Genomic DNA, 56135 nt, shown 5'->3' with positions numbered 1-56135 from the left:
GGCAAGGTGACGGACAATCCCGTGGTCGAGCGCTACCAGGGTGGCAAGTTCATCGTGGCGGACTACAGCCGCACCGGCTTTCCGCCGCGTGAGATGTTTGACGACTAGGCCGTCGCCGCAGGCAGAGGGCCGCGCCCGGCGATTAGATCCGCCGCCTTCTCGGCAATCATGATGACCGCGGCGTTGGTGTTGGACGACACAATGCTTGGCATCACCGAGCTGTCGCAGACACGCAGGCCTTGCAACCCGCGCACACGAAGCTCGGGATCGACGACGCTCCCGGCATCGCCGCCCATCCGGCACGAGCCGACCGGATGATAGGCGCTGCGCCCATGTTCGCGGGCGAAGGCTTCGAGTGCGGCGCGTCCCTGCATGGCCGCGCCTGGAAGATGCTCGCGGCTGATGTATTTTGAAAAAGCCGGCTGCGACAGGATCTCGCGGCTGATCTCGATGCCGTCGATGGCGCGCTCGAGATCGTAGCGCTCGGCGAAGGGGTTGGGGTCGATGACCGGCGCATGGCGCAGGTCCGCCGAGCGCAGCGTGACGCTACCGCGCGAGCGGGGGCGCACATGGTAGGAATTCAGTGTGCAGCCATTGCCGCCGGGAACCGAGCCGATGCCTTCCTCGACGCCGGCGCCGGGCAGGAAATGGAACTGGATGTCGGGCGTTTTCTGCGCGCGGTCGCCCCACCAGAAACCGCCGGCTTCGACGATGTTGGAGGCCACCGGCCCCTTGCCGAACAGCGCATATTCGAGGCCCGCGACGGCCTGCCAGCGCTTCTTCTTGTAGCGATCGATGCCATGCGGTCCGTTGAGCTCGGCGACGACGTCGACATCCATGTGATCGTGCAGGTTCTGGCCAACGCCGGCGAGATCGCGGACCACCTTGATACCGTGCGCGCCGAGATGCGCGGCCGGGCCGATGCCGGACAGCATCAGCAGTTTCGGCGAGCCGATGGCGCCGGCGGTGACGATCACCTCACGCTCGGCGCGCAAGAGTTCGGTGCGGTCCTTGACGATGACCTCGACGCCGATGGCGCGGCCGTTCTCGACGACGATGCGGCTGACCGTGGCGTCGGTGCGCAGCGTCAAATTCCGACGGCCAAGTGCGGGCTTGAGATAGGCGACGGCGGTGCTTGAGCGTTTCCCCTGACGCGTCGTCGTCTGATAGAAGCCGGTGCCTGCCTGCTCGCCAGCATTGAAATCGGCCCTGAACGGAAGACCCGCCTGCTGCGCCGCCTTGACGAACACCCGGGTCAGCGGATGCGGGGCGCCGCTGGAAACGCCGAGCGGGCCATCGATGCCGTGCTCACGACCCGCGAAGGTGTCGTTGCCCTCGGAGCGGATGAAGTAGGGCAGCACCTCGGCGTAGCTCCATCCCGTACAGTCATCATCAGCCGCCCAGCCGTCGTAATCCTGCGGGCAACCGCGCGTGAACACCTGGGCATTGATCGAGGAGCCGCCCCCCAGCACGCGCGCCTGCGGATAGACCATGGTGCGGCCGTCGATCGCCTTGCCGGGGGCGGTATCATAGCCCCAGATCAGCGGCCCCGACGTCATCTTGAAGAAGCCGACCGGCAGATGGATGTAGCGATCGGTGTCAGGCGGGCCGGCCTCGAGCAAGGTGACGGAAACGTCCGGATCCTCGCTCAGCCTGGCGGCCAGAATGCAGCCGGCCGAGCCGCCGCCGACGATGATGTAGTCAGACATTCTCACTCCCTTGGCAGCGCGAAATCATCGCCCTGCTCTGCTCTGCGCAACGATCTCAAGTCGCTTGTGCCGCGTCAAGAGAAAGGGTATGGTTATCGTGTTGAAGGGTTGTCGTACAAGTGGAGGAGCTTGGCAACCCATCGATCGGAGGCCCGGCCGCGCTCCCCGCGCATGCCGCCGGGCGGGAAACAGATTTCAATCGGGAGGTTTGAATATGAAGGACAGGACAGATCTTACGCTTTCGGTCAGCCGCCGGACGCTGATGATGGGCGCCGCCGCCGGCGTGGCGGCGCTCGCCATGCCGAGGGTCTTACGCGCCCAGGAAAAGCCGACGCTGGTGACGTCGATCCGCTCGCTCTCAAACCCCTATCACGCAGTGTGGAAGACCGGGGCCGAGGCCTACGCCAAATGGGCCGGGCTCGAACATGTCACGCTGGTCTCGGAAGGCAACAGCGAGAAAGGCATCGCCGACATCAAGGCGATGCTGGCAAAGACTGGCGGCAACATGGTGCTCAATTCCGATCCCAACGACACGCCGGATGCGCGCCCTATCGTCGAAGCCTGCGCCAAGGCCGGCGCCTATGTCGTGACGCAGTGGAACAAGCCGGCGGATCTGCATCCGAAGGACTTCAACCCGAACTATGTCTCGCACATCGAGTTCGACGGCATCGCAAGCGGCAAGACCATTGCCGAGATCCTGTTCAAGACCATTGGCGGCAAGGGCGGCATCGTCGCGCTCGGCGGCCTGATCTCGACCACGGCGGCGATCGAACGCAAGAAGGGCCTCGACGCGGCGCTGGCCGCCAATCCTGACATCAAGCTGCTCGACTTCCAGGTCGCCAACTGGAAATCGACCGAGGCCTTCGACCTGATGGGCAACCTGCTCACCCGCTTCGGCGACGACATCAAGGGCATCTGGGCCGCCAATGACGACATGGGCTCCGGCGCGCTCGAAGCGCTGCGCGCCGAAAACCTCGCTGGCAAGGTGCCGATCGTCGGCGTCGACGGCATCAAGACGGCGGTTGATGCGGTGCGCACCGGCGAATTCGCCTGCACCGTCACCTCCGATCCGTTCTGGCAAGGCGGCATGGGTCTCGCCATCGGCTACAACGCAAAGATCGGCAAGTTCGATCCGACCAAGGAACCGCCGGAACACCGTGAATTCTACGGCAAGGCGGTGCTGATCTCGCACGACAATGTCGAGGAATATTACAAGACCAATGTCGACGCCAAACCGGAGATCGACTGGAACGATCTGTGGGGCCGGGTGACCGGAGCCATCCGCACCTGACCGCCGGGCGGGCCGCTGCTCCCTGGCGGCCCGCTCCCCTTTTCAGCAGACGGGAAGCGGTTTCTTGACAATCCATACAGAACCCCTGAAGTCCGTTTCGGACATCGAGCGGACAACGCTTATGACATTGATCCCCGGCCGTATCGCCGCTGTGTTCGGTGGCAGGCGCTGGCGCAGCCTGGCGCCGCTGGCGGTACTGATCGTGCTCTGCGTACTGATCGCCATCGCCAATCCCAACTTCATCGAGCTGCGCAATCTGGTGCGGCTTGCCAACTCGGCCGCCGTGCCGCTGACGCTGGCGATGGGGCTGACCTTCATCATCCTGATGGGCAGCATCGACCTCTCGGTCGAGGGCACCCTGTCGGTGTCGGCCATGGTTGTGGTGCTGCTCGCCGCCAATGACGCGAACGGCAACGATTATGGCTGGTGGGCGGTGCTCGCCGCCGTGGTCGCCGGCACCGCAATGGGTTTCGTCAGCGGGCTCATCCAGACCATGCTGCGCATCCCCTCCTTCATGGCGACGCTCGGTATGTGGTTTATCGGCCTTGGCCTGTCGGTCTATATGCTGGGCGGCTCGGCGATCCGGCTCAACGACGCCTCGATCCGCGACCTGGCATTGCACCGTTTCCTTGGCTTGCCAGTGGCGGTCTGGGTCGCGTTCGGGGCTTTCCTGCTCGCCGCAATCATCCAGTATCACACCAAGCTCGGCCGCCACATATTGGCGATCGGCGGTGACGAGGATGTGGCCAAGCTCTCCGGAGTGAACGTGACCCGCGTGCGCATCACCGCCTTTGCGCTCGCCGGTTTCTTCTTCGGCGTATCAGGCGTACTTGCCGCCGCGCAGCTTGGCCAATCGCATGCGGTCATCGGCGACGGCAGGCTGTTTGCTGCGGTCACCGCCGTCGTCGTCGGCGGTACGGCGCTGACCGGCGGCGAAGGCGGCGTCGTCAACACGCTGATCGGCGTCTTGATCGTCACCGTGCTTGCCAACGGCATGATCCTGCTCGGCATCTCGCCCTATATCCAGCAGACGGTGCAGGGGCTGATGATCATCGCCGCGGTAGCGCTGTCGCTCGACCGTGTGCGCCTCAGGATCGTCAAGTGAGCGCCATGCTGAACGCGTCCGGCATCATCAAGAACTTTCCCGGCGTCCAGGCGCTGCGCGATGTCTCGATCGAAGTGCGGCCCAACGAAGTGGTCGGCCTGATCGGCGAGAACGGCGCCGGCAAATCGACGCTGATGCGCGTGCTGGCCGGCAGCTACCGGCCTGACGGCGGCAGCCTGACGCTGGACGGCGAACAGCTTCGCATGCGCAGCCCACGCGACGCGGCCAGGCATGGCATCGGCATGGTGTTCCAGGAACAGTCGCTGGTGCTCAATCTGACGGTCGCCGAAAACATCTATCTCGGCGAGGAAGACCGCTTCACTCGCTTCGGCCTCGTCAACTGGCGCGCCATGAACGCGGCGGCGCGCCGCCAGTTGGCCAAGATCGGCATCGACATCGATGTCACGGCGCGCACCTCCGAACTCACCTTCGCGGCGCGCCAGATGGTCGAGCTGGCCAAGGCGCTAACCTTGGAGGAAGTGGTCGAACGGCAGTTGCTCATCCTGCTCGACGAACCGACCTCGGTGCTCAACGCCGCCGACATCGAGGTGCTGTTCGCGCGCGTGCGTTCGCTCAAATCGCGCGCCAGCTTCGTCTTCGTCTCGCACCGTCTTGACGAGGTGCTGGCGATTTCCGACCGCGTCTACACGATGAAGGACGGCGCGGTCGTTGCCAAACACCGCGCGGCCGAGGTCACGGCGCCGGAGCTGCACGAGATCATGGTCGGGCGCGGCCTGCAGGCGGAATATTACCGCGAGGCCCGCCAGCTTGCGCCGCGCGACACTGTCATGGTCGAGGCCAAGGGATTGGGCGCCAACGGCGCCTATCACGGCGTCGACCTCAATATCAGGGCCGGCGAGATCGTCGGCATTGCCGGCGTCGTCGGCTCCGGCCGCGAGGAGGTCACGCGCACCATAGGCGGCTTCCTGCAGCATGATGCCGGCGAGATGAAGATCGCCGGCGACACGGTGCGCTTCGCCTCACCGGAACCGGCGGTGCGCAAGGGTATCGGCTATGTGCCGCGCGAGCGCAGGCTCGAAGGGCTGGTGATGTTCTTGTCGATCGCGGAAAACATCTCGCTCGCCGATCTCTCCAGCGTCATGCGCCATGGCGCCATCGACTATGGCAAGGAGCGTCGGCTGGCCGCCGACTGGATCAAACGGCTGCGCATCAAGGCGCCCGGCCCCGATGCAGCCTGCCGCAAGCTCAGCGGCGGCAACCAGCAGAAGGTGGTGCTGGCGCGCTGGATGACGGCCGGCTCGCGCATCCTGGTGCTCGACCACCCGACGCGCGGCCTCGATGTCGGCGCCAAGGAGGAAGTCTACGAACTGGTGCGCGATCTCTCCGCGCAAGGCGTGGCGATCCTTTTGATCTCCGACACGCTGGAAGAGACGATCGGCCTGTCGCACCAGGTGCTGGTGATGCGCGATGGCGAGATCACCGCGCGCTTCGACGCCAGCCCGGGCAAGAAGCCGAACCAGGTCGATTTGCTGCGAGCAATGGTGTGAGCCGATGAACGAAACGTCCATCCGACAGATGTTCGAAGGCAAATGGACGCAAGGCGCCATTCCGCTGGTCCTGCTTGTCGCGCTTCTGCTGATCATCGAGATCGCCGCGCCCGGCTTCCTGACCGGCGAGACCGTGTCGCTGCTGTTTGCCAACACCGCCGTACTGTTCATCCTGGCGACCGGCGTCACCTTCGCCATCCTGCTCGGCGGCATCGACCTGTCGATCCAGGCCGTGGCCTCGCTGGCCAGCGTCATCCTGGCGCAATTGCTGCCCTCGCTCGGCCTTGCCGCCTTCCCGGTGGCGATCCTGTCGGGCCTTGCCTTCGGCACGCTGAGCGGCATCGTCCATGTCAAGCTGCGCGTCCCGTCCTTCGTGGCGACGCTCGCCACCGGCGGCGTGGTGACCGGCCTGGCGCTCTGGGTCTCCAATGGCCGCGCCATCACCATTGAGGAAAGTGGCCGAGAAAACACCGCCTGGATCAACGCCGCGGTTGCCGGAGTGCCCGTGGTGGTGCTGATTTCGGCGGTCATCGGCATCGCCGCCTTTCTGGCGCTCCGCTACACGCGCTTTGGCCGCCAGGCGATCGCGGTCGGCGCCGGCGAGCCGGCCGCATGGGCGGCAGGCATCAATGTCGACCGCACCAAGATCATCGCTTTCGCCGCTTCCGGGATGCTGGCCGCTGTCGCCGGCGTGGTGCTGGCAGCACGGCTGTCGAGCGGCTCGCCGGTGCTTGCCAACCAGCTTTTGCTGCCGGCCATCGCCGCCGTCATCGTCGGCGGCACCGCGATCACCGGCGGGCTGGGCGGTGTTGCCCGCACGGCAGTCGGCGCGCTGATCATCTCGATCGTGCGCATCGGCATGACCTTTGTCGGCGTCAACATCTTCCTGGAAAACATGGTGTTCGGCGCGGTGCTCATCGCCGCCGTCGCCATCACCATCGACCGCAGCAAGATCGCGGTCATCAAGTGAAAGAGAAATCCGCACCGCCTCCCAAGCCAGCGCGGACAGGACGGGGTCGCATCACAAGCCCGATGCGACCCCGCTTGCTCGGGTCACATCGTGTCGAGGCCGATCAACTCGATCTTGTAGCCGTCCGGGTCTTCGACGAAGGCGATGTGCGTGGTGCCGTGCTGCATCGGCCCGGGCTTGCGCGGGATCTTGGCGCCGCGCTTTTCGAGCTCGGCGCAGACGGCGTAGATGTCGTTGACGCCGAGCGCCAGGTGGCCGAAGCCGGTGCCGATCTCATAGGGCTCTTCCCTGCCCCAGTTCAAAGTCAGCTCGACGACGGCCTCCTTGTCTTCCGGCCCATAGCCGACAAAGGCGTTGGTGAACTTACCGCCGGGATAGTCGTCACGGCGCAGCAAGGTCATGCCGAGAACCTCAGTGTAGAAGGCGATCGACTTGTCGAGGTCGAGCACCCTGATCATGGTGTGCATATAGCGAAAGCCCGGGGCGTCGCTCATTGGGAAAGTCCTCCGAATTCAGGGATTTGCTGGTCTGACCATCCACATCAAACAGCTGGTTGGAACATGACCTCGCTTGATGTTCTAAATCAGGGTTGTATGATAACACGACAAGAACGGTGGTTGTCCAGTCGTTTTCCCCAGGGGTGCAGAGTCAATTCATGAATGCCGTGCCGCCCTCCTCCGCATCGCTGATCGCAGCCCTTGCCGGCGTGCTGCCTGATGGCGGGCTGCTGACGGCGGACGAGGACCTGGCGCGCTACAGCCGCGACTGGTCCGGCGACCATTTCGGCCGGCCGCTGGCGGTGGCGCGGCCGTCCACGGTCGAGGAGATGTCGGCGCTGATGCGGTTCTGCCATGCCGAGCGCATTGCGGTCGTGCCGCAAGGCGGCCTGACCGGCCTCGTCGGTGCCGCAGTAGCTGCCGATGGCGGTGAGATCGTCATCTCATTGGAGCGCATGAACCGGATCCGCTCGATCAGCCCGATCGACTTCGCCATGGTGGTCGAGGCCGGCTGCATCCTCGAGGACGCCAAGCGCGCGGCGGAAGAGAACGACTGCCTGCTGCCGATCACCTTCGGCGCGCAAGGAAGCTGCCGCATCGGCGGCAACGTCGCCACCAATGCCGGCGGCTTCAACGTGCTGCGCTACGGCATGACGCGCGACCTTGTGCTCGGGCTCGAAGTGGTGCTGGCCGACGGCCGCATCTGGAACGGGCTGAAGGTGCTGCGCAAGGACAATCGCGGCTACGACCTCAAGCAGATCTTCATCGGCTCGGAAGGCACGCTCGGCATCGTCACCGCGGCCGCGCTGAAGCTGTTTCCCAAGCCGACGCAGATCGAGACCGCACTGGTCGGCCTGCGCTCCGTCGAGGACGCGATGGCGCTCTATGCCCGCGCCCGGCGCGATTGCAGCGACCTTCTTACCGCCTTCGAGCTGATCCTGCGCGGCGGCCATCGAGATCACCATGCGCGAGGGCAAGGATTTTGCCGACCCGCTCGACAAGCCCTACCCGGCCTATGTGCTGATCGAGGTTTCCTCCGGCGGGCTGATCGACCTGTCCGCCATGCTGCTGGGGTTCCTCGGCGGCGCCGCCGATATCGTCGAGGACGGCCTCGTCGCATCGACGCGGGCGCAAGGCGAGCGCCTGTGGCTCTACCGCGAGATCATGGTCGAGCGGCAGGGCCGCGGCGGCCGCTATCTGCGCACCGACGTTTCGGTCCCGATCTCGAAGCTCGCCGATTTCGTCACCGACGCGCTCTTCGAATTGCAGCGGGCGCGCCCGGACGCGCTGGCCGTCACCTACGGCCATGTCGGCGACGGCAACATCCATCTCAATGTGGTGCCACCGGAAGGCATGGGCGCGGACGCGATCGAGCATCTGTTCGAGGAGGCGGAAGCCGAGATCTTCGCCGTCGTCGACCGCTATGGCGGCTCGATCAGCGCCGAGCACGGCATCGGCCGGGTCAAGCAGAAGGCGTTCCTCGAACGCATCGACCCGGTGACGCTGGACCTCGCCGCGGGCATCAAGGACGCGTTCGATCCCAGCCATATCCTGAGCAATGGCCGCATTCTGGCGTCCACATCCGCCGTCGACTATAGGTGAGCGATGACGCTGAAACTCGACAAGGTCAATCGTGGTCCACACCTCTCCACTCTGGTGGCGAGTTCCATCTCGCGCGAGATCGCGCAGGGGCGCTTGAAGCCGGGCGACCAGTTGCCGACTGAGCAAGCCTTGGCGACCACCTTCGGGGTGAGCCGCAACGTAGTGCGCGAGGCGATCGCGCGGCTGCGCTCGGAGGGCCGCATCTGGTCGCAGCAGGGACGCGGCGCCTTCGTGGTGGAGAGCACCAACCCGACGGTGCTGACCATCGACTATGAGGCGCTGCAGCGCGCCGATTCCTTCCGCAACCTGTTCGAGCTGCGCGGCATCCTCGAAGTGCAGGCGGCGGCCCTTGCCGCCAAGCGGCGCTCGGAGGCCGATCTCGCCGCGATGGGCGCCGCACTCGCCGGCATGCGCGCCGCCCCCTATGGCAGCGTCGCCTGGCTGCGCAGCGACCTCGAATTCCACCGCACCGTCGCCGAAGCGACGCGCAACAGCTATATGGGCCAGTTCCTGGTCTTCGTTTCCGAGCGCGTGCGCGAGAGCATCCTCGCCGCCGGCAACCAGCAGAAATCCGACGATATGGCCCGCATCACGCTCGGCGAACACGAGCGCATCCTGTCCGCCATCCGTGCCGGCGACGCCGAAGGCGCGCAAGCGGCCATGCGCGACCATCTGGCAGGCGCGGCGCTGCGGGTGGGATTGCATGATGGGGAGGCGGCGGAGCCGGTAGCGCCGGCGCAGGAGGTGCCGTCTCCGGTGCGGCATTCACGATTGAGGAAGGCTGTGCGCGGGCGGGCTGGGGGATAGCGGTTCGTCCTAGGCGCTATTTCGTCCGAATTTTTCGGCTAGTCGCCGGTTCGCTCTCACGGCAGAGTGTGGCCATGTGCAACCTCTATAACATCACCACATCTCAAGAGGCCATCCGCCAATGGACCCGGACTCTGCGGGACATCCTGGGCAACCTTGAGCCGTCCATCGACATCTATCCCAACCAGCCCGGCCCGGTGGTGCGCCATGAGCAAAATAGGAATGAGTTCCTCGCCAAGTCAATTCGCCCTTGACATTTATGTTCCCTTTTTGTTCACTGTGGCCATGAAGCGTTTGGAGTACTAGCCATGGACCGCATCGTGACACTGAACAGTCGCCAGGAGGCCGCTCTCCAGGCTCACGCCGAGGATTTCATCGCCGTCCACAAGGGCGATGTGATGAAGGCGCTCAAGGAAATGATCGTGCTCAACGGGCATCTTCAGGAACGGCTTGATGCACTCACCACCCCTCGCCGCGCGACACGCTAGGAGGGACCGCTATGGGCACGATGCACTTTGACGACGAAGCGAAAGCCGAGCTCCATTCGGAAGCCGTGAAGCTCATCGCGCGCTACGACAGTCCGCTTGAGACCGTGAAGGCGCTCATGGCCTATAATTGCGAGCTAGAGACCCAGATACTCGCCATCGCCCACCGGCATCCGGGGATAGTGTCAATCGGCTACGATCCTACTCCGCCCGTGCTGGGGTGATCGCTGGTAATTGGCTGCAATAATCGGCCCTGCCGTCATTCCGCCGGTAGCTCCACCAGCGACACCCCATTCAGCCCCGCGACAATATCCGACAGCGCCGGCACGAACTTTTCGCCGTGGCCGGTGGCGACCGCCGTCGCAAAACCGTTGCGCACCACGGCGCCCACCGGGTTCGCAACGCCCGCCGCCTGGGCGAACGACGCGAGATAGGTCATGTCCTTCAGCGCGTTGGCGATGGCGAAGCGTTGGGCGTTTTCGTTGCGGTTAAGGACGAAATCGAAGAAGGCCTGGTAGAAGCCGCAATCCATGCGGCTGCCTGATATGACGCTGTTGAAGATCTGTGGCGTCAGGCCAGCCTTGGCGCCCAGCGTCAGCGCTTCCGAATAGATCGCGGAATAGCCCATCGAGACGAAATTGTTGAGCAGCTTCATGGTGTGGCCGCTGCCGGTCGGGCCGGTGTGGATGATGCGCGCGGCGAAGGCTTCGAGCACCGGGCGGGCACGGGCGACGGCTTCGGCCGCGCCGCCGACCATGACGTCGAGCTTGCCTTCCGCCGCTTCCTTGGGCGTGCGCGCCAGCGGCGCGTCGATCAGCGTCACGCCAAGTGCTGCGAGTTCGGCGGCAAGTGCTGTCGTGGATGAGGGATTGGAGGTCGAGCAGTCGATGATGAGCAACGGTGTGCCGGCCGCGGCAAGGCCATTGGGGCCTTTGACCAGCATTTCCACCTCGCGCGAGCCGGTGACGCACAGAATGACGATGTCGCAGGCGGCGGCAAGGTCGCGCGGGCTTACCGCCTCGGTGGCGCCGGCAGCGATCAAGCGTTCGGCGGCGGTGCGGCTGCGGTGCACGCAAACGGTCAGCGGCCAGCCCTTGCGCAGCAGATTGTCGGCCATGCCGGCGCCCATCGCGCCCAGGCCGATGAAGCCAATGCGTTCTTTCATGCGAAACCTCCTGTACCCGTGCCGGCGGGCTCAACTTTCGTCACCTTGCGGCGGGCACCTGTCGATGCAATCTTCCGAAGCAGAATCGGCCTTTGCCGAAGAACCGGACCGGAGCCCGCGCGATGGCGGAGACCACGCTTTTCGATGCCATACCGCAGGCGCCCAACCTGCGGACCGGGCTCGTCAACACGCTGATCGCACAGATCGAGTCCGGCGACCTGGCGCCCGGCCAGAGGCTGCCGACCGAGCAGGAGATCGTCGCCGCCACCGGCGTCAGCCGCACCGTGGTGCGCGAAGCTCTCGCAGCGTTGCGCGCCCGGGGGCTGATCACCACGCGTCAGGGCCTCGGCGCCTTCGTCGCCAAGGATCCGCTGCCACGGACCTTTTCCATCCTGCCCGACGATCTCGAATCGATCGACGAGGTGCTGCGCGTGCTGGAATTGCGCATGGGCATCGAGGTCGAGGCGACCGGCCTTGCCGCCGAGCGGCGCAGCGAGGCGGCGCTGGCGCAGATGGGCTCGCGGCTGGACGCGCTGGAGGCCGCGGTGCGTGCCGGCGGATCGGGCTCGGAAGAGGATTTCGGCTTCCACCGCGCCATTCTGGCGGCGACCCAGAACCCCAATTTCACCCGGCTGTTCGACACGTTCGGCAGCGCCATGATCCCGCGCCAGTGGACGCGGCTCGACCGGATGACGGAGGCCGACCGGGAAAAATATCTCGAGCGCATGCAGCGCGAGCATCGCGCCATCCTCGCGGCGATCGAAGCCCGGGACGTCAACGCGGCGCGGCGCGCCATGCGCAGCCATCTGGCCAAGAGCTACGCCCGGTTCGAGGATCTGCGCGACAAGGCCCGCCACGACTGAGTGCTCGCTCATGCGGGTGCCCCAGCCACACCGCCGAGATAGAGTTCGCGCATCAGCGACATGTCGCTGAGTTCCTCGATCGGTCCTGAAACGACGATACGGCCGTTCTGCATGAGATAGCCGCGCGAGGCGACGGCGAGCGCCAGGCCGGCATTCTGCTCGACCAGCAGCACCGAGGCGCCGAAGCGCGCGCCGATATCCAGAATGATCGCCTTGATCTCCTTGACCAGCAGCGGCGACAGGCCGAGCGACGGTTCATCGAGCAGCAGCACGCGCGGCCGCGTCATCAGCCCCCGTGCGATCGCCAGCATCTGCTGCTGGCCGCCGCTCAGCGAGCCGCCCCGGTCGCGGCGCTTGGTGGCGAGGATCGGAAAGAAGGCGAGCATGGTCTGGAAGTCGGCCTCGACGGCCGCCTCGTCGCGGCGCGCATAGGCGCCGAGGCGCAAATTCTCCTCGACCGTCATATCGACGAAGATTTTTCTGCCCTCCGGCACCAGCACGACGCCGCGTCTCGCCATCACATCGGCGGCGGACCCGGTGACGTCGGCGCCGTCGAAAGCGATGTTGCCGGCGCGGGGTTTGATCAGCCCGGCGATGGCCTTGAGCAAGGTCGATTTGCCGGCGCCGTTGGGCCCGAGAATGGTGACGATTTCGCCTTCGGCCAATGTCAGCGAGACGCCGCGGTTGACGATGGTCGGCCCATAGCCGGTGACGACATCGGAGACGGCGAGCAGGTTCACAGATCGCCTCCGAGGTAGACGTCCAGCACCTTGGGATCGGCAAGCACCTTTTCGGTCGGCCCGTCGGCGATCTTGGAGCCGAAGTCGAGCACGGCAAGGCGCCGGCACAGCATCTGCATCAGCTTCATGTCGTGGTCGATGACGCAGACCGTGATGCCATGGCCCGGCAACTGGCGAACAAGGCCGACAAGGGCAGAGGTTTCGCGGTCGTTGAGGCCGGCGGCCGGCTCATCGAGCAGAAGCAACGACGGCCGCGTGGCCAGCGCCAGCGCGAGGCCAAGCAGGCGCAGGCTGCCGAAGGGCAGAACGCCGGCCTTTTCGCCGCCGAGCGCGCTCAAGCCGACGAAATCGAGCAGCGCCTGCGGCGTCGGCCAGGGATTGGCGGCGCCCCCTGCCCGCCTGTGCTCGCCGGCGATCTGCACATTCTCCAGCACGCCAAGCCCGGCAAAGGCCATGGCCTGCTGGAAGGTGTAGCCGATGCCCGCCCGCGATATGGCGTGCGGCGCCAGACCGGTGATGTCGCGCCCGCGAAACAGCACCGTGCCGCCGCTTGGCTTGTGGACGCCGGTGACGACGTTGAACAGTGTGGTCTTGCCGGATCCGTTCGGGCCGACGACACCGAGGATTTCGCCCTCCTCGACGGCGAGGTCGACGCCGGCAAGGGCCGTGACGCCGCCGAACTGCTTGCCGAGGCCGCTGATCGCCAGGATCGGGCTCATTGCCGCGCCTCCGAGGGGGCGGCATCGCGCTCCGCCTCCTGTTTCGGCTTGCCCGAAAATGCCACGCGGAGTGCTCGGACGATGCCACCGATCAACCCGTCGGGCAAAAGCATGATGACCGCGATCAGGCAGACGCCGTAGACGATGCGCGACTGCACCGGATCGAGGTTGAGCACTTCCGGCAGGAAGGCGACGAGGATGCCGCCGGCCAGCGGGCCCTCGATCAGCCTTGCCCCGCCGATCATCACCATCAGCGCCAGGTAGATGCTGGGGAAAGACGAGAATTGCGAGGGCGAGATGTGGCCGAGGAAATAGGCCAACAGCTCGCCGGAGATGCCGGCAAAGACGCCGCTGACGACGAAGGCGCCGATCTTGTGGCGGCCGACATTGATGCCGAGCGAGGCGGCCAGCTTTTCGTTTTCGCGGATGGCGCGCAGCGTGCGGCCATAGGAGGAATGGATGATCGCCCAGCTCGCCACCGCCGCTGCCGTGACGAAAGCCACCACCATCAGATAGTAGCGCGTCAGATCGCTCATGTCGGCGCCGAACAGGGTGACCGGACCGGCGATGTCGAGCCCCGTGGCCGCACCGGTATAGTCGCCGCCATTGGTGAGCACGATGGCGAGCAGCTGGCCGAAGGCGAAGGTCATGATGACGAAGTGATGGCCGCCGACACGCAGCGAGGGAATGCCGACGATCATGGCGAAGACGGCACTTGCCAGGGCGGCCACCGGCAGTGCCGTCCAGAAGCCGATGCCGAAGTCCCGCGCGAGGATCGCCGCCGCGTAGGCACCGACACCGACCAGCGCCGCATGCCCCATCGACAGGATGCCGGTCTGGCCGAACAGGACCGACAGGCCGTAAAGCGCGATGACGTTGGTGCCGGCCGAAATCGCCAGCGACAGGAAGCGGTTCGAGGGCGAAAACAGCGGCACCGCCGCGATCAGCGCCAGGATGACCAGCACCGGCAGCAGTGACCGCAACGCGTTGCCCGTCTTCATGACGCCATCCGGGGTCCGCTGGTGCCGCCGAACAGGCCGTGCGGCCGCACGATCAGCACCAGGATCATCAGCACGAAGGAATAGGCGTCGGTCCATTGCGAGAAGCCGTAGCCGGCGCTGAAGCCTTCGACGATGCCAAGGATGAGGCCAGCGGCGACGGCGCCATAGATGTTGCCAAGCCCGCCGATCAGGGCCACGGCGAAGCCTTTCATCACCATTGTGCCGCCGGTGAACGGCGTGATGGGGAAGAGAGCGATCAGCAGCGCGCCGCCGAGCCCGGCCAGCGCACTGCCGAGCACGAAGACGCCAGTGATGTAGCGGCGCACCGGAATGCCCATCAGGGCGGCAGTGTCGCGGTCCTCGACGCTGGCGCGCAGCGCGCGGCCATAGCGGCTGGCGGTGATCATGCGGAAGCTCAGCGCCACCACGGCAATGGTGATCAGAATGACCATGACGCGGACCGATGCGATGCGCACGCCGCCGACCTCCCACACCGTGGTCAGCGGCCGCGGAATGCTCTTCTGGTTGGGATTCCAGAACAGCACGACCACATGCTGCAGCACGACGATGAGGCCGAGCGAAACGATGAAGCCATTGGTCGGCCGCTCCAGCGTGAAGCGGAACAGGCCGCGCTCGAGGATATAGCCCATCAGCCCCACCGCCAGGATCGCCAGCACCACAGCAACGGGGAAACCGAGGCCGGCGCTGACGGCGAGCCAGGTGACGATGCCGCCGATCATCAGGAATTCGCCATGGGCGAAATTGATGATGCCGGTCAGGCCGAAGATCAGTGTCACGCCGATAGCGATGAGCGTGATGACGCTGGCGATGGAAAGGCCGTTGAGGATTTGCTGGATGAAAATATCCACGGCGATCGAGACCTGTCTTGCAAAAAAGGGAGTTGGCGGCTGATGCCGCCGCCAACCCTTGGGATTAGGGGCTTAGCTCTTCGGCGCTTCGGCCGGCGGCTGCTGCATGGCGCAGGAGATTGCCCCGCCAGGTGCCGCGGCGCAGACTTCCGTTGCATGGGTGACCTGATGCGTCGGATTGAACGTGAGATCATCCGAGACGACGCCCTGGTGGTGGAGGCTGAGCAGCGCCTCGACCGTCTTGTCCGGATCGAAGCTGTCGGCCTTCTGCCAGGCTTCGACGAGGAAGTGCACATAGTCATGGTAGAGCAGCGACACCGACGAGGTCACGCCGTGCGGGGCGCCGGCGGCGAAGTAGGCATCGAAATAGGCCTTGGCCTTCGGGTTGGAGGACTCGCCCCAGCAAACCGGCACGCAGCTCATCGCCACCGGTACGTCAGCCGAAAGCTGCTTTTCCTTCCAGATGCCGGGGTCGACGCCGAACAGGAAGTAGCTCTTAGCGGCGCCCAGTTCGAGCGCCTGCGGCAGTGCCGTCAGTGTTGAATCGCCATTGTACCAAAAGTGGATGATATCAGGATTAAGGCTCTTGGCCCGGGTCAGGAAGGGCGAGAAGTCGGTCGTGTCCGGCGGATAGAAGATGATGTCCGGGACATCCTGCCCTTCGGCCTTCAGCGCCTTGTAGTAGTAGGACGACAGGAACTGGCCGGTGGCATCGTTGCCGACGATCATCACCGACTTCTTCGGCTTGAAGCCAAGCAGCGGTTCGAGCAGGGACAGCACGCCGCGCGCGGTCGATCCGGAGCGCTGGAACTCCTGCGGTTCGGACTGGAAGAGATAGTGATCCTCGCCGCCCGGCTTGACGCTGTCGGGGTTGAGGATTTTCGCCAGCGTCGAATTTCCGGCGAAATGGATGATCTTGGCCGGCTGCGTGATCTTGGCCATGGCCAGCGTAAAGTCATGCGTTTCCGAGCCGAAGATCGCCTGCACCTTGACGTCGCGCACCAGTTCCTGGGTGGCGGCGATCGCGGTGGCGATATCGGTGCGGTCGTCGCGCTTGACCATTTCGAGCTTGTAGGTCTTGCCGCCGACCTTGAAGCCGCCGGCATCGTTGATCTGCTTGACGGCAAGGCCGACGCCCGCCGGCAAGGTATGGCCGGCGGACACGAACGAGCCCGATTCCGCCGCGACGACGCCGATCTTGACGATGTTGTCCTCGGCAAACGCCGGATGAGCGAACGCGCCAAGGCACAAGGCCGCCGAGGCGGCCAGTTTAAGCACGGTTTTCAATTTGAGATCCTCCCGACTCCAAATCGTTGCAGTCTTACCGGGTTGTCATACAACCCTGTAATCTGGTAAATCTTACGGACGGGGATGTCAATCGCATTGCCATGCGATAAGGCTGCCCGAAAATCAGAATCGCAGAGCCGGAATTGCCGGCGAAGCCGCAGTCAGGAACAGCAAGATGCAATCACGGAAATTCGGCCGCACCGGCAGATCAGTCAGCGAGATCGGCTTTGGCGCCTGGGCGATCGGCGCCGCCTGGGGCGAGGTCAATGACGACGATGCGGTCGCCGCCTTGCACGCGGCACTCGACGCCGGCGTCACCTTCCTCGACACCGCCGATGTCTATGGCGATGGCCGCTCGGAGAAGCTGATCGCCAGGGTGATGAAGGAGCGCGGCGGCGAGCGGCCGTTCATCGCCACCAAGGCCGGACGGCGGCTGCCGAAGCAGACCGTCGAAGGCTACAGCCTGGAAAACCTGACCGGCTGGATCGACCGCAGCCTGAAATATTTGGAGACCGACACGCTCGACCTGGTGCAGTTGCACTGCCCGCCGACCGACCTCTATTACCACCCGGAAGTGTTCGAGCGCCTCGACCGGCTCGTCGAGCAAGGCAAGATTCGCAATTACGGCGTCAGCGTCGAGCGTGTCGAGGAGGCCCTGAAGGCGATCCAGTATCCCAGCGTCGTCAGCGTGCAGATCATCTTCAACGCCTTCCGCCAGCGCCCGGCGGAACTTTTCTTCGCCGAGGCGAAGAAGAACGATGTGGCTGTTATCGCCCGCGTGCCGCTGGCCAGCGGTCTGCTGTCGGGCAAGTTCAAGGCCGACAGCAAATTCGAGCCCACCGACCATCGCCTGTTCAACCGCAACGGCGAAGCCTTCGATGTCGGCGAGACGTTTTCGGGCGTGCCCTATGAGGTTGGGCTCGCGGCGGTCGAGAAGATCCGGCCGCTGGTTTCGGGCGACGCGACGATGGCGAAATTCGCGCTGCGCTGGATCCTGATGTTCGACGCGGTGAGCGTGGTCATTCCCGGCGCCCGCAATCCGGCGCAGGCGCGTTCCAATGCCGAAGCGGCGGTGCTTGCGCCATTGTCCGATGATCTTATGGGCAAGGTGAAGGCCATATACGACCAGGACATCAGACCCTACGTGCACCAGCGCTGGTGATCGTCGACGCCATCGAGCCGGCCGCCCTTCCATCAGCCTCCGACGCCTCCCGTCACAATTCGCGAGAAGCCACCGCTACCTGATTTGACCGTCACGGCAGTCGGTCGGCGCGCCGGCGGGCGGCTCGGCGAAACCGATAGATGCCCGGAGTTATGACCGGAGCGGGATGGTCGGGCCGAGCGTAGCGCCTTGACCGAACGCATCTATTGCGTTCGGTGCCGGTATGGCCTCGCGTGATTGCGAGATAGCGATGGCATTGAGCGCAGTTTGCTACTTTATTATGCCGATCTTCCTGCGATCGATGGTCACGAAGACGGCACAAACCAGAACGGTCCCCTTGACGATATTCTGGAGGTACGGATCGACGCCGGCCATATTCATTCCATTCGACAGAAGCGTGATTATCAGAACGCCCAGCATGGTACCGACAACACTGCCGACACCTCCGGTCAACGGTGTTCCGCCGACCACCACCGCGGCTATGACGTCCAGCTCCAGCCCCTCCCCGAGTTGAGCGGTGGCGGCCATGGCGCGCGCGCCTTGCAGCAGGCCGGCAATGCCGCACAGGGCACCGAGAAGCACATACATATAGATTTTCACGCGTGCGACCTGAATGCCCGTTAAAATGGCGACGCGTTCCCCACCGCCTATGGCGCGAACCTCGCGCCCGAACACAGTCCTGTTGATAATGCCATACGCGACAACCATCAGCACCAGGCCAATGATCACGGAATGCGGAATGCCCAAAGTCCGGTTGGTATAGACATTCAGGAATTGCTCGTCCTCGATCGAGACAGGAGCACCGCGTGTGAAAAGCAGCACGATGCCACGATAGACCACCATCGCGCCCATGGTTGCGATGAAGGACGGCACCTTGCCTTTGGCCAGGAGAACGCCATTGACCAGTCCGGCAGCAGCACCGACAGCAATGGCGGGAATGATCGCCGCGGCGCCGAGGCTGTCAGCTGTCAACGCGGTTGCCAATGCCGCGAGCGCAACAATTGAACCGACCGAAAGATCGATTGAACCGGCCATGATAACGAAGGTCATGCCGAGCGCAGCAACTAGCAGCACCGTGCCCTGCTGAAGCACAATGAGAAAGTTGCTGAAGGTCAGGAAGCGTGGCGAGGCTATCGAGAAGGTCACAATGAGCAAGACAAGCATGGCAAGGGGAAAGCCGCGTTTGACGAATTCGAACCGGCTGGCATTGACGCCAGGTTCCCCGGTTGCGTTCGGTGTTTTGGTGGCGATCGAGGTCACGTTCGTTTCCATGGTCAGGCCATATGTCCAATGATGTCATGCTCGGTGGCATCGGCTGCCGTCTCGATGCGATGCGTAATTTGTCCTTGCCTGAGCACCAGCAAGCGGTCCGACATACCGATCAGTTCGGGCATGTCTTCTGATGACAGGATCACGGCGAGGCCCTGCGCCGCCTTCTGCCTTACGATGCGATAGATTTCCGTGCGGGCGCCGATATCGACCCCTCGCGTAGGATTGTTGAGCAGGAGCAGACGCGGCTGAACAGCCAGGCACTTGCCGATCACCACCTTTTGCAAATTGCCTCCCGAGAGTGACCGACAGGACGAATCGACGCTTTGTGTCTTGATGCCGATCTGGGCAATGAGGTCACCCGCGATGGCAGTGGCAGCGGCGCGATCGAAGAACGGCCCATAATGCGGCGGGCGGGCCATCACCAGATTGTCGAGGATACTGAAGTCGGCGATCAGGCCTTCATTGTGCCGGTCACCCGGCAGATAGGCGACGCCCTGTACCCAGGCAGAAGTCGGGCTTGACGGCGCATATGAACTACCCGCAAGCGTCATCGAGCCACCACGCAAGGGCAAGTCGCCGCAAATGGCTGCGAACAGCGCTTCGGCGCCAGCGCCCTTCAATCCGGCAAGGCCGAGGATTTCGCCGGCACGCACATTCAGGCTGACGCCGCCGAGTTCGCGCCCGACGGCGACCTCGCAGGCTTCGAAGACAACAGGCTTGCTTGGATCTCCCGGCGGCCGCGGCGGATAGATGCTTCTCGCGAGCTCGCGCCCCACCATGCGGCGATGAATTTCATTGGGCTCGATCTCGGTCGTCCGATATGTTCCGACATATTGGCCGTCTTTCAGGATCGTCAATTCATCCGCGACGGCAAGCACCTCGTCGAGATGATGAGAAACGAAGGCTACGGTCATCCCCTGCCCCTTGAGTTCGCTGATGACGCGAAGGACAGCCTGAACCTCTCGATGATCGAGATAGGCGGTGGATTCGTCGAGAAGGAGGATTTTCGGATTTGTAGACAGCGCTCGGGCGATCTCGATGCATTTCAGCTCGCCGAGATTGAGGCGGCCTGTGTCGGCTTCCGGCAACTCATACCTATTGGCTTTGCTTAACCTAGGGGCATCTCAAAATGGCCTGCCCTCCACTTGCTGTAGCGAATTTTTCTACCTCGACGAGAGCAGACTGAGCCGAGGGACCCTGGCCGAGGAACATGCTAAAGCATCGTTAGCGAGAAAACGTCACGCGAAAGGCATTTTCCATATATATTTCAAAGCGTTGACCTATAGAAAAGTACCGTCAGGAGCGGAAACCGGCGACGGTACTTTTTCTCGGACATCAAGCAGCACATGAAAAGTACCGTCAGAAGTACCGTCAAATTGATCTAGTAGCCTTCACTTTCAGCGCAATCCTGGTTCGCACTAGCCATAAAAATCAGCGGCTTAGGTAGTCGATGACTTCAATTGACAACATAGGTCCGATGGTGAATGAAATGAGCCGCAAAACATTGTTTTTTCTGCGAAAAACTACGTCGCAGTACTCCAAACTGCGCTAAACCCCTACTCCCACTCGATCGTACCAGGCGGCTTCGACGTCACGTCGTAGACGACGCGGTTGATGCCGCGGACCTCGTTGATGATGCGGGTGGCGGCGGCGCCCAGGAAGGCCATGTCGTAGTGGTAGAAGTCCGCCGTCATGCCGTCGACCGAGGTGACGGCGCGCAGCGCGCAGACGAATTCGTAGGTGCGGCCATCGCCCATCACACCGACGGTCTGCACCGGCAAGAGCACGGCGAAGGCCTGCCAGATGGCGTCGTAGAGCCCGGCCTTGCGGATCTCGTCGAGATAGATGGCGTCGGCCTCGCGCAGGATCTCCAGCTTCTCGCGGGTGATGCCGCCCGGGCAGCGTATGGCAAGGCCAGGACCTGGGAACGGATGGCGGCCGATGAAGCTTTCGGGCAGGCCGAGCTCCTTGCCCAGCGCCCGCACCTCGTCCTTGAACAGTTCGCGCAGCGGCTCGACCAGTTGCATGTTCATGCGCTCAGGCAGGCCGCCGACATTGTGGTGCGACTTGATGGTCACCGACGGGCCGCCGGTGAAGGAGACGCTCTCGATGACGTCGGGATAGAGTGTGCCCTGTGCCAGGAAGTCGGCGCCGCCGAGCTTTTTGGCCTCTTCCTCGAACACTTCGATGAACAGCCGGCCGATGGTCTTGCGCTTCTTCTCGGGGTCAACCTCGCCTTCCAGCGCCGAGATGAATTTTTCCGAGGCATCGACCAGGATCAGCGGCAGATTGTAATGCTGACGGAACATCGCCACCACGCCCGCCGCCTCATCCTTGCGCATCAGGCCATGGTCGACGAGGATGCAGGTGAGCTGGTCGCCGACCGCCTCGTGGATCAGCAGCGCCGCGACGGAGGAATCCACACCGCCCGACAGCGCGCAGATGACCTTGCCCTTGCCGACCTGCTTGCGGATCGCCTCGACCGCGTGTTCGCGATAGGCGCGCATCGTCCAGTCGCCCTCGATGCCGGCGATGTTGTGGACGAAGTTCCGGAGCAGCCTGGCGCCGTCGGGCGTGTGCACCACCTCGGGGTGGAACATGATGCCGTACATCTTGCGCTCGACATTGCCAAAAATGGCGAAAGGCGAGCTTTCCGACTTGCCGAAAACCTGAAAACCCGGCGGCAAGGCAATGACGCGATCGCCATGGCTCATCCACACCTGGTGGCGCTGGCCGGTCGCCCACAGCCCCTCGAACAGTGGGCTGTCCTTCTCGATCTCGACGAAAGCGCGTCCGAACTCGCGATGGTTGGAGCTTTCGGCGACACCGCCCATCTGCACGCACATGGCCATCTGGCCGTAGCAGATGCCAAGCACCGGCACGCCGGCATCGAAGACGATCTGCGGCGCGCGCGGGCTGCCGATATCCGATGTCGAAGCCGGGCCGCCCGACAGGATGACGGCTTTGGGATTGATGCGCTTGAACGCGGCTTCGGCCGATTGGAACGGCACGATCTCGGAAAACACGCCGGCCTCACGGATGCGGCGGGCGATGAGCTGCGTAAACTGGCTGCCGAAATCGACAATCAGGACGGTGTCGGGATGATTGGCTGTTTTCATGGCGAGCGTTTAGAGAAAGAAATGAGTCGACGCAATGGGTTGCGTAGCCTGACTTTCAGACTGGTCTGGCCTGGTCGTTGGACGGAGCCGTCCGCAGCAGACCCGAGCCGATCGCCTGTTCGAGGCGCATGACGGCGTCGGCCAGCCTTTCGTCGATGACATGAAGATATTCGGTCCAGTCGCCGACATGCCTGAGATCGGCAGCGCCGTCAGAAATACCGCGCAGCCCGATCAGGGGCACATCGAACAGCTGGCAGGCGCGCAGGCAGGCGAAGGTCTCCATGTCGACCATGTCGGCCGCGATTGCGTCATAGGCAGCGCCGGTGATGATGGCGCCGCCGGTCGACAGTGTGGCTTGTCTGATTTCAGGAATACGAAACGGCAGCGGCACGGTGACCGGCAGATCGAGGAACGGCGTCGCACCTTTCTCGAAACCCAAAGCCGAGGCATCGATGTCGCGATAGCTGACCGAGACGGCCTGATAGATTTCCGTCTGTTCCAGCGTCCGGCTGCCGGCTGAGCCGAGCGAGACGACAAGGTCCGGCAACGCCTTCTGCGACTTCAGCCAGGACAGTTCCGCACCCAGCCGGACGGCTGCCTCGACCGGACCGACGCCCGTCATCAGCGGTGTGAACAGTTTTTGCAGATGCGAACCATATTCGGCCTGCGCCGCCATGACGAAGAGGACGTCCTTGCCGCCAATTCGCGTAACGTTGGCCATCACCCAGCAATCCCGTCACGCCCAACCACCGTCATCATCGTTCCGGTCATGGTGGCGATGAGCTTGGCCTCGCCATCGGCGGCGAAGGCGTAGGCCTGGCCGTCGGCGACGATGATGGTGCGGCCGGGCTTGGTCACCGAGCCGCGGAACAGGAAACGTTCGCCCCTGCCCGGCGCCAGTAGGTTGACCTTGAATTCGATGGTCAGCACGCCGGAATTCTCAGGCATCAGCGAAAAAGCCGCGTAGCCGCAGGCCGAGTCCAGCGCCGTCGAGATGACGCCGGCATGGAGGAAGCCGTGCTGCTGGGTCAGTGCCGCCGAATAGGGCATCTCGATCTCGATGATGCCGGGCGTCACCAGCGTCAGTTCGGCGCCGATCGTCGCCATCGCCTGCTGGCGCGCGAAAGACGCCCTGACGCGATCCTCATAGTCCGGGGCCGGTACGATCTTTGCTGCCATCGCAATTGCCTTCAGTTTTGCCGGGAAAGCTTATCGCAGAGGCACGCGCGGCAGGCAAATGCTTTTGCTGCACTGCAACAAAACGATCTGAAGCAGCTAGTTCAACCCCAGAAGCGAAGCATTGAGCACGGTGGCGAAGGCCACCCATGCCGCGTAAGGCGCGAACAACCAGCCGGAAAGCCTGTCACGGTTCCAGACGCTGGCGATGAACAAGACGATGCTGGCGAGGAGACAGACGATGACGACCAAGGCAGGTCCCATCATTTTTGCGCCGAAGAAGGTTGGCGACCATGCGAAATTCAAGATGAGCTGGACGCCCCAGACCTTCAATGCCGCTCCCGTCGGCTCTCGTCTCCATGTCCGCCAGCCGGCTATCGCGATCAGCACATAGAGCAGTGTCCAAGCGGGCCCAAATACCCAGTTGGGCGGATTGAAGGGCGGTTTGACCAGCGATGCATACCAGGCGCCCGGCAATGTGGCATAGCCGATCAGCAGGCCTCCACCGAGCACCATGACAAGGAAAAGCAGCAGCGACAGATATTTCTTCAAGAATCCCACCCCAGTGGCGGCACGGCGCCGCGCAACTGCAACTGGGGCACGATCGCTACCTGTCAACGGCAGCGTTCAACTCACGTTGCGCATGGCGCAGAAGTAAAACCCGTCCGTGCCGCTCAGCGCCGGGGACAGCGATATATCCCCGCCAGCGCCGATCCGCGTTGCGGCCTCGTGGCCCGGAAAATAGCGATCCCACAACGCGCGGTGGTCCACCGGAACAAAACGGCTGTTGCGCTCGCGGAACGCGGCGATCTGCTCGCCATTCTCCTCGGAGAATACCGAGCAGGTGATGTAGACCAGCAGGCCGCCGGGTTTGACATAGGCTCGTGCGGCATCGAGGATCGCCGACTGCTCGCCCTTGCGGGCATCGAGCTGCCTTTGCGTCAGCCGCCATTTGGCATCGGGACGGCGCCGCCAGGTGCCGCTGCCGGTGCAAGGCGCGTCGACCAGCACGATGTCCATGTGATTGGAGAGCGGAGCGAGTTCGGCCGGCTTGGTGACGACCTGCACGTTGCGGTTTTCCGAGCGGCGGATGCGATCGAAGATTGGCGCAAGGCGCGCCTTTTCGGCATCATGGGCAAAGATCTGGCCGCGATTGTCCATCGCAGCTGACAGCGCCAATGTCTTGCCGCCGGCGCCGGCACAGAAGTCGAGCACCTGCATGCCGGCCTCGGCGCCGGCAAGTGTTGCCGCTATTTGCGAGCCCTCGTCCTGGACCTCGAACCAGCCTTTCTGGAAGGCGGGCTCGACCTGCACGTTCGGGTGCCTGCCGTCGCCGTCGATGGGCGGAATGCGGATGCCGAGCGGCGCGATCCGCGTGGCCTGCGCCCCTGTATCGGCCAGTTCCTTGAGCACCCTGGCGCGATCGGCCTGCAACGTGTTGACCCTTATGTCGAGCGGCGGGCGGGTCGCCAGCGCCGCGCCCTCCCCGACCCATGCCTCGCCAAAAGCCCGTTCGAAAAGCGGTTCACACCAATCTGGTATGTCGGCACGCACCGCGGGCGGCGCGTCGGCAAGCCGGCGACCGGCAATCGTCTGCAGCTCGGTGGCGCTGAGCAGCGGCGGCGCGAACTTGTCACCATCGAGTGCGTCGTTGAGCGACTGCGCTGTCTGGCCCCATTCGAGCAGCAATGCGCCGAAGCCGACGGCGCGCGGCGTGTCCTCGCCGAGCAGCCAGCCGGCGGAACGTTTGTGGCGCAGCGCGTCGTAGACGATGTTGCCGATCGCCGCGCGATCACCACCACCGGCGAAGCGGTGTGACAGGCCCCAATCCTTCAGCGCATCGGCCACCGGCCGGTGCCGCCGGCCGATGTCCTCCAGCACTTCAATGGCCGCAGCCAGCCGTCCGCCCAGTCGCATTGATCATTCCATCAAATCAAGATTTATCGCCTGCTCTTAGAGCCTTTCGCGTCCGGATTGAACCCCGCTGCGTCACGCGACGAAGAGGTCGCCTGAAATCTTCTGATCGATAAATATCGCGGGCCGGCAACAGCAGATCGACCAATAGATGCAAGGTCTCTAATGTTCGCAACTGGCGACTGCAAGCACGGCCTGTGGCGCAACCGCTCTGCTTTCCAAGTTTTTCCGTTGGGAATACTCTTCACGCTATGATTCGCGGCGCGGAAAACGCGAACCGGCGGATCGCTACGAGGAGAGGGCAATGAAAACTTATCTGGCGGAAGTTCTAGGCACATTTCTGTTGGTGTTCATCGGCACGGCGTCGGTGGTGACGGGCGGCTTCGGCGGCGCGCTACCGCTCGGTCAGGAAGGCATCGGTCTGGCATTCGGCATCGGCCTCATCGCCGCGGCCTATGCGATCGGCCCGATTTCGGGCGCGCATCTCAATCCGGCGGTGACGCTCGGCGTCTTCCTCGCCGGCCGGCTGCCGGCCAAGGACGTCATCCCCTACTGGATCGCGCAGATCATCGGCGCCATTCTGGCTTCGCTGGCACTGTGGATCATCGTCTCGGGCAAGGCCAGCGAACCCATCACCAACTTTGGCGCCAATGGCTGGGATGTGGCCAAATGGGGCATGAGCTCGGCGTTCCTGTGGGAGCTGATCGGCACCTTCACCTTCGTCACGGTGATCCTCGGCGTTACCGCTGAAAAGCACTCGACGGCATTTGCCGGTCTGGTCATCGGCCTGACGCTGGCGGGCATTCACTTCGCCATGATCCCGGTCACCGGCACCTCGGTCAATCCGGCCCGCTCCATCGGCCCGGCGCTGTTCACCGGCGGTGCAGCGCTCAGCCAGCTCTGGCTGTTCATCGTCGCCCCGCTGATCGGCGGCGCCATCGCTGGTGTCGTCGCCAAGGCACGCATCTTCGAGAAGGATTGATCTCGAGAGCCTGAATGCAAAAGGCGCGGGCCACGGCCCGCGCCTTTTTTGTTGGATAGAGCCTTGTCTGGATCAGCCGGCGATGTCGAAACGGTCGGCGTTCATCACCTTGGTCCAGGCCACGACGAAGTCCTTCGCGAACTTCGCCTTGGCGTCCGCCGTCGCATAGACTTCGGCCAGCGCGCGCAGTTGCGAGTGCGAACCGAAGATCAGGTCGGCACGGGTGCCGGTCCACTTGACTTCACCGGTCTTGCGGTCGCGGCCTTCGAACACGTCCTTGGCGTCCGATGTCGCCTTCCACTCGGTGCCCATGTCGAGCAGGTTGACGAAGAAGTCGTTGCTCAGCGTTTCCGGCTGTTTGGTGAACGCGCCATGCTTCGACTGCCCGGCATTGGCGCCGAGAACACGCAGGCCGCCGACGAGGACCGTCATTTCCGGAGCCGTCAGCGTCAGCAGCTGCGCCCGGTCGACCAGCGCTTCCTCGACGGTGAGCCGCTGCTTGCCGCTGACATAGTTGCGGAAGCCGTCAACAGTCGGCTCCAGCGGCGCGAAGGAGTGGATGTCGGTCTGCTCCTGCGAGGCGTCCATGCGGCCCGGCCAGAAGGGAACGTCGACGCTGTGGCCGGCGGCCTTCGCGGCCTTCTCGATCGCGGCGTTGCCGCCGAGAACGATCAGGTCGGCAAGCGAGACTTTCTTGCTGCCGGTCTGTGCGGCGTTGAAGTCCTTGGCGATCGTCTGGAGCTTGTCGAGCACCTTGGCGAGCTCGGCCGGCTGGTTGACGGCCCAGTCCTTCTGCGGGCTGAGGCGGATGCGCGCGCCATTGGCGCCGCCGCGCTTGTCCGAACCACGGAAGGTCGAGGCCGACGCCCACGCCGTCGAGACCAGCTGCGACACCGACAGGCCCGAAGCCAGTATCTTGGCCTTGAGCGCTTCGGCATCCTGCTCGTCGATCAGCACATGATCGACCACCGGGATGACGTCCTGCCAGGGCAGCTCTTCCTTCGGAACCAACGGGCCGAGATAACGGGCGACCGGGCCCATGTCGCGGTGGGTCAGCTTGTACCAGGCGCGGGCGAAGGCGTCGGCGAACTGATCCGGATTCTCGTGGAAGCGCTTCGAGATCGTTGCGTAGGAGGGATCGAAACGCAGCGCGAGGTCGGTGGTCAGCATGGAGGGTGCGTGGCGCTTGGCCGAATTGTGTGCGTCCGGCACCGTGCCGGCGCCGGCACCGCCCTTCGGCGTCCACTGATGCGCGCCCGCCGGGCTTTTGGTCAGCTCCCAGTCGAAGCCGAACAGATTGTCGAAGAAGTTGTTGCTCCATTTGGTCGGCGTCGTCGTCCAGATGACTTCCAGACCGCTGCCGATGGCGTCACCGCCCTTGCCGGTGCCGAATTTGCTCGCCCAGCCAAGGCCTTGCTGCTCGATATCGGCGCCTTCCGGCTCGACACCCACCAGGCTCGCATCGCCCGCACCATGGGTCTTGCCGAACGTATGGCCACCGGCGATGAGGGCTACGGTTTCCTCGTCGTTCATCGCCATGCGCGCGAATGTATCCCTGATATCGCGCGCCGCGGCCAGCGGATCCGGATTGCCGTTCGGCCCTTCCGGGTTGACGTAGATCAGCCCCATCTGCACGGCGCCGAGCGGGTTCTGCAGGTCACGGTCGCCGCTGTAGCGCTCGTCGGCCAGCCATTTGCCTTCGGGACCCCAGTAAACGTCCTGCTCGGGCTCCCAGACGTCGGCGCGGCCGCCGGCAAAGCCAAAGGTCTTGAAGCCCATCGATTCCAGCGCGACGTTGCCGGTGAGGATCAGAAGGTCGGCCCAGGAGATCTTGCGGCCATATTTCTGCTTGATCGGCCACAAGAGCCGGCGGGCCTTGTCGAGGTTGACGTTGTCCGGCCAGCTGTTGAGCGGCGCGAAACGCTGCTGGCCAGCCCCGGCGCCGCCGCGACCGTCGGCGATGCGGTAGGTGCCTGCGCTGTGCCAGGCCATGCGGATGAACAGCGGGCCGTAATGGCCAAAGTCGGCCGGCCACCATTCCTGCGAATCCGTCATCAGCGCATGCAGGTCCTTGATGACAGCATCAAGGTCGAGGCTTTTGAATTCCTCGGCATAATCGAACGCCTCGCCCATCGGATCAGACAGGGATGACTGCTGATGCAGGATCTGGACGTTCAGCTGGTTCGGCCACCAGTCGCGGTTGGTCCTGCCAACGGCTCCGTGCGCAACTGGGCATTTGCCCGCGCTTTTTTCATCGGTGTTCGCGTCCATCTTGAGTCTCCGATTTTTGCCGAGTTTTGATCTTTGCCAGGATTTTGGGTGCGGGCTGGTCGGCCGCACCATCTTGGAATGATTCCAGACTAGGCCGCATTGGCGATAAAAACAAATTGCCTTTCCTGTTCATTTCGATAGGATTTTCTTATGATCGGATTGACAGTTCGCCAGATGCATTATTTCGACGCGCTGGCGCAGACGCTGCATTTCGGACGCGCGGCAAAACTCGCCGGTGTCAGCCAGCCGGCGCTGTCCTCGCAGATCGCGGAGATGGAGCAGAGGCTGAACTGCCGGCTGTTCGAACGCGGCGGCAAGTCGGTGCGCATGACCGACGAAGCGATCGCGCTTTTGCCGCGCATCGAACGCATCCTGGCCGACATACGCGATGTCGAAACGACGGCAAGGCGCGGCCGCACCGCCATGGAGGGACGCTTCCGGCTGGGCATCATCCCGACGGTCGCGCCCTATCTCCTGCCGCGCGCTTTGCCCGAACTGAAAAAGCATTTTCCGGCCCTGCTGCTCGAATTGCGCGAGGCGGTCACCGCCACGCTGGTCGATGACATCGCATCGCGCAAGCTCGACGCCTTTATCGCAGCGCTTCCACTCGATCATCCGGGCCTGATCACCGAGGCGCTGTTTTCGGACCGGTTCTTCCTTGCCGTCCCGGCTGGCGACCCGGCCTTCGCCTCACCGCCGGTTCCGCCCGAAAGCCCGGCGCTGGAAAGGCTCATGCTGCTGGAAGAGGGCCATTGCCTGCGCGAACAGGCGCTCGCGGTCTGCGGCAATGTGCGGCCGGTGGCGATGGCCAGCTACGGCGCCACCAGCCTGACCACGCTGTTGCAAATGGTGGCGCACGGGCTCGGCGTCACGCTGATTCCCGAAATGGCGACCGGCCCCGCCGGCACCATCCCCGACCTCAAGATCGTGCCGTTCCAGGAACCGATGCCGCAGCGCATGATCTGCCTCGCCTGGCGGCGCAACAATGCAAGACATGGCGAATGCGTCGAACTCGCCAAGATCATCCGCAGCCTCGGCGCGGCGGTGTTGGCCGCGTGAGAAACGATCAACCGGACGTCACAGAACGCGGGACAGAAACTCGCGGGTGCGCGGCGATTGCGGGTTGGCGATCATCTCGCGCGGCGCGCCACGTTCGACGATCACACCACCATCCATGAAGACGAGCTGATCGCCGATCTCGCGGGCAAAGCCGATCTCGTGGGTGACGACGACCATCGTCATGCCGCTCTCGGCCAGATCGCGCATCACCTGCAGCACCTCGCCGACCAGTTCCGGGTCGAGTGCCGATGTCGGCTCGTCGAACAGCAGCACCTTCGGCTTCATCGCCATGGCGCGCGCAATCGCCACACGCTGCTGCTGGCCGCCGGACAGTTCGCGCGGATAGCGGTCGACCTTGTCGGCAAGGCCGACGCGCCTTAGCAGGACTTCCGCCTCGGCCTTGGCCTGGTCGACCGCGATGCGCCGCACCTGCGTCGGCGCCTCGATCAGGTTCTCCATCACCGTCATATGCGAGAACAGATTGAACGACTGGAACAGCATGCCGATCTCGGCCCGGCGCTGGCACAGGAGATCGTCCTTGACCTCGTAGAGCCTGTCGCCCTGGAGGTCGTAGCCGACGAACTGGCTGTCCACCAACAGGATGCCGCCGCTGAGTTTTTCCAGATGGTTGATGCAGCGCAGGAACGTGCTCTTGCCAGATCCCGACGGGCCGATGATGCAGGCCACCGAGCCCTCGGGCACGTCGAAGTCGACACCCTTGAGGACCTCGAGCGAGCCATAGGTTTTGCGCACGCCCCGCGCGAACACCATGGAATCGGCAGGCACGCCGAAGCGAGCGCGATTATCGGACTTCACATCGCTCATCGGGCAATGCCGCGCAGGCTGACCAGATTGCGCAAGGCGCGCATCGTCAGAGGTTCACGGCGCGTGTCGCTGCGGCCGAAATGGCGCTCCAGGAAATGCTGCCCCACCGACAGGATGCTGACCACGGCGAGGGTACCAGAAGGCGACCACGATCAAGAGCGGGATCGTCTCGAAGGTGCGGGCATAGATGCTTTGCGCAGTGTAGAACAGATCGTCGACCGCAATGAAGGTCACCAGCGAGGTCATCTTCAGGAGATTGATCGCCTCGTTGCCGGTCGGCGGCAGCACGAAGCGCATGGCTTGCGGCAGGGTGATGCGCTTCAGGATCATCCTGTAGGGCATGCCGAGCGCGCTCGCGGCTTCCGCCTGGCCCGTCGGCACCGACTTGATGCCGGCGCGGATGATCTCGGCCATATAGCCGGCCTCGCACAGCGAAAGCGCCACGACGGCGGAGAAGAACGGGGTCATGAAATCATTGGTGCGCACGGAAAACAGCGTGCCCAGGAAAGGCAGAGTGAGCGAGATTTCTCGCACCAGCAGCGACAGGTTGAACCAGAAGATCAGCTGGATCAGCGCCGGGACACCCCGGAAGAACCAGACATAGACGCCCGCGAAGGCGCGCAGCACCGGACTTGGCGACACCCGCATGATGGCGATGACGGTGCCGACCACTATCGCCAGCGCCATGATGATGACGGTGAGCACCAGCGTGTTGCCAAGGCCGCGCATGATCGAGGGATGGAACAGGTAGCCGGCGGCCGTGCCCCAGGCGAAGGCCGGGTTGCTGGCGAAAGCGCGGATAATCAGGAAGGCCAGCAGCAAGGCGAACGCCGTGCCGACCCAGATGCCATAGCGGCGCTGCGGCACGACGGTCAGTCGTGACACGGCGGCGGCAACGCCGGGCTCGACGCCGATCTCGGTCGGGTGGGCCACGCCCATCAATGGTCTCCTGGTTGCTGGCCGGCGCCTGACCAGGATCAGGCGCCGGGTAATTCCTATTCGGCGCGAAGCGCGTCCATGGTGCCGACGAAATAGGGTTCCTTGATCGCGTAGGCGCCCATGCCGTATCTGTCGAGGATAGCCTTGTAGGTGCCGTTCTTGAACAGTTCGGCTAGTGCTGCCACCATCATGTCGGCGGTCTCCTTGTCGTCCTTGGCAATCGCCATGCCGAGCGGCGCGACGTCGTAAAGCGTCGGCAGCACCACCAGCTGGCCCTTGCTCGTCACCTCGAAATAGCTCGAAGCGGTCGCATCGTCCATGCGAGCGTCGACGCGATCCGACAGCACGGCCTGGACGATATCGGTCGAGGAGTTGAAGACCGACTTCTCGATGGCCGCCTGGCCCTTGTCCGTGCATTCCTTGCTCAGCTTGTCGACCAGGAAGTCCGAGGCGCTGCCGGCCGAAACGCCGATGCGCTTGCCGCAAAGCGGGGTGTCGCCGCTGAAGCTCGCCTTCTTGTCGGGCGATGTCGAGACGGCGAGGCCGGCCTTGAGGAACATGACGAAATCGACCTGCTTCAGCCGCTCCGGCGTCGCCGAGAACGTCTCCCAGGCGATCTTGAAACGGCCGGCCGCAAGGCCTGGGATCATCGAGGGAAAGGGCGTGCGCTGCACGTCGAGCTTGGCGTCGACGAGCTTGGCCACCTCGCCGGCCAGCTCGATGATGATGCCGGTCTGCTTGCCGTCGGCATCGAGATATTCGAACGGAGCATAGTCCAGCGTGTTGGCGACGGCGAGCGTTCCGCTCTGCTTGACCTCGGTGGATTTCGCAACCTCGGCGGCCCGGGAAACCCCGCCCCAGGCCACGGTGGATATCGCCAGCGCAAGGCCGGTCATTCGCAGATATGCATTCATTGCTGTTCCCCTTTCTCTTGCTTGTTTGCCGTTATGCGCCGGCGGCTTCCGCCGCCTTCTTCTTGCGATAGTGGTAGTTCTTGTCGATGCGCTCCATCAGATAGTCGCCGTAGAGCACCGGCCCGTATTTCGGCTGCGTGCCGGCCGGCACGCAGACCGACAGCGCCTCGATCGTCTCGTCCATGGATGGATCGAAGAAGAAGGGCTGCGAATAGCGCTCGCGTCCCGACCGGTTGATGACCCGGTGCGGCGTCGAGACGAACTGGTCGTTCGACCAGCGCGCCAGTATGTCGCCGACATTCATCACGAAGGAATCCGGGACGGGAGGTGCCGGAACCCAGTCGCCGGCCTTGTTCTTCACCTCAAGGCCGCCGACATTGTCCTGCGCCAGCAAGGTGATGAAGCCATAGTCGGTGTGCGGCGCCGAGCCGAAGAGGCCTTCTTCCTGGGGCTGGGTCGGATAGTGCAGCAGCCGCAGGAAGGTGGTCGGCTGCTCGAAATGGCGGTCGAGACTGTCGGAGGGCAGTCCGAGCGAGAGCGCGATGGCGCGGACCATCTTGCGCGCGAGCGTTCCCATCTCCTCGACATAGCGCTCTATCGTCTCCCTGAAACCGGCAAGCGCTGTTTCGTCGGGCCATTGGTTGGGGCCTTGCAGCGGCTTTTCGGCCAGGGTCCTTGGATCGTCGGCGCCGACCTCGTGCATGAAGAAGATCGATTCGCTCTGGTTGGGCTTGCTGACGGTTGCCACCGACGAGGTGACGATGGTCGAACCGGCAAAGGGCAGATAGCCGCGGAAATTCCTATCGATCTTCAGCTTCGCCTTTTCCTCCTCGGGCAAGGCAAAGAAGCGCTTGCTGGCTTCGCGCACGGCTTCGACATCGGAGCGCGGAATGGGGTGCCCGGTTACATAGAGGAAGCCGATCGTCTCGAGATAGCGGCGCAGCGTCGCCGCCGTTGCCCGGATGGCGCCCTCATCGTCGCCATAGAGCGCCGAAACGTCGAGGATCGGAATTTCGGAAAAATCGCCGCGCTCTTGTGCATCCATTTTCGAACACCCTGTCTTGAACATAAGATACAGTACTGTATTTCTACACATCCGAACGGCCTCATCAATAGGCTTTCGATCGCGAAAGGAAGAGTGCTGAAACATGGCACCACGCAAGATCATCATCGACACCGATCCGGGTCAGGACGACGCCTTCGCCATCCTCTTCGCGCTGGGGTCGCCGGCCGAGCTCGACGTGGTCGGCATCACCACGGTCGGCGGCAACGTGCCGCTTGCCCTGACGTCGAAGAACGCACTGAAGGTGGTGGAGCTTGCCGGGCGGCCTGATGTGCCGGTGCATGCCGGATGCCCGGCGCCGATGGTGCGCAAGCTGATCACCGCCGAATATGTTCACGGCGAAACCGGCCTCGACGGCGCCGATCTTCCCGAACCGGTGACGCCACTGCAGAGCGAACACGCGGTTAATTATCTCGTGCGCACCATCATGGACGCGCCGGAGGGCGAGTTGACCGTCTGCACGCTCGGGCCGATGACCAATCTCGCAATGGCCATGACCATGGAGCCGAGGATCGTGCCCCGGCTGCGCGAAGTCGTGCTGATGGGCGGCGGCTTCTTCCAGGGCGGCAACGCCACGCCTGCGGCGGAATTCAACATCTTCGTCGATCCGCATGCCGCGCATAAGGTATTCGACAGCGGCGTGCCTGTGACCATGGCAGGCATAGACTGCACCTACACCGCGCTGATGACGCCGGAATGGCTCGACCGACTGCGGGCAACCGGCAGCCGGGCGGCGATCGAGGCCGCCAATCTGGCCGACTTCTACCGCCAATACGGCACGCACAAATTCGAAACGCCGGCGCGCCCCATCCATGATGCCTGCGTCACCGGCTATCTGCTGGCGCCGCAAATCTATGAGCAGCGCCAATGCGCGGTGACGGTCGACATCGTCTCGCCGGAGACGATCGGCATGACCGTGGTCGACTGGTGGCATGTGACCGGCCGGCGGAAGAACTGCAACGTCCTGCGGCGCATCGATCCGGCGCCATTCTTCGAACTCATGCTGGAGCGGATCAGCGCATTGCCCTGAGCTGCGCCTTCCGCGATAGATGGACACTTGATGAGTCGCGAAGCGCATCGAAGCCGGCGAACGGGTTGCAGGCGTCGCATATGGCGATGAAGGTCTTGATCAGATGAAAGCGGACCCTGCCCCGGCCCGGGCCAAAAGACCGAAGGCCGCCCCGCCTGCGAAGCCGGCGCGGCAGACGCTCAGCCGCGAGGCCTGGATCACGGCTGCGCGCAAGGTGCTGGAGAAGCGCGGCATCGGTGAGGTCAAGATCGACCGCCTGGCGCACCAGTTCAAGGTGACACGCGGCAGTTTCTACTTCCACTTCGCCAGCCTGGCCGACCTTCGCGACGGCCTGCTGCAGGAATGGCGAAACACCAATTGCGCGCCGTTCTGGGCCATGCGCGACGTGCACGACATAGACGGCCTGCAATTCTTCACCGACATCGTGCATGTCTGGGTCGATGAGGCGCCTTTCAGCCCGCTGCTTGATCTGGCCGTGCGCGACTGGTCGCGAACGTCGAAGAAGCTGGCGCAGGAGGTCAAGGACATGGACGATCTGCGCATCGCGCTGTTGATCCGCTCCTTCCGCGCCATGGGCTATCCGGAGGACGAAAGCCTGGTCCGGGCGCGCATCACCTATTTCCACCAGATCGGCCAGTATGCGCTGTCCTTCAAGGAGGATCCGGCGGTGCGCAGGAGCTACCAGCCGCTGTTCGGAGAGGTGCTGCTTGGACCGCTCGTGCAGGAACCGGGCTCGGCGCCACGGCCGTCGGAGATTCAGAGCGGACGGCGTTAAAGGGCGTGCCAGCGATAGCGGGCTGCGGTGCGTCCAGCGACCTGCCAATCATCTAGGAAGCAGCCGCATCACCTGCCATGGCGCGAGTCGCGTTCTGCTGGGGACGTAGCAGAAAATAGAACGCGGCGACGTGCGTGATCATCAGCAGCGGCACGTAGATGACCGGGATCGCATAGGTCGCACCCAACAATCCCGCATGGGCGGGAAGACCGGCCTGGATCGCTTGGTAATAATCGACGATGAGGTCGATGGTCCCGACGACATTGAAGGCAACGACGAATAACCAGAAAAGCGGGCGTACCCTCACGGCAGACAGTGCCAGCATGGCCAGCACCCCGGTTGCGAAGTCGCCGTCGGCGGCGAAGGTAGCGAAGCTTGCGGGCAGGTCGGGGCTGACGACGCCCGGAAGGATGAAGACGAGCCCGAAGAAACGGAAACTGTGCAGGGTGGCAATGGCGCGTTGCGCTGCGACCCCGTCCATCGAGCTCAGCCAGGGCCAGATGTACACACCGAAGCACAGCAGCCATACAACATAGCCGAGAACGAGCTGGATCTGAAAAAGGACTTCCGTCGACATTGTGGTCTCCCGTCAGCTGTTGGTCGACGCGGCCTCGAACACCGCGGTCAGGATGCCGAGCCGGCCTTCCATGAGGTTTCGTCCCAGATTGGCTGCAAGCTCGGCGAAGTCCGGCCCCATCACCCCGCCGAGATTTGGCGAAGGCGGCGGACCCGACGCCCGTAGTTGCGCGAACCAGGCCTTGGCGGTCTCGGTGTCGTCTTGCCATGCCAGCATACGGAAGCCGGCCGGCTCGATCGCCTCACGCGTCGCATCGATTGTCATGAGGAAGCTCGTCGCCGGTGTTCGCGCCCAGGGAAGCGGATAGTCCGGCTGCCCGCCGCCTAACACGACATCGAAGGTGGCAAACCTGCCGCCTGATTTCAGCACGCGCCGAATCTCACGATAGAGCCGCCCCCGGTCGAAGATGTTCATTGCTACATGCTGCAGCAGCACGATGTCGAAACAGCCGTCATCGAACGGAAGCTCCAGGGCGTTGGCGGTCTGGAAAGACAGCCGCTCGCCCTGCCCCGTGCGCTCGGTCAGGTAGCGCGCGGCATCCACGAATGGCTCGCTGAGGTCCACGCCGGTAACCCGGCAGTCATAAGTCGCAGCCAGGAAGCGCGCCGGCCCGCCGACGCCCGAGCCGACGTCCAGAACCGACATGCCAGCGATGATGTCAGCCAATTGAGCAAGCTCGGCGGTGGCGGCAAGCCCACGGGTGTGAAACTGGTCGAGGGTGCCCAGTTGCTGCGGCGTGAGAAGCTGATCCTCAGGGCCAAGAGCAGCCAATACCGCCCTCAACCGTTCAGTCAGGCCGGTCGCGCGATAGTGGTCGCGCACTCCATCAAGTTCATCGGTCATGGCAAGATGCTCCTGTCTCAAGCTCTTACCTAAACCCGCTTCCATCGTTCGACTATCCGCTGTAATTACAACAACCCATGAAGCAGAACTACACAATCCGGCACGGGGCGCTGGAGGGCGTCGAGGTGTTCCTGGCTGTCGCCAGACACCGCAACTTCCGCCGCGCCGCCGCCGATCTCGGGGTGACGCCATCGGCTGTGAGCCAGGCGGTGCGCGTGCTCGAAGCGCGGCTTGGTGCGGCGCTGTTTGTCCGCACGACGCGCAGTGTCGGTCTGACCGAGGCCGGTCAGCGCTTCCTCGACCGTGCCGGCCCTGGCTTCGAGGAGATCGTCGCCGCAGGCGAGGCCGCGCGTGATGTCGGCCAACGACCGACCGGCCTGCTGCGCCTGTCGGTGCCGCGCGCCGTCGTGCCGTTGATCCTTGAGCCGGTGATCGCGTCGTTCTGCCAGGCCTATCCCGAAGTCGAATTGGAGATCGCCGCGAGCGACGAGATGGTCGATCTGGCGACAGGCGGGTTCGATGCCGGCATCCGCCTCGGCCAGTTCATTGCCACCGACATGGTGGCGGTGCGGCTGACCCCGTCCTTCCGGTTCGTCGTCGTCGGCAGTCCCGACTATCTCGATCGCCAGGGCCGCCCTGAGCGTATCGACGATTTGCGCCGGCATGCCTGCCTGCGCCTGCGCCGTTCCAACGGCGCCATCGCGCCGTGGACATTCGTCGACGGCAACGAAGCGATCGAGGCGATGGTCTCAGGTCCGCTGATCGCCCACGACTATCCGACATTGCTCGGCGCCGCGATGCGAGGGATTGGGCTGGCGCAGATCCCGCGACCGGTCGCCGAAGGTCCGATAGAACAGGGAAAACTCGAGCCTGTGCTGGACACCATCGCGGCGACGACGCCGGGCGTCTTCCTCTATCATCCCGGCAAGCGCCAGATCCTGCCGAAGCTGCGCGCCTTCATCGATCACCTCAAATCCTCGGTCTGAGGCAGCGAAGGATGTCGGAGCCTGATCGCTCACTTGCACCAAAGCTCTCATGGTATAAATATCAGAAATATATAGGTAAAAAATACGACAAGATGGACCATTCCGGTCAAGAACGTCGTTCTTTCCGTGCTGAAACTTACATTGCATATGAAAAGCGCCAGGACCAAAAGGACCGCATCAGCAGCCGGCAGCCCCAGGGTCAGTCCTCTCCCCGTCAGCAGGCTGGCGGCTGCGACTGCCGGTATGGTCAGGCCGATCGTGGCGCAAGCCGAGCCCATCGCGACATTCAAGCCGCGCTGCAGCTCGTTGTTGAGTGAAGCGCGCACCGCCGAAATGGCCTCCGGCATCAACACCAGCCCCGCGATCATTGCTCCGACAATGCTGTCAGCCTGGGTCACCTGGTAGGCAACGAGCGTATCTTCGACGCTTGCCGCGACCTGCTCGGCGAGCATGACAATTCCGATCAGCCCGGCCATCAGCAGCAGAGCGCTGGAAGAGATGTTCTCGTGAGGGGCAGCGCGCACCGAAACGTCGTGTGGTTGTCCTTGGATAAAGTCTTCCCGGTGCCGGACCGTCTGCGCGAACACGAAGCTTGCATAGAGCAGCACTGAAAGGACGCTGACGAAACCAAGTTGGGCTGCGGAAAACGTGCCGGGATCCGTGGTCTGGGTGTAGGTCGGCAGAATAAGCGTCATGACGGTCAGCGCGATCAGAACCGCCAGATAGGCACTGGTCCCCTGCCGCACGATGGCCTGCTTGCGATGACGCCAGCCGCCAAACGCGAGACACATGCCGACGACGCCGGTGGATGCGATCATCACCGTCGAGAAGACGGACTCCCGTGCCAGCGTCGGGTTGTTCTCTCCATGCAGCATCATGGAAACGATGATCGACACTTCAATTGCCGTGACGGCAAACGTCAGCACCAGCGTGCCGTACGGCTCCCCTACCCGCCGAGCTACCGCCTCGGCGTGGTCGAGCACCACGAAAATGGTGACGAACATGATCGCACTCGACAGCGCACCGACAAGGATCCTGGCGTTCAGCAAACCCTCGTCCACGGACAGCCCGCTGGCTCTGACCGCGACAGCCATCGCTAGCGCAGCGAGGGGCATCGCGTAGGAAATCGCCGATCGTCCGAAACCGCTCATCCAAGCCCCTGTGCGCTTCTGCGAACCTTGGCTGCATTCGCGCACCGACAGATCGAAGCGTTCACCCGTTCACGCCGTCTTCTGCGCCACCAGCCCCAATTCCTCGACCATCGCCTGACGCATCAGGAACTTCTGCGGCTTGCCGGTCACCGTCATCGGCAATTCGGTGCGGAAGCGGATGTGGCGCGGGATCTTGTAGTGTGCGATCTGGCCCGCACAAAAGGTTTTGATCTCCTGCTCGGTGGCGATCTGGCCGGGCTTGAGCACGATCCAGGCGCACAGCTCCTCGCCATATTTCTGGTCGGGAATACCGAACACCTGCACCTCCCTGACCTTGGGATGGCGGTAGAGGAATTCCTCGACCTCTCTGGGATAGACGTTCTCGCCGCCGCGGATCACCATGTCCTTGACCCGGCCGACGATGTTGCAATAGCCCTCGGCGTCGATGGTGGCGAGGTCGCCGGTGTGCATCCAGCCATCGGCGTCGATCGCCTCGCGGGTCTTTTCGGCGTCGTCCCAATAGCCCTTCATCACGGAATAGCCGCGTGTGCAGAGCTCGCCCGGCGCGCCGACCGCGACGGTGGAGCCGTCGGCGTCGATGGCCTTGACCTCGACATGAGGGTGGATGCGCCCGACGGTGGAGACGCGCTTTTCCAGAGGGTCGTCGACGCCGCTCTGGAAGGAGACCGGGCTGGTCTCGGTCATGCCGTAGGCGATGGTCACCTCGGACATATGCATCAGCGACACCACCTTCTTCATCACCTCGATCGGGCATGGCGAGCCGGCCATGATGCCGGTGCGCAGGCTGGAGAGGTCGAAGGTCGCGAAATCCGCATGGTCGAGCATGCCGACGAACATGGTCGGCACGCCATAGAGGCCGGTGCAGCGCTCCTGCGCCACGGCCTTCAGTGTGGCGCACGGATCGAAACCCTCACCCGGAAACACCATGGTCGCACCCTTGGTGACGCAGCCCATCGTGCCCATCGACATGCCGAAGCAGTGATAGAGCGGCACCGGGATGCAGAGCCGGTCGTCGACGGTGAGCTTGATCGCCGAGGTCACGAAATTGCCGTTGTTGACGATGTTGTGGTGGGTCAGCGTCGCGCCCTTGGGCGCGCCCGTCGTGCCCGAGGTGAACTGGATGTTGATGGCATCATTCGGCTTCAGCCCCTCGGAAATGCGGTCAAGACTATCATGCTCGTCGCGGCCGGCCATGGCCAGCACGTCGGCAAAATTGAACATGCCCGGCGAATTGTCCTCGCCCATGCGGATGACGATCTTCAGGGCCGGCAGTTTTTGCGCCTTCAGCTTGCCTGGCGTGGCCTTGGCGATCTCCGGCGCCAGCGTCTCGATCATGCCGAGATAGTCCGAGGTCTTGAAACTGGCGGCCGTGACCAAAGCCTTGCAGCCGACCTTGTTCAGCGCATATTCCAGCTCGGTCAGCCGGTAGGCCGGGTTGATGTTGACCAGGATCAGGCCGATGCGGGCGGTGGCGAACTGCGTCACCAGCCATTCCCAGCGGTTGGGCGACCAGATGCCGACGCGGTCGCCTTTCTCGAGACCCAGCGCCAGGAAGCCGGCGGCGAGCGCATCCACCGTGTCGGACAGTTCGCTCCAGGTGAAGCGCTTGTCCTGGCCGACGAAGACGGCGGCATCTTGCGTGGCGTATTTGCTTGCGGTGTCGGAGAAAAGCGCCGGAATGGTCTTGTCGAGCAGCGGCACCTTGCGCTCGCCCGAGACATGCGCCCTGCCATCGATGGGTGCGATAAAGACGCTGCCGGCGCGCGCAGCGCGGCCGCGCAGATTGGTGGCGTTCTTCAGCTCGTCGAGATTGACCGGCATCGCTGTTTCCTCCCCAGGCCGCGCCGAGTCTATCAGCCCGGCGGGGCAGTGGAAATCCTGTCGATGGTCGTGGAGTTCTGGTCCCTCGGACGGACGGGATGGCTATCCGACCGCCACCGCCATCTTCGTAGCGATGTCGCGCAAGACCGCCTCGTCAGCCGCCGAACGCGATTTGCGCGATGCCACCAGACAGGCCTGCGACTTCAAGACCACGCCGTCGCCCAGCACCTTGAGATGGTTGGCGCGCAGCGTCGAGCCGGTGGTGGTGATGTCGACGATGACGTCGGCCAACCCAGCCGCCGGCGCGCCTTCGGTGGCACCCAGGCTCTCGACGATGCGATAGACCTGGATGCCGTGTTTTTGCGAAAAGAACTGCTGCGTCAGCCGCCAATATTTGGTGGCGATGCGCAGCCGCCGGCCGTGGCGCTGGCGGAAATCGGCGGCGACGTCGTCGAGATCGGCCATGGTGTCGACATCGAGCCAGATTTCGGGCACCGCCACCACGACATCGGCATGGCCGAAGCCGAGACGGGCGACGATCTCGGCGCGGGCTTCCCAGTCGGCGAGATTTTCGCGCACCAGATCCTCGCCGGTGATGCCGAGATCGACCGCACCCTGGCCGATTTCGCCTGCAATCTCGGAAGCCGACAGGAAAGCGATCTCGACATTGTCCAGGCCCTCGACACGGGCATGATATTTGCGCTCGTCGCCGGGCAGGCTGATGGCGAGGCCGGCCTTGGCCAGCACTTCCAGCGCCTGTTCCTTGAGCCGGCCTTTCGATGGGATCGCCAGCGTGATCATGGTGCCGTCTCCCGCAACGCCTCGATGCGGTCGACCCAGACGGAAAAGCCGACGCCGGGGATCGCCGTCTTGGCGCCAAGCAGCGTCAGCAACCGATCGTAGCGGCCGCCACCGGCCAGGGGACGCTCGCCGCCTTGCGCCGCGATTTCGAAGACCACACCGGTGTAATAGTCGAGCGGACGGCCGAAGGCGGCATCGTAGCGGATTTTTTCCGCCGGCAAGCCATGCGCCTCGATCGCCTTGGCACGGGCAGCGAATTTCTCCAGCGCGGCACCCAGCGACAGCCCGGCACCGGCAGCAAAGGTTTCCAGCGCCTCAGCCGCACCATCGAGCGGCACGTCGATCGCCAGAAAATTCTTAAATGCCGCGAAGGCTTCGTTCGACAGCCGCACACTGCGCAATTCGGCCTTCTCGATCAATCGCCGCGCAATGTCTGTGGGCGCGCGTCCGGCCGATGCCGACAGGCCTGCCTCCTCCATGCCGCCGGCAATGTGCGTGGAAAGACTTTCGAGATCCCCGTCGAGGACAAGGGCGGCGACCTCGCCGGAGAGCTGGCCGTTGCGCGGCGGGTTGGCGAGGTCGGCAAGTGCCGCCTGCAGCATCGGCGCCGAGCCGAAGGCTCGGGCCAGCCGCATGCGCCAGCCGCGCGGCAGGCCGAGTGCGGCCAGCACCGCTTCGAAGATGCCCTGGTCGCCCAGCGTGACCGCCAGCGACCGGCCGGGCAGCACCAGCGACAGCAGCGCATGCGCGTCGGCCACGGAGCGGGCGTCGGCCTCAGCGGTGTCGCGGTCGCCAAGGTCCTCGATGCCGGCCTGGAAGAACTCGTTGCCGCCTTCGCGGCGCTGGCGAAACACTTCGCCGAGATAGGAATAGCGGCGCGGCGTGCCGGCCTGCGAGCTTATATGGTCGAGGCAGACCGGAATGGTGAATTCCGGCCGCAGGCACAATGTCTGCCCGGTCTCGCTTTCGGTGAGGAAGATGCGGCGGCGCAGATCCTCGCCGGCCATGTCGAGGAACGGGTCCGCCGGCTGCAGGATGGCGACCTCGACCGCGTGCGTGTTGCGCGTGGCGAAGAGGCTGGTGATGTCGGCCGCGATGGCGGGGAAGCGGGAGGTCATGTGGCGCGCCCTTCCCTTCTCCCCTTGTGGGAGAAGGTGTCGCCGAAGGCGACGGATGAGGGGTGTTCCAGCGAAGTGAGACGCTGGCATTCCCTGGAGCACCCCTCAACCGTCTCGGCGCTGCGCGCCGATCCACCTTCTCCCACAAGGGGGGAAGGGAAGAACAGCGCGGCGCTCATCATTTCGCCCGTTCCTCGGCCTGCGCCGCCAGGATCTTCTTCACCTCTGCGACCAACTCACTTTCCGCAACCGTCACCTGCGCCGGGCGCGCGGCGCGCCATTCGGCGTTGTCGGTGATTTCGGCGGACATGCGCGCGCCTTCGATCAGGTCCTTGATCTGCAGTTCGCCCTTGGCGCGCTCGTCGCCGCCCTGGATGACAGCGACCGGGCAACCGCGCCTGTCGGCATATTTCAGCTGCGCCTTCATGCCGGCGCCGCCGAGATACATTTCGGAACGAATGCCGGCGGCCCGCAACTCGCTGACCATCTTCTGGTAGCGGCCGAGGCTTTCGGTGTCCTTGTCCATGACCAGGACCACGACCGGCGCGATCACATCGGCGCTGTCGAGCTTGCCGAGGTTCTTTAGCGCCGTCATCAATCTGGAGACGCCGATGGAAAAGCCGGTCGCCGGCACCGGCTCGCCGCGGAAGCGCGAGACCAGGCCATCATAGCGCCCGCCGCCGCCGACCGAGCCGAAGCGCACGATCTGGCCGTCCTCATTGGGGATTTCGGCCAGGAGTTCGGCTTCGAAGACCGGGCCGGTGTAATATTCCAGGCCGCGCACCACCGAGCGGTCCATGGCGATGCGGTCTTCGCCGTATCCTGCCGCCCTGACCAGGGCTTCGATCGTCGCGAGTTCGCCGACGCCTTCCTGATAGGTCGCGTTGGAATTGACCACGGAATCCTGGCCGGCCTGCGCATTTCTCGCGGTTGCTTGAAGAACCGCCTCGGCTTGCCCGTTGTCCAAGCCCGCGCCCTTGGCGAAATCGCCTTCGCCTTCCTTGCCGCCATCCCAGCGCCCCGGGCCAAGCAGAAGCTTCACGCCTTCCGGCCCGAGCTTGTCCAGCTTGTCGATGGCGCGCAGCACGGTCAGCCGGCGTCCGGCATTCTCGTCGCCGCCAAGGCCGATCGCCTCCAGCACGCCGTCAAGCACCTTGCGGTTGTTGACGCGGATGACGTAGTCGCCTCGCTTGATGCCGAGCGCTTCCATGACGTCGGCCATCATCATCGCCATTTCGGCGTCGGCGGCGACGCCCGGCGTGCCGATCGTGTCGGCGTCGAATTGCATGAACTGGCGGAAGCGGCCGGGGCCTGGCTTCTCGTTGCGGAACACCCAGCCCGAGCGGTAGCTGCGATAGGGCTTGGGCAGGCGCTCGTAGTTCTCGGCTACGAAACGCGCCGTCGGCGCGGTCAGATCGTAGCGCAGCGACAGCCACTGCTCGTCATCGTCCTGGAAGGAGAACACGCCCTCGTTCGGCCGGTCCTGGTCGGGCAGGAATTTTCCGAGCGCATCGGTGTATTCGATCAGCGGCTGGTCGGCCGGTTCGAAACCATAGAGCTCATAGACCGAGCGGATCGTCGCCATCATCTTCTCGACGGCGCGGATGTCCTCAGCGCTGCGGTCGGCAAAACCGCGCGGCAGCCGCGCTTTCGTCTTTTCCGATTTGTCGGCCATGAGATGGGTCTTTTTGCTAAGTAAAGGATGACTTATTTTCGAGTGCGCGTGTCCTAGCCGAAGCTACCGAGAGCGGCAAGGGTTAGCGCCTCTCCCTTCTCCCCTTGCGGGAGAAGGTGGCCTCGCGAAGCGAGGTCGGATGAGGGTGCTCCAGGGAATGCCAACGCCTCACTCCGTCACGCACCCCTCAACCGTCTCGGCGCTGCGCGCCGATCCACCTCTCCCACAAGGGGAGAAGGAAAGATGACTGAAACAGAAACGCACCGAGAATGAAACAATCCGCCACGGGCACGGCATCGTGCCGACACAATCGGCGCCGATACAGCGCAGGACACGAAGGGGTTCGGAACATGACCAGCGCAGCGAAATTCCATGCCAACAGCGATGCCGGCGAATTGCCTGCGCGGCTGCGCCCGGCCGGCACCCACGCGCCGAAACTGGTTGGCCAGGCTGCCGGGCCGTTCAATGTGCCCGCCGACACCGGCAAGGGCCCCTCCCTGCGCGATGCATTGGTGACCGGCCTGCTGGTGATCTATCCGACGGTGGCCACGGTGGTGGCAATCGTCGCCGGACTGTTCCTTGCCAGCGTCAACGGCACCTGAAACCGCCCGCTTCGTCGGGTTCCATATTTTCTGATCGAGGGATTGAGCAGGCGACTGGGCTTCTCCCCGTGAACGGGGAGAAGGTGGCTACGCCGGCCGCTTGAACGCCTTGCGTTCCTTCTCGACCTGCTTGCGGCAGACACAGCCCTCGAGATGGTCGTTGACCAGGCCCATGGCCTGCATGAAGGCATAGACTGTGGTCGGGCCGACAAAACTCCAGCCGCGCTTCTTCAGTTCCTTCGATATCCGCACCGAGACCGCCGTCGTCGGGTTGGCGCGCAGATGGGCGAGGTCGACGATTTCGGGCCGTTCCGCCTTGCCGGGTTCGAACTTCCAGAACCAGGCGGCGAGCGACCCGAACTCGTCGACCATTTCGCGGGCGCGCTTGGCGTTGTTGATGGTCGAGACGATCTTGCCGCGATGGCGGATGATGCCGGCATTGCCGAGCAGGCGTTCGACATCCTTGTCGGTGAAGGCGGCGACCTTGTCGAAATCGAAGCCGGCGAAGGCCTCGCGAAAATTCTCGCGCTTTCGCAGGATGGTCAGCCACGACAGGCCCGACTGAAAACCTTCAAGGCAGATCTTTTCGAACAGCCTGCGGTCGTCGGCCACCGGCCGCCCCCATTCATGATCATGATAGTGCAGATAGTCGGGCAGGTTGCCGTGCCAGAAGCAGCGCACGACACCGTCGGGACCGGCGAGCAGGCCGGTGTTTTCATTGCTCATTGCGAAAAATCCATCCGTTAACGCGCTTTAGCGCTGCTTTTACCGTGGCTTTACCAGATTCCTGAACCCGGCGGTAACCACACCAAAAAGGTTTACTGACAAAGCCGCATTTTACGCATTCCGATTCATGTTTCGGTTGCTGCTTGCGCGCCAATGATCGCTGGACCGGGGAGCGTTTCCACCCGGTGTATCAGACGATCTAAGGTGCGTTCCCGATGAAGAGAGTTGTGTTTTCCGTGTTCGGCGCCGTGGCTGTGTTTGCCGGCGTCACACCCTCGGCCGCTGGCGACCGCTATGCCGACAGGCCGCCTGTGATGGTGAGCCCCGACCTTTCCGCCCCCTGGGTGCTGCAGCTCGGCAATGCGCCCGGCATCGTGCGGCAGAACCGCCAGCAGCCGCGCCTGCGCACCGCGCAACCGGCACAGCCAGACCGCGTGCAGACGGCGGCAGTGCAGGCACCGGCGAAGCGCATGGTCATGCGCCCGCAGATCAATCCGATCTACCTGCCGCAGGAAGTCGCCTATGACGGCACGCAGAAGCCGGGCACGATCGTCATCGATACGACGCAGAATTTTCTCTATCTGGTCGAGAAGAACGGCAAGGCGCGGCGCTACGGCGTCGGCACCGGCAAGCCCGGCTTCGAATGGTCGGGCACGCACAAGATCACCAACAAGCGCGAGTGGCCGGACTGGCGCCCGCCGGCGCAGATGATCAAGCGCGAAGCCGCCAAGGGCCGTTATCTGCCGACCTATCTGGCCGGCGGCATCGAGAACCCGCTCGGCGCCCGCGCGCTCTATCTCGGCACGACCGAATACCGCATCCATGGCACCAACCAGCCATGGACGATCGGCGGCGCGGTGTCGTCTGGCTGCATCCGCATGCGCAACGAGGACGTGGTCGACCTTTATGAGCGGGTCAATGTCGGAACCACGGTCGAGGTGATACAATAGCTGCAGCGAATCACCTGGTCGGGAAGCACATCGTTTCCTGAAGTCGGAAGGAACAACGGGGGACGGGCCGTATGGGGATGCGGTCAGTCAGGAAGGGCAGCACGGGAAACCGCGCTGCCCTTCTTCTTTGATCGGCGTCCTGTCCCAGCGACAAAGCCCGCGTCGTTGCGTCGCGCAGAAGGCATGGCGCTTCGCTTTCATGCTGCCATTTTCGGCGGTCCTTTGCTATGTCGGCGCCAACGCAAGCAAAGAGTCCCTCCCATGTCCCTGCCCGACGACAGCCGCTATCTCAAGGGCGGCCCGGTTGCCCAGCGCATCATCGCCGCCGTGCGCGAGGATGCGGCGATTGCCAAGGCCGAGGGTTTTCCGCCCAAGCTGATCTCGATCACCGTCGGCGATACCGATGCCGTGGATGTCTATGTGCGCAACCAACGCGCCAAGGCGCAGCTTGCCGGCATCGATTTCGAGGAACGGCGTTTTCCCGCCACCATCACCTCGGGCGAACTGGAAGCGGCCATCCACGGCCTGAACGCCGATCCGCGCGTCACCGGCATCATCATCCAGCGGCCGGTGCCGGCGCATATTTCGGTCAAGACGCTGCAGGCGGCTGTGCATCCGCTCAAGGATGTCGAAGGCATGCACCCGGCTTCGATCGGCAACATCGTCTACAACCAGCTTGATCTGGCGCCCTGCACGGCGGCTGCATCCGTCGAACTGCTCAAGGAGACCGGCCTTGACCTCAAGGGGCTGGAAGTCGTCATCGTCGGCCATTCGGAAATCGTCGGCAAGCCGATCGCTTTCCTCTTGATGAGCGAAGGCGCGACGGTCACGGTCTGCCATCACATGACGCGATCGGTCGCAGCGCATGCGCGCCGCGCCGACGCGCTGTTCGTCGCCGTGGGCAAGCCGCGGCTGATCAAGGCCGACATGGTCAAGCCAGGGGCTGCCGTCATCGATATCGGCATCAATTCCGAGATCGGACCCGATGGGACGAGCCGCATCGTCGGCGACGTCGACACCGACAGTGTGAAAGACGTGGCCTCCTGGATTACGCCGGTGCCGGGCGGCGTCGGCCCGATCACGGTCGCGATCCTGCTGCGCAACACGATGGTGGCGCTCAGCCGCCAGCGCGCGCTGTACGAGGCGACCTACGGCACCGCGGACAGGCTGGCGGCGGAGTAAGCGCCGATCCCTACTCCGCGGCGATTAGGCTCTCGTCGCGAACACCCTCCGGCTTTGGCCCGCCATAGGCCCAGTCAAGCAGCTTGATGGTATGTATGACGGGCATGCTGGCGGCCGACGCAATCTGGGTGATGCAGCCGATGTTGCCGGTGGCCACGATCGAAGCCCCGGTCGCCTCGATATTCCTGACCTTGCGGTCGCGCAGCTTGGCTGAAATCTCGGATTGCAGGATGTTGTAGGTGCCGGCCGAGCCGCAGCACAGATGACCCTCGCGCGGCTCGCGCACAATGAAGCCGGCCTTGGCCAGCAACTCTTTCGGCTGGCGTGTGATCTTCTGGCCGTGCTGCATCGAACAAGCGGAGTGATAGGCGACGATGGTACCTGGCTTGCGCACCGGCTCCGGCAAGTCGAGGCTTGCCAGATATTCGGTGATGTCCTTGGCCAGCGCCGACACCCGCGCGGCTTTCTCCGCATAGGCCGGATCGAGCCGCAGCATGAAGCCATAGTCCTTGATCGTCGTGCCGCAACCGGACGCGGTGATGATGATGGCGTCGAGCCCGCCCTGGTCTATGGTGCGCGTCCAGGCATCGACATTCTGTCTTGCCGAGGCAAGTGCGGCCTCTTCTCGCCCCATATGATGGACCAATGCGCCGCAGCAGCCCTCACCGGGCGGCACCACGACGTCGACGCCGAGGCGCGTCAGCAGCGAAATCGTCGTGTCGTTTATGGCGGGATCGAGTACCGATTGCGCGCAGCCGGTGAGAATGGCGACGCGGCCCTTTTTGGCCCCCTGCCCAGCATGGACGCCCGGCGAGGCCATCGGCGAGGCTGCCGGGATCGAGGCCGGCGCGAGCTTAAGCATGGCGGCGAGCGGCTTTAGCGCCGGCAGCTTCTCGAACAGGCCGATGAAGGGCTTGCCGAGTTTCGCCAGTCTGAGAGCGGCGCGAAAACGCCGGGGGATAGGGCAGCACGAAGGCCAGCATGGCGCGCGTCAAGCGGTCGAGCAGCGGCCTGTCATAGGTCTCCTGGATGTGGGCGCGGGCATGGTCGACCAGGTGCATGTAGTTCACACCCGAAGGGCAAGTGGTCATGCAGGCAAGGCACGACAGGCAGCGGTCGATATGGGTGACGATCTCCTTGTCGGCCGGACGGCCGTTCTCCAGCATGTCCTTGATCAAATAGATGCGCCCGCGCGGCGAATCGAGCTCGTTGCCGAGCGTCACATAGGTCGGGCAAGTGGCCGTGCAGAAGCCGCAATGCACGCATTTGCGCAGGATCTTTTCGGATTCCGCGACATGCGGGTCGGCGAGCTGGGCGGATGAGAAATTCGTCTGCATCGCTGATGTCCTAGGCCATGCGGCCGGGATTGAGGATGTTCTTCGGGTCGAATTCCTGCTTCAGCCGCTGGCTGAGCGCTGCCAGCGCCGGCGGCTGCGGCTCGAACACCGGCAGCGCGGCGCGATGGGCAGGGGCGGCGCGCACCAGCGTCGCATGGCCGCCGCCATGTTTGCGCAACAGGCCGCGCAGCAGGGCGGCTTCGGGGTCGCCCTCTTCCATGCGCAGCCACACCAGCCCGCCCTGCCAGTCATAGAAGGCGCTGGCGGCCGCCTGCATGCGCAGGGTCAGCACCATCTGATGCGCGTGAAAGGGCGCCATCGACACGCGCCAGACCGGTTTCTCGCTGCCGTCGGCGAACGGCCTGATATCGCGCACATCGCGCCAGATCAGAGGCGAAGCCTCGCCGGCAATCTCCTCCAGCGGCCCGGCCTTGCCGAGCAGCGTCTTCAGCGCGGCGATGCGATAGGCGACCGACGGGCCAAAACCTTCAACGCGCAGCAGCGTGGCGGCGTCGCTGCCGAGCGCACCGCCGGCGACGCGCGCGGCAATGCGCTCCGGCAGATGGGCAGCGCTCGACACTTCGGCACTGGACCCGAGCGCCAGCGCCATGGCACTTGCCGCGGCATCGTCGAGCAGCCCACGGATAGCGAGCGTCACCTCGGTCTCGGCTGATGGCAGCACCTTGAAAGTGACGTCGGTGAAAACGGCGAGCGTGCCCCAGCTGTTGGCCATCAGCTTCGACATGTCGTAGCCGGTGACATTCTTGACCACGCGGCCGCCGGACTTGAAAGCTTCACCCCGGCCGGACACGACGTTGATGCCGAGGATATGATCGCGCGCCGCACCGGCCTTCAGCCGGCGCGGACCGGAGAGGTTCGCGCCAAGCACGCCGCCGATCGTACCTTTGCTCGGCTCGCCGCCGAGCAGCGGGCCATAGTCCATCGGCTCGAAGGCCAGTTGCTGGCCGTTTTCCGCCAGCAGCTTTTCGATATCGGCCAAAGGCGTACCGGCCTTTGCCGACAGCACCAGTTCGGCGGGTTCATAGAGGGTCACGCCGGTGAGTGTCGACAGGTCGAGCGTGTGTTCCGTCTGCAGCGGCCGGCCAATGCCGCGCTTGGAGCCGTGGCCGATAATTTCGAGCGGCGTCTCTTCCCCCACCGCCCAGGCAATGGTGGACAGGACCTCGTCTGACGTGGTTGGGGTCAAAGTCGTCAAAGCCTGTGCTCCCTGAGTTTTTCGAGCACGGCTTCGCCCCTTGGCGACAGCCGGTAACCGATCTCGAGGCTCTCGGTGAGCCCGAATTCCCCAAGCTTGCGGACATCCCGCTTGAACTTCAGCGTCTCGACCCCGGCCTTGGCCGCCAGGTCAGCCGCCCGCACTTCCGGATGCGCGCCGATTGCCCGCAGGATCGACGGGAAATAGCCGAGTGCCGTCTTGTCCCAGCGGGCAAAGCGTGCGGTCAGGGCGTGCCAGTCCGCATCGGAAAGCGAAGCCTCGCCGCGCAAGGCAACCCGTTCGTCGGGTTCAAGACCGATGAGTTCGATGCGATAGACCGGGGCGCCGTCGTCGGACCCCAGCATCTCCCGAAGAGCTTCGAGTGTTGGAAAGCCGGCGGCACTCGAATCCTTTTCCGACAATGCGGACATCTCCACGACCGCGATACCGCCGATCAGCACGACACCCGACGCCGTTCTCACCCGCCCGCCAGCCTTGACCGTCGGTCGCTTCCAGCGGCGAAAGGCGAGCGTCACTTCGCCCAACGCAATGGCCGCAAGGGTCTGGTCCCGGAACAGCATCCCCTCAAAACCTCGGAATGTCCGGAAATGCCACCTGCCCCCGGTGCACATGCATGCGCCCAAGCTCGGCGCAACGGCGCAGTTGCGGGAAGACTTTTCCCGGGTTGAGCAGATGGTTGGGGTCGAAGGCGCATTTGACGCGCATCTGCTGGTCGAGATCGACCTGGTTGAACATTTCCGGCATCAGATCGCGCTTCTCGACCCCAACCCCATGTTCGCCTGTCAGCACGCCGCCGACCTTGACGCAGAGGCGCAATATATCGGCGCCAAAACTTTCGGCCTTGTCGAGTTCGCCGGGAACATTGGCATCGTAGAGGATCAGCGGATGCAGATTGCCGTCGCCGGCGTGGAAGACATTGGCGACGCCGAGACCGTATTTTTCCGACAACTCGCGCATGCCGGCGAGCACGCGCGGCAATTCCTTGCGCGGGATGGTGCCGTCCATGCAGTAGTAGTCGGGCGAGATCCGGCCGACCGCCGGGAAGGCCGCCTTGCGGCCGGCCCAGAAGCTCAGCCGCTCCTGCTCGGATTGCGAGATGCGGCAGGTGGTCGAGCCGTTGCTTATGGCGATCGCCTCGACAGCGGTGATGAGGTGATCGACCTCGACGCCCGGCCCGTCGAGCTCGACGATCAGCAACGCCTCGACATCGAGGGGATAGCCGGCATGGACGAAATCCTCAGCGGCATGGATCGCCGGCCGGTCCATCATTTCCATGCCGCCGGGGATGATGCCGGCGCCGATAATGTCGGCGACGCACTGGCCGCCCTGCTCGCTGGTCGGAAAGCCGATCAGCAGCGCGCGCGCCGTTTCCGGCTTCTTCAGGATGCGCACCGTAACCTCGGTGACGACGCCGAGCAGGCCTTCCGAACCGGTCATCACGCCAAGCAGATCGTAGCCTTCGGCGTCGAGATGGCTGCCGCCGAGCCGCACCACCTCGCCATTCATCAGCACCATCTCGATGCCGAGCACATTGTTGGCGGTGAGGCCGTATTTCAGGCAGTGCACGCCGCCGGAATTCTCCGCGACATTGCCGCCGATCGAGCAGGCGATCTGGGAGGATGGATCGGGGGCGTAGTAAAAGCCCTCCTGCTCGACGGCGGTGGTGATGCCGAGATTGGTGACGCCCGGCTGGGCGACGACGATGCGATTTGGAAAATCGATCGCCAGGATGCGGTTGAAGCGGCTCATCACCAGAAGCACCGCGTCTTCCAGCGGCAGCGCACCACCCGACAGCGAGGTGCCGGAACCGCGCGGCACGACGCGGATGTTGCGGTCGTTGCAGTATTTCAGCACCCGGGAGACCTGCGCCACCGTCTCGGGCAGAACGACGACCAGCGGCAATTGCCGATAGGCGGTCAGGCCATCGCTCTCGAAGGCACGCATGGCGTTGGCGGCGTCGACCACGCCCTCGCCCGGCACGATGATGCGCATGTCGGCGACGATCTCTTCGCGCCGACGCATCGTGGCGTCGTCTGGTTTCGGCATGGCCAGGCCGGACATCAGCAGCCTCATTTTGCTTCACTGGTCAAAATCTTTTACCAGTGAAGCGCGCTGCTTGCAAATGCCGCGGTGATGGGAGGCGCCCGCGTCGGGCCGGGACAGGTTTCCGCAGCGGCAATCTGCCGCTATTCGCCCGGGTGCTTGGCCGGCTCGGAATGCATCCGCCGCACGCGGCGCACGCCCCACCAGACCAGCAGGATGGCGACCGGCACCGAGGCGGCGGTGACGACTTCCGGCGCGAAAGCATGGCCGAAGATCGAGGCGCCCTTGGCGACATAACCGATGAGCCCGACGACGTAGTAGGAGACGGCGGCGACCGAGAGGCCCTCGACGGTCTGCTGCAGGCGCAGTTGCAGCCGGGCGCGGTTGTTCATCGAGGCGAGCAGGTCACGATTCTGCTTCTCGACCTCGACATCGACCCAGGTGCGCAGCAGCGTCGTGGCGCGGGTCAGTTTGCGCGACAGATTGGCTTGCCGCTCCTCCACCGAGCGGCAGGTGCGCATGGCAGGCGCAACGCGGCGCTGCAGGAACCCACCCCAGGTGTCATAGCCGGGCACGGCCTCTTCCTCGAGCGCTTCGAGCCGCTCGACGACAATGCCGTCATAGGCGCGGCTGGCGCCGAAGCGGTAGAGGCTGGAGGCAGCGTCGGCCTCCAGTTCGGCGGCAAGTTCGGTCAGGTCGGCGAGCAAAGTCTGGCTGTCGCGGGTCTCGGCGACCTTCATTTCCAGCGTGGTCTGCGCCAGCCTGTCCTCGATGCGGCGGGCGCGGCCGGACAGGGTCAGCGCCAGCGGCAGGCCGAGCATGGCGAGCGTGCGATAGGTCTCGATGTCGATCAGCCGCTGCGACAGCGCCCCGGTACGCGCCGGCGTCAGGCCACGGTCGAGCACCAGGATGCGGGTCATGCCGTCGCCATCCTGGCGGAAATCCGTGACGATGGCTGCGTTGCCGCGCTCAACCAGCGAGTAGCACAGGCTGGTCGGGTCGAAAGCCGCAATCAGCCGCTCGCTCGTCTGCGTCCATTTGCGGATCTCCAGCCGAATGCCCGAAATGACGGTGCCCGGCGGCGAAAAGCCGTTGCCGAAGGGCGTATCCTCCTGCGCCCTGCCGCTTTCGGAAAGCGGGCCCTCCCAGAGATAGGTCGAGAACTCCGTATGCCGCTCCCAGCGCAGCGAACCCTTGCCCCACTTCATCGCATGGTGACGGGCCTGGCGATCGGGCGCGGCGATACCGAGGCGCCGCGACAGTTCGGAAAGCACGGCATGGTCGACGCCGGAGCCACCCTCGGTCATGAAGGCGAGTTGCACCAGGACGCGCGGCTTTTCGATGAGCGGATGCGGCCGGGCATGGACCTCTCCCAGCGCGCCGGGCCGGCCCTCATGCGCGGGGAAACCCATGACGCTGCCCTTGGCGCGCGGCTGGAATTCGAGATTGGACGGGTCGTCTGACACGGCTTGCCCCCCGGGGTTCTCTAGACCCTCTTTCTCTGACCTTTTGGCAGTCGCGTCCCTCTAGAGCCAATAGGCTGACGACGCAAACAGCAAAGTTTAGCCGAAGATGATATTGCGCCGGGCGGCGAAACCGACACGCTTCGACCAATTGGATAAATAATTTGACCAGTTGGCGACGCAGGCTTTATCCTGCGCGACACCGGTTCAATTCCCAGGCACAGCTGTTGAGCGATATTTTTTCCCGGATCGAGCATTCGCGCACCGCCGACGAGGTGGTGCAGCAGATCGAAAGCCTCATCCTCGAAGGCGTGCTGCGCACCGGCGACCGGCTGCCGGGCGAGCGCGAGCTGGCACGCCAGTTCGACGTATCGCGGCCGATCCTGCGCGACGCGCTGAAGGCGCTGGAAGGGCGCGGGCTGCTGACGACCAAGGCCGGCGGCGGCACGCATGTCGCCGACATCATCGGCCAGCTGTTCACCAAGCCGGTGGCCGACCTGATCTCGACGCATCGCAAGGCGGTGACCGATTATCTGGAATATCGCCGCGAGATCGAAGGCATAGCCGCCGAATATGCGGCGCGGCGCGCCACCCCCGAGGATCTGGCGCTGCTCGACCGCATCATGGCGCGCATGGACGAGGCGCATCGCACCGGCGATTTCGACGACGAGGCCGAGATCGACGTCGAGTTCCACCAAGCGATCTGCGAATGCGCGCACAACATCCTGCTCTTGCACACGCTGCGTTCCTGCTACCGGCTTTTGTCGGAAGGCGTCTTCCAGAACCGGCTGCTGGTCTTCACCGTGCCTGGCGCGCGCGAGGCGCTGCTGGCGCAGCACAAGGCAATCCACGCCGCGGTCAAGGCCGGCGATCCCCACGCTGCCCGGCACGCGGCAATGGACCACATGACCTATGTCGAGCGGTCGATGGCCGAAGCCGAGCGTAGCGGCGACTGGCAACGCGTGTCACGGCTGCGGTTGCGGCAGCGTTCGGAAGCCGGCGACACCGAACCGGCGCGCAGGCGCTCCTAGTAGTACGATCAAGCAGGGACATCATGAGCGACATTCTCACCATCGCGGACCTCAAGGATCTCGCCCGCCGGCGCGTGCCCAAGATGTTCTTCGACTATGCCGATTCCGGCGCCTGGACCGAGAGCACCTATCGGGCCAACGAGCAGGACTTCCAGAAGATCAAGTTCCGCCAGCGCGTGATGGTCGACATGAGCAACCGCTCACTGGAATCGACCATGATCGGCCAGAAAGTGTCGATGCCGGTGGCGCTGGCGCCGACCGGCCTGACCGGCATGCAGCATGCCGATGGCGAGATGCTAGCGGCACAGGCGGCCGAGGAATTCGGCGTGCCTTTCACCCTGTCGACGATGAGCATCTGCTCGATCGAAGATGTCGCCTCGGCGACGACGAAACCGTTCTGGTTCCAGCTCTATGTGCTGCGCGACAAGGATTTCGTGCTCGATTTGATCGATCGGGCAAAAGCGGCGAAATGCTCGGCGCTGGTGCTGACGCTCGACCTGCAGATCCTCGGCCAGCGCCACAAGGATGTGCGCAACGGGCTTTCGGCGCCGCCCAAGATGACGCTGGCCAACATCATTGACCTGGCCAGCAAGCCGCGCTGGTGCCTGGGTATCGCCGGCACCAAGCGCCGCACCTTCCGCAACATCGTCGGCCACGCCAAGGGTGTCGGTGACGTCTCTTCACTGTCGTCCTGGACAAACGAGCAGTTCGACCCGCAGCTGTCGTGGAAAGATGTCGCCTGGATCAAGGAACGCTGGGGCGGCAAGCTGATCCTGAAAGGCATCCTCGACAAGGAGGACGCGCTGATGGCGGCCAAGACCGGCGCCGACGCGATCGTGGTTTCCAACCATGGCGGGCGCCAGCTCGACGGCGCATCGTCCTCGATCATGGCGCTGGAAGAAATCGCGGACGCGGTCGGCGACAAGATCGAGGTGCATATGGACGGCGGCATCCGCTCCGGCCAGGACGTGCTGAAAGCGCTCTGTCTCGGCGCCAAGGGCACCTATATCGGCCGGCCATTCCTTTACGGCCTGGGCGCGCTCGGCAAGGAAGGGGTTACCAAAGCGTTGGAAATCATCCGCAAGGAGATGGACATCACGCTGGCTCTGTGCGGAAAGCGTCTGGTCACCGACATGGGCAAGGATCAGCTCCGGCGCTAGGGTCCGGTGACAGCCTGACCACGGAGACCACGAGGCGTTGGCGGAACCCGGCATCCATTTTCTCGACGCGCATGGGCCGGAAGGTGTGCGTCTTTACGCCATCGGCGACGTGCATGGCCGGCTCGACCTGCTGGCAGCCATGCACCAGCGGATCGAGAGCGAGCTGGAGTGGAAACCGGTTCGCGACTGGCGGGTGATCCATCTCGGCGACTATGTCGACCGCGGACCGGATTCCAAGGGCGTCATCGATTTCCTGATCGCGGCGCGCGAACGCGATCCTCGCCATCTGATG

At 64.1% G+C, this 56135-nt stretch carries 53 protein-coding genes and 3 pseudogenes (2 of these 56 only partly in view); 23 read left to right on the top strand and 33 right to left on the bottom strand.

Features of this window, described 5'->3' with window-relative positions; genetic code table 11:
• A protein-coding gene (locus tag ACVILI_RS11460) for an NAD-dependent epimerase/dehydratase family protein (protein ID WP_457102447.1) crosses the window boundary here: on the top strand, positions 1-108 show its final stretch. 717 nt of this gene lie to the left of the window's left edge; 108 of the gene's 825 nt are visible here — the last part of the coding sequence; its start codon lies beyond the left edge, outside the window; the stop codon is at positions 106-108.
• Here the strand turns inward: ACVILI_RS11460 and ACVILI_RS11455 are convergent.
• Positions 105-1709 carry a GMC family oxidoreductase gene (locus tag ACVILI_RS11455; RefSeq protein WP_457102446.1) on the bottom strand — a complete coding sequence of 535 codons (1605 nt, stop codon included), beginning with the start codon at positions 1707-1709 and terminating at the stop codon, positions 105-107. The two genes, ACVILI_RS11460 and ACVILI_RS11455, sit on opposite strands and share 4 nt — an antisense overlap.
• Positions 1710-1923: 214 nt before the next feature.
• Here ACVILI_RS11455 and ACVILI_RS11450 point away from each other — a divergent pair, with 214 nt between their 5' ends.
• From ACVILI_RS11450 to ACVILI_RS11435, 4 genes are all read left to right on the top strand, one after another.
• On the top strand, positions 1924-3000 hold the full coding sequence (locus ACVILI_RS11450) for a sugar ABC transporter substrate-binding protein (RefSeq protein ID WP_457102445.1): 1077 nt from the start codon (positions 1924-1926) through the stop codon (positions 2998-3000).
• A 121-nt stretch (positions 3001-3121) separates the two neighbouring features.
• Positions 3122-4105, top strand: coding sequence for an ABC transporter permease (locus ACVILI_RS11445; RefSeq protein ID WP_019856617.1), 984 nt, complete (start codon positions 3122-3124; stop codon positions 4103-4105).
• A 5-nt stretch (positions 4106-4110) separates the two neighbouring features.
• Positions 4111-5613 carry a sugar ABC transporter ATP-binding protein gene (locus ACVILI_RS11440; RefSeq protein WP_019856616.1) on the top strand — a complete coding sequence of 501 codons (1503 nt, stop codon included), beginning with the start codon at positions 4111-4113 and terminating at the stop codon, positions 5611-5613.
• A 4-nt stretch (positions 5614-5617) separates the two neighbouring features.
• Entirely contained in the window at positions 5618-6583 is a 966-nt protein-coding gene (locus ACVILI_RS11435) for an ABC transporter permease (RefSeq protein ID WP_019856615.1), read from the top strand.
• A gap of 83 nt (positions 6584-6666) precedes the next feature.
• On the opposite strand, the gene gloA is transcribed toward ACVILI_RS11435, so the two are convergent.
• Positions 6667-7077, bottom strand: coding sequence for a lactoylglutathione lyase (gloA, locus tag ACVILI_RS11430; protein ID WP_019856614.1), 411 nt, complete (start codon positions 7075-7077; stop codon positions 6667-6669).
• Between the two features lie 161 nt (positions 7078-7238).
• On the opposite strand from gloA, the pseudogene ACVILI_RS11425 reads away from it, so the two are divergent.
• From ACVILI_RS11425 to ACVILI_RS11405, 5 genes and pseudogenes are all read left to right on the top strand, one after another.
• Positions 7239-8682: pseudogene (locus tag ACVILI_RS11425) on the top strand (FAD-binding oxidoreductase).
• Positions 8683-8685: 3 nt separating this feature from the next.
• Positions 8686-9489 carry a FadR/GntR family transcriptional regulator gene (locus tag ACVILI_RS11420; RefSeq protein WP_019856612.1) on the top strand — a complete coding sequence of 268 codons (804 nt, stop codon included), beginning with the start codon at positions 8686-8688 and terminating at the stop codon, positions 9487-9489.
• A gap of 74 nt (positions 9490-9563) precedes the next feature.
• Positions 9564-9743: an SOS response-associated peptidase family protein gene (locus ACVILI_RS11415; protein ID WP_019856611.1), complete on the top strand. Its 180-nt coding sequence runs from the start codon at positions 9564-9566 to the stop codon at positions 9741-9743.
• Between the two features lie 54 nt (positions 9744-9797).
• On the top strand, positions 9798-9977 hold the full coding sequence (locus ACVILI_RS11410) for a hypothetical protein (RefSeq protein WP_019856610.1): 180 nt from the start codon (positions 9798-9800) through the stop codon (positions 9975-9977).
• An 11-nt stretch (positions 9978-9988) separates the two neighbouring features.
• Positions 9989-10198 carry a hypothetical protein gene (locus ACVILI_RS11405; RefSeq protein WP_020628784.1) on the top strand — a complete coding sequence of 70 codons (210 nt, stop codon included), beginning with the start codon at positions 9989-9991 and terminating at the stop codon, positions 10196-10198.
• Positions 10199-10233: 35 nt separating this feature from the next.
• On the opposite strand, the gene ACVILI_RS11400 is transcribed toward ACVILI_RS11405, so the two are convergent.
• On the bottom strand, positions 10234-11139 hold the full coding sequence (locus ACVILI_RS11400; protein ID WP_069091509.1) for an NAD(P)-dependent oxidoreductase: 906 nt from the start codon (positions 11137-11139) through the stop codon (positions 10234-10236).
• Positions 11140-11261: 122 nt separating this feature from the next.
• Between ACVILI_RS11400 and ACVILI_RS11395 the strand changes: the two genes are divergently transcribed.
• Positions 11262-12002: a FadR/GntR family transcriptional regulator gene (locus tag ACVILI_RS11395; protein ID WP_019856607.1), complete on the top strand. Its 741-nt coding sequence runs from the start codon at positions 11262-11264 to the stop codon at positions 12000-12002.
• Positions 12003-12010: 8 nt separating this feature from the next.
• Here the strand turns inward: ACVILI_RS11395 and ACVILI_RS11390 are convergent, their stop codons facing one another.
• From ACVILI_RS11390 to ACVILI_RS11370, 5 genes are all read right to left on the bottom strand, one after another.
• Positions 12011-12742 (bottom strand): ABC transporter ATP-binding protein, encoded by a 732-nt coding sequence (locus ACVILI_RS11390; RefSeq protein ID WP_083246656.1) that lies wholly within the window; start codon positions 12740-12742, stop codon positions 12011-12013.
• Positions 12739-13461, bottom strand: a complete 723-nt coding sequence (locus ACVILI_RS11385; protein WP_019856605.1) for an ABC transporter ATP-binding protein — start codon at positions 13459-13461, stop codon at positions 12739-12741. The genes ACVILI_RS11390 and ACVILI_RS11385 overlap by 4 nt, the downstream gene beginning before the upstream one ends.
• Positions 13458-14462, bottom strand: coding sequence for a branched-chain amino acid ABC transporter permease (locus ACVILI_RS11380; protein WP_457102444.1), 1005 nt, complete (start codon positions 14460-14462; stop codon positions 13458-13460). The genes ACVILI_RS11385 and ACVILI_RS11380 overlap by 4 nt, the downstream gene beginning before the upstream one ends.
• Positions 14459-15331 (bottom strand): branched-chain amino acid ABC transporter permease, encoded by an 873-nt coding sequence (locus ACVILI_RS11375; protein WP_457102443.1) that lies wholly within the window; start codon positions 15329-15331, stop codon positions 14459-14461. Before ACVILI_RS11375 ends, ACVILI_RS11380 begins: the two co-directional genes overlap by 4 nt.
• Positions 15332-15403: 72 nt before the next feature.
• On the bottom strand, positions 15404-16609 hold the full coding sequence (locus tag ACVILI_RS11370; RefSeq protein WP_441939015.1) for an ABC transporter substrate-binding protein: 1206 nt from the start codon (positions 16607-16609) through the stop codon (positions 15404-15406).
• A gap of 184 nt (positions 16610-16793) precedes the next feature.
• Here ACVILI_RS11370 and ACVILI_RS11365 point away from each other — a divergent pair, with 184 nt between their 5' ends.
• Positions 16794-17780, top strand: a complete 987-nt coding sequence (locus tag ACVILI_RS11365) for an aldo/keto reductase (protein ID WP_019856601.1) — start codon at positions 16794-16796, stop codon at positions 17778-17780.
• 270 nt (positions 17781-18050) lie between these two features.
• Here the strand turns inward: ACVILI_RS11365 and ACVILI_RS11360 are convergent, their stop codons facing one another.
• The 7 genes from ACVILI_RS11360 to ACVILI_RS11330 all read right to left on the bottom strand — a co-directional run bounded on the left by ACVILI_RS11360 (position 18051) and on the right by ACVILI_RS11330 (position 25264).
• A complete protein-coding gene (locus ACVILI_RS11360; protein ID WP_167626453.1) occupies positions 18051-19040 on the bottom strand; it encodes an ABC transporter permease subunit in 990 nt (329 codons plus the stop codon).
• Between the two features lie 14 nt (positions 19041-19054).
• Complete coding sequence (locus tag ACVILI_RS11355) at positions 19055-20140, bottom strand: ATP-binding cassette domain-containing protein (RefSeq protein ID WP_457102442.1); 1086 nt, start codon at positions 20138-20140, stop codon at positions 19055-19057.
• Positions 20141-20608: 468 nt separating this feature from the next.
• On the bottom strand, positions 20609-22171 hold the full coding sequence (gene guaA / locus ACVILI_RS11350) for a glutamine-hydrolyzing GMP synthase (RefSeq protein WP_010914447.1): 1563 nt from the start codon (positions 22169-22171) through the stop codon (positions 20609-20611).
• A gap of 55 nt (positions 22172-22226) precedes the next feature.
• On the bottom strand, positions 22227-22892 hold the full coding sequence (locus ACVILI_RS11345) for a 5'-methylthioadenosine/S-adenosylhomocysteine nucleosidase (RefSeq protein ID WP_038644938.1): 666 nt from the start codon (positions 22890-22892) through the stop codon (positions 22227-22229).
• Positions 22892-23350 (bottom strand): PaaI family thioesterase, encoded by a 459-nt coding sequence (locus ACVILI_RS11340; RefSeq protein WP_023686843.1) that lies wholly within the window; start codon positions 23348-23350, stop codon positions 22892-22894. Before ACVILI_RS11340 ends, ACVILI_RS11345 begins: the two co-directional genes overlap by 1 nt.
• Positions 23351-23446: 96 nt before the next feature.
• Positions 23447-23899 carry a TspO/MBR family protein gene (locus tag ACVILI_RS11335; protein ID WP_038644933.1) on the bottom strand — a complete coding sequence of 151 codons (453 nt, stop codon included), beginning with the start codon at positions 23897-23899 and terminating at the stop codon, positions 23447-23449.
• Between the two features lie 75 nt (positions 23900-23974).
• Positions 23975-25264 carry an RsmB/NOP family class I SAM-dependent RNA methyltransferase gene (locus ACVILI_RS11330; protein WP_019859999.1) on the bottom strand — a complete coding sequence of 430 codons (1290 nt, stop codon included), beginning with the start codon at positions 25262-25264 and terminating at the stop codon, positions 23975-23977.
• A 301-nt stretch (positions 25265-25565) separates the two neighbouring features.
• Here ACVILI_RS11330 and ACVILI_RS11325 point away from each other — a divergent pair, with 301 nt between their 5' ends.
• Positions 25566-26243 (top strand): MIP family channel protein, encoded by a 678-nt coding sequence (locus ACVILI_RS11325; protein ID WP_019860000.1) that lies wholly within the window; start codon positions 25566-25568, stop codon positions 26241-26243.
• 72 nt (positions 26244-26315) lie between these two features.
• Here the strand turns inward: ACVILI_RS11325 and katG are convergent, their stop codons facing one another.
• Positions 26316-28514, bottom strand: a complete 2199-nt coding sequence (gene katG / locus ACVILI_RS11320; protein WP_038644931.1) for a catalase/peroxidase HPI — start codon at positions 28512-28514, stop codon at positions 26316-26318.
• A gap of 150 nt (positions 28515-28664) precedes the next feature.
• On the opposite strand from katG, the gene ACVILI_RS11315 reads away from it, so the two are divergent.
• Complete coding sequence (locus ACVILI_RS11315; protein WP_019860002.1) at positions 28665-29573, top strand: hydrogen peroxide-inducible genes activator; 909 nt, start codon at positions 28665-28667, stop codon at positions 29571-29573.
• 18 nt (positions 29574-29591) lie between these two features.
• Here ACVILI_RS11315 and ACVILI_RS11310 read toward each other — a convergent pair whose 3' ends face one another.
• From ACVILI_RS11310 to ACVILI_RS11295, 4 genes and pseudogenes are all read right to left on the bottom strand, one after another.
• Positions 29592-30344, bottom strand: a complete 753-nt coding sequence (locus ACVILI_RS11310) for an amino acid ABC transporter ATP-binding protein (RefSeq protein ID WP_202380031.1) — start codon at positions 30342-30344, stop codon at positions 29592-29594.
• Between the two features lie 50 nt (positions 30345-30394).
• Positions 30395-31337, bottom strand: a pseudogene (locus tag ACVILI_RS11305) (amino acid ABC transporter permease).
• Positions 31338-31393: 56 nt separating this feature from the next.
• On the bottom strand, positions 31394-32251 hold the full coding sequence (locus tag ACVILI_RS11300; RefSeq protein WP_038644927.1) for an ABC transporter substrate-binding protein: 858 nt from the start codon (positions 32249-32251) through the stop codon (positions 31394-31396).
• A 31-nt stretch (positions 32252-32282) separates the two neighbouring features.
• A complete protein-coding gene (locus ACVILI_RS11295; protein ID WP_038644925.1) occupies positions 32283-33296 on the bottom strand; it encodes an isopenicillin N synthase family dioxygenase in 1014 nt (337 codons plus the stop codon).
• 103 nt (positions 33297-33399) lie between these two features.
• Here ACVILI_RS11295 and ACVILI_RS11290 point away from each other — a divergent pair, with 103 nt between their 5' ends.
• Entirely contained in the window at positions 33400-34344 is a 945-nt protein-coding gene (locus tag ACVILI_RS11290) for a nucleoside hydrolase (protein WP_038644923.1), read from the top strand.
• Between the two features lie 103 nt (positions 34345-34447).
• Positions 34448-35119: a TetR/AcrR family transcriptional regulator gene (locus ACVILI_RS11285; protein WP_019860008.1), complete on the top strand. Its 672-nt coding sequence runs from the start codon at positions 34448-34450 to the stop codon at positions 35117-35119.
• A gap of 52 nt (positions 35120-35171) precedes the next feature.
• Here the strand turns inward: ACVILI_RS11285 and ACVILI_RS11280 are convergent, their stop codons facing one another.
• Positions 35172-35696 carry a hypothetical protein gene (locus ACVILI_RS11280; protein WP_038644921.1) on the bottom strand — a complete coding sequence of 175 codons (525 nt, stop codon included), beginning with the start codon at positions 35694-35696 and terminating at the stop codon, positions 35172-35174.
• Positions 35697-35708: 12 nt separating this feature from the next.
• Positions 35709-36539 carry a class I SAM-dependent methyltransferase gene (locus ACVILI_RS11275; RefSeq protein ID WP_038644919.1) on the bottom strand — a complete coding sequence of 277 codons (831 nt, stop codon included), beginning with the start codon at positions 36537-36539 and terminating at the stop codon, positions 35709-35711.
• 77 nt (positions 36540-36616) lie between these two features.
• On the opposite strand from ACVILI_RS11275, the gene ACVILI_RS11270 reads away from it, so the two are divergent.
• On the top strand, positions 36617-37525 hold the full coding sequence (locus ACVILI_RS11270; RefSeq protein WP_038644917.1) for a LysR family transcriptional regulator: 909 nt from the start codon (positions 36617-36619) through the stop codon (positions 37523-37525).
• 47 nt (positions 37526-37572) lie between these two features.
• Here ACVILI_RS11270 and ACVILI_RS11265 read toward each other — a convergent pair whose 3' ends face one another.
• The 5 genes from ACVILI_RS11265 to hisS form a co-directional block, all read right to left on the bottom strand.
• The gene (locus ACVILI_RS11265) at positions 37573-38676 is read right to left on the bottom strand and encodes a calcium:proton antiporter (protein ID WP_202360554.1); all 1104 of its coding nucleotides are present in this window, start codon (positions 38674-38676) and stop codon (positions 37573-37575) included.
• Between the two features lie 69 nt (positions 38677-38745).
• Positions 38746-40518: an AMP-binding protein gene (locus tag ACVILI_RS11260; protein WP_038644913.1), complete on the bottom strand. Its 1773-nt coding sequence runs from the start codon at positions 40516-40518 to the stop codon at positions 38746-38748.
• 102 nt (positions 40519-40620) lie between these two features.
• Entirely contained in the window at positions 40621-41319 is a 699-nt protein-coding gene (gene hisG, locus ACVILI_RS11255; protein WP_038644911.1) for an ATP phosphoribosyltransferase, read from the bottom strand.
• Complete coding sequence (locus ACVILI_RS11250; RefSeq protein WP_038644909.1) at positions 41316-42437, bottom strand: ATP phosphoribosyltransferase regulatory subunit; 1122 nt, start codon at positions 42435-42437, stop codon at positions 41316-41318. The genes hisG and ACVILI_RS11250 overlap by 4 nt, the downstream gene beginning before the upstream one ends.
• 178 nt (positions 42438-42615) lie before the next feature.
• Complete coding sequence (gene hisS, locus ACVILI_RS11245; RefSeq protein ID WP_064986455.1) at positions 42616-44112, bottom strand: histidine--tRNA ligase; 1497 nt, start codon at positions 44110-44112, stop codon at positions 42616-42618.
• A gap of 350 nt (positions 44113-44462) precedes the next feature.
• On the opposite strand from hisS, the gene ACVILI_RS11240 reads away from it, so the two are divergent.
• Positions 44463-44714: a hypothetical protein gene (locus tag ACVILI_RS11240; protein WP_019860017.1), complete on the top strand. Its 252-nt coding sequence runs from the start codon at positions 44463-44465 to the stop codon at positions 44712-44714.
• Between the two features lie 87 nt (positions 44715-44801).
• On the opposite strand, the gene ACVILI_RS11235 is transcribed toward ACVILI_RS11240, so the two are convergent.
• Positions 44802-45440 (bottom strand): DNA-3-methyladenine glycosylase I, encoded by a 639-nt coding sequence (locus ACVILI_RS11235; protein WP_038644905.1) that lies wholly within the window; start codon positions 45438-45440, stop codon positions 44802-44804.
• A gap of 215 nt (positions 45441-45655) precedes the next feature.
• On the opposite strand from ACVILI_RS11235, the gene ACVILI_RS11230 reads away from it, so the two are divergent.
• Positions 45656-46390, top strand: coding sequence for a L,D-transpeptidase (locus ACVILI_RS11230; protein ID WP_038644903.1), 735 nt, complete (start codon positions 45656-45658; stop codon positions 46388-46390).
• A 261-nt stretch (positions 46391-46651) separates the two neighbouring features.
• Entirely contained in the window at positions 46652-47572 is a 921-nt protein-coding gene (locus ACVILI_RS11225) for a bifunctional 5,10-methylenetetrahydrofolate dehydrogenase/5,10-methenyltetrahydrofolate cyclohydrolase (RefSeq protein WP_019860020.1), read from the top strand.
• 10 nt (positions 47573-47582) lie between these two features.
• On the opposite strand, the pseudogene glcF reads toward ACVILI_RS11225, so the two are convergent.
• From glcF to ACVILI_RS11200, 5 genes and pseudogenes are all read right to left on the bottom strand, one after another.
• A pseudogene (gene glcF / locus ACVILI_RS11220) lies at positions 47583-48909 on the bottom strand (glycolate oxidase subunit GlcF).
• A gap of 10 nt (positions 48910-48919) precedes the next feature.
• Positions 48920-50125, bottom strand: coding sequence for an FAD-binding protein (locus ACVILI_RS11215; RefSeq protein WP_038644899.1), 1206 nt, complete (start codon positions 50123-50125; stop codon positions 48920-48922).
• Positions 50122-50706 carry an ASCH domain-containing protein gene (locus ACVILI_RS11210; protein WP_038644897.1) on the bottom strand — a complete coding sequence of 195 codons (585 nt, stop codon included), beginning with the start codon at positions 50704-50706 and terminating at the stop codon, positions 50122-50124. Before ACVILI_RS11210 ends, ACVILI_RS11215 begins: the two co-directional genes overlap by 4 nt.
• 4 nt (positions 50707-50710) lie before the next feature.
• Positions 50711-52207 carry an FAD-linked oxidase C-terminal domain-containing protein gene (locus ACVILI_RS11205; RefSeq protein WP_027047180.1) on the bottom strand — a complete coding sequence of 499 codons (1497 nt, stop codon included), beginning with the start codon at positions 52205-52207 and terminating at the stop codon, positions 50711-50713.
• Positions 52208-52332: 125 nt separating this feature from the next.
• Positions 52333-53655, bottom strand: a complete 1323-nt coding sequence (locus ACVILI_RS11200; protein WP_010914419.1) for a DUF3422 family protein — start codon at positions 53653-53655, stop codon at positions 52333-52335.
• Positions 53656-53879: 224 nt separating this feature from the next.
• Between ACVILI_RS11200 and ACVILI_RS11195 the strand changes: the two genes are divergently transcribed.
• The 3 genes in view from ACVILI_RS11195 to ACVILI_RS11185 are tightly spaced (at most 37 nt apart) and all read left to right on the top strand, a layout consistent with a single transcriptional unit that may run on beyond the window.
• Positions 53880-54683: an FCD domain-containing protein gene (locus tag ACVILI_RS11195; protein ID WP_019860026.1), complete on the top strand. Its 804-nt coding sequence runs from the start codon at positions 53880-53882 to the stop codon at positions 54681-54683.
• Between the two features lie 23 nt (positions 54684-54706).
• Entirely contained in the window at positions 54707-55843 is a 1137-nt protein-coding gene (locus ACVILI_RS11190) for an alpha-hydroxy acid oxidase (protein WP_019860027.1), read from the top strand.
• Positions 55844-55880: 37 nt separating this feature from the next.
• On the top strand, positions 55881-56135 hold the beginning of the coding sequence (locus ACVILI_RS11185) for a metallophosphoesterase family protein (protein WP_038644895.1). Its footprint extends 513 nt past the window's final position; the window shows 255 of its 768 coding nt (coding positions 1-255); the start codon lies at positions 55881-55883; its stop codon lies off the right edge, out of view.

The sequence above is a fragment of the Mesorhizobium sp. USDA 4775 genome, assembly GCF_054062655.1.
This window is presented reverse-complemented; position numbering and strand designations above follow the sequence as displayed.

Coding starts and splice junctions, on each gene's coding strand:
- ACVILI_RS11455 (WP_457102446.1), bottom strand. CDS start 1,709: ATGTCTGACTACATCATCGTCGGCGGCGGCTCGGCCGGCTGCATTCTG.
- ACVILI_RS11450 (WP_457102445.1), top strand. CDS start 1,924: ATGAAGGACAGGACAGATCTTACGCTTTCGGTCAGCCGCCGGACGCTG.
- ACVILI_RS11445 (WP_019856617.1), top strand. CDS start 3,122: ATGACATTGATCCCCGGCCGTATCGCCGCTGTGTTCGGTGGCAGGCGC.
- ACVILI_RS11440 (WP_019856616.1), top strand. CDS start 4,111: ATGCTGAACGCGTCCGGCATCATCAAGAACTTTCCCGGCGTCCAGGCG.
- ACVILI_RS11435 (WP_019856615.1), top strand. CDS start 5,618: ATGAACGAAACGTCCATCCGACAGATGTTCGAAGGCAAATGGACGCAA.
- gloA (WP_019856614.1), bottom strand. CDS start 7,077: ATGAGCGACGCCCCGGGCTTTCGCTATATGCACACCATGATCAGGGTG.
- ACVILI_RS11420 (WP_019856612.1), top strand. CDS start 8,686: ATGACGCTGAAACTCGACAAGGTCAATCGTGGTCCACACCTCTCCACT.
- ACVILI_RS11415 (WP_019856611.1), top strand. CDS start 9,564: ATGTGCAACCTCTATAACATCACCACATCTCAAGAGGCCATCCGCCAA.
- ACVILI_RS11410 (WP_019856610.1), top strand. CDS start 9,798: ATGGACCGCATCGTGACACTGAACAGTCGCCAGGAGGCCGCTCTCCAG.
- ACVILI_RS11405 (WP_020628784.1), top strand. CDS start 9,989: ATGGGCACGATGCACTTTGACGACGAAGCGAAAGCCGAGCTCCATTCG.
- ACVILI_RS11400 (WP_069091509.1), bottom strand. CDS start 11,139: ATGAAAGAACGCATTGGCTTCATCGGCCTGGGCGCGATGGGCGCCGGC.
- ACVILI_RS11395 (WP_019856607.1), top strand. CDS start 11,262: ATGGCGGAGACCACGCTTTTCGATGCCATACCGCAGGCGCCCAACCTG.
- ACVILI_RS11385 (WP_019856605.1), bottom strand. CDS start 13,461: ATGAGCCCGATCCTGGCGATCAGCGGCCTCGGCAAGCAGTTCGGCGGC.
- ACVILI_RS11380 (WP_457102444.1), bottom strand. CDS start 14,462: ATGAAGACGGGCAACGCGTTGCGGTCACTGCTGCCGGTGCTGGTCATC.
- ACVILI_RS11365 (WP_019856601.1), top strand. CDS start 16,794: ATGCAATCACGGAAATTCGGCCGCACCGGCAGATCAGTCAGCGAGATC.
- guaA (WP_010914447.1), bottom strand. CDS start 22,171: ATGAAAACAGCCAATCATCCCGACACCGTCCTGATTGTCGATTTCGGC.
- ACVILI_RS11345 (WP_038644938.1), bottom strand. CDS start 22,892: ATGGCCAACGTTACGCGAATTGGCGGCAAGGACGTCCTCTTCGTCATG.
- ACVILI_RS11340 (WP_023686843.1), bottom strand. CDS start 23,350: ATGGCAGCAAAGATCGTACCGGCCCCGGACTATGAGGATCGCGTCAGG.
- ACVILI_RS11330 (WP_019859999.1), bottom strand. CDS start 25,264: ATGCGACTGGGCGGACGGCTGGCTGCGGCCATTGAAGTGCTGGAGGAC.
- ACVILI_RS11325 (WP_019860000.1), top strand. CDS start 25,566: ATGAAAACTTATCTGGCGGAAGTTCTAGGCACATTTCTGTTGGTGTTC.
- katG (WP_038644931.1), bottom strand. CDS start 28,514: ATGGACGCGAACACCGATGAAAAAAGCGCGGGCAAATGCCCAGTTGCG.
- ACVILI_RS11315 (WP_019860002.1), top strand. CDS start 28,665: ATGATCGGATTGACAGTTCGCCAGATGCATTATTTCGACGCGCTGGCG.
- ACVILI_RS11310 (WP_202380031.1), bottom strand. CDS start 30,344: ATGGTGTTCGCGCGGGGCGTGCGCAAAACCTATGGCTCGCTCGAGGTC.
- ACVILI_RS11300 (WP_038644927.1), bottom strand. CDS start 32,251: ATGAATGCATATCTGCGAATGACCGGCCTTGCGCTGGCGATATCCACC.
- ACVILI_RS11295 (WP_038644925.1), bottom strand. CDS start 33,296: ATGGATGCACAAGAGCGCGGCGATTTTTCCGAAATTCCGATCCTCGAC.
- ACVILI_RS11290 (WP_038644923.1), top strand. CDS start 33,400: ATGGCACCACGCAAGATCATCATCGACACCGATCCGGGTCAGGACGAC.
- ACVILI_RS11285 (WP_019860008.1), top strand. CDS start 34,448: ATGAAAGCGGACCCTGCCCCGGCCCGGGCCAAAAGACCGAAGGCCGCC.
- ACVILI_RS11280 (WP_038644921.1), bottom strand. CDS start 35,696: ATGTCGACGGAAGTCCTTTTTCAGATCCAGCTCGTTCTCGGCTATGTT.
- ACVILI_RS11275 (WP_038644919.1), bottom strand. CDS start 36,539: ATGACCGATGAACTTGATGGAGTGCGCGACCACTATCGCGCGACCGGC.
- ACVILI_RS11270 (WP_038644917.1), top strand. CDS start 36,617: ATGAAGCAGAACTACACAATCCGGCACGGGGCGCTGGAGGGCGTCGAG.
- ACVILI_RS11265 (WP_202360554.1), bottom strand. CDS start 38,676: ATGAGCGGTTTCGGACGATCGGCGATTTCCTACGCGATGCCCCTCGCT.
- ACVILI_RS11260 (WP_038644913.1), bottom strand. CDS start 40,518: ATGCCGGTCAATCTCGACGAGCTGAAGAACGCCACCAATCTGCGCGGC.
- hisG (WP_038644911.1), bottom strand. CDS start 41,319: ATGATCACGCTGGCGATCCCATCGAAAGGCCGGCTCAAGGAACAGGCG.
- ACVILI_RS11250 (WP_038644909.1), bottom strand. CDS start 42,437: ATGACCTCCCGCTTCCCCGCCATCGCGGCCGACATCACCAGCCTCTTC.
- hisS (WP_064986455.1), bottom strand. CDS start 44,112: ATGGCCGACAAATCGGAAAAGACGAAAGCGCGGCTGCCGCGCGGTTTT.
- ACVILI_RS11240 (WP_019860017.1), top strand. CDS start 44,463: ATGACCAGCGCAGCGAAATTCCATGCCAACAGCGATGCCGGCGAATTG.
- ACVILI_RS11235 (WP_038644905.1), bottom strand. CDS start 45,440: ATGAGCAATGAAAACACCGGCCTGCTCGCCGGTCCCGACGGTGTCGTG.
- ACVILI_RS11230 (WP_038644903.1), top strand. CDS start 45,656: ATGAAGAGAGTTGTGTTTTCCGTGTTCGGCGCCGTGGCTGTGTTTGCC.
- ACVILI_RS11225 (WP_019860020.1), top strand. CDS start 46,652: ATGTCCCTGCCCGACGACAGCCGCTATCTCAAGGGCGGCCCGGTTGCC.
- ACVILI_RS11210 (WP_038644897.1), bottom strand. CDS start 50,706: ATGCTGTTCCGGGACCAGACCCTTGCGGCCATTGCGTTGGGCGAAGTG.
- ACVILI_RS11205 (WP_027047180.1), bottom strand. CDS start 52,207: ATGTCCGGCCTGGCCATGCCGAAACCAGACGACGCCACGATGCGTCGG.
- ACVILI_RS11190 (WP_019860027.1), top strand. CDS start 54,707: ATGAGCGACATTCTCACCATCGCGGACCTCAAGGATCTCGCCCGCCGG.